At 71.4% G+C, this 55512-nt stretch carries 57 protein-coding genes and 1 pseudogene (1 of these 58 only partly in view); 35 read left to right on the forward strand and 23 right to left on the reverse strand.

Annotated elements, in window-relative coordinates:
• The first annotated feature begins 200 nt into the window (after window positions 1-200).
• The 4 genes from ACSDR0_RS20760 to ACSDR0_RS20775 all read left to right on the forward strand — a co-directional run bounded on the left by ACSDR0_RS20760 (window position 201) and on the right by ACSDR0_RS20775 (window position 4308).
• Window positions 201-620, forward strand: a complete 420-nt coding sequence (locus tag ACSDR0_RS20760; RefSeq protein WP_435290504.1) for a universal stress protein — start codon at window positions 201-203, stop codon at window positions 618-620.
• Window positions 621-999: 379 nt separating this feature from the next.
• Complete coding sequence (locus ACSDR0_RS20765) at window positions 1000-1662, forward strand: CBS domain-containing protein (RefSeq protein WP_435290505.1); 663 nt, start codon at window positions 1000-1002, stop codon at window positions 1660-1662.
• Window positions 1663-1676: 14 nt separating this feature from the next.
• Window positions 1677-2669 (forward strand): Acg family FMN-binding oxidoreductase, encoded by a 993-nt coding sequence (locus ACSDR0_RS20770; RefSeq protein ID WP_435290506.1) that lies wholly within the window; start codon window positions 1677-1679, stop codon window positions 2667-2669.
• A 559-nt stretch (window positions 2670-3228) separates the two neighbouring features.
• A complete protein-coding gene (locus tag ACSDR0_RS20775; protein WP_435290507.1) occupies window positions 3229-4308 on the forward strand; it encodes an ion transporter in 1080 nt (359 codons plus the stop codon).
• Here ACSDR0_RS20775 and rpsD read toward each other — a convergent pair.
• Window positions 4296-4910, reverse strand: a complete 615-nt coding sequence (rpsD, locus tag ACSDR0_RS20780) for a 30S ribosomal protein S4 (RefSeq protein WP_435290508.1) — start codon at window positions 4908-4910, stop codon at window positions 4296-4298. The genes ACSDR0_RS20775 and rpsD overlap by 13 nt on opposite strands.
• 87 nt (window positions 4911-4997) lie before the next feature.
• Between rpsD and ACSDR0_RS20785 the strand changes: the two genes are divergently transcribed.
• Window positions 4998-5723, forward strand: a complete 726-nt coding sequence (locus ACSDR0_RS20785) for a DUF2470 domain-containing protein (RefSeq protein WP_435290509.1) — start codon at window positions 4998-5000, stop codon at window positions 5721-5723.
• A 444-nt stretch (window positions 5724-6167) separates the two neighbouring features.
• Here ACSDR0_RS20785 and ACSDR0_RS20790 read toward each other — a convergent pair whose 3' ends face one another.
• Complete coding sequence (locus tag ACSDR0_RS20790; RefSeq protein WP_435290510.1) at window positions 6168-6746, reverse strand: ClpP family protease; 579 nt, start codon at window positions 6744-6746, stop codon at window positions 6168-6170.
• Between the two features lie 515 nt (window positions 6747-7261).
• Between ACSDR0_RS20790 and ACSDR0_RS20795 the strand changes: the two genes are divergently transcribed.
• Window positions 7262-7456, forward strand: coding sequence for a CsbD family protein (locus ACSDR0_RS20795; RefSeq protein WP_435290511.1), 195 nt, complete (start codon window positions 7262-7264; stop codon window positions 7454-7456).
• A 240-nt stretch (window positions 7457-7696) separates the two neighbouring features.
• On the opposite strand, the gene ACSDR0_RS20800 is transcribed toward ACSDR0_RS20795, so the two are convergent.
• Window positions 7697-8011 (reverse strand): hypothetical protein, encoded by a 315-nt coding sequence (locus ACSDR0_RS20800; protein ID WP_435290512.1) that lies wholly within the window; start codon window positions 8009-8011, stop codon window positions 7697-7699.
• Between the two features lie 114 nt (window positions 8012-8125).
• Between ACSDR0_RS20800 and ACSDR0_RS20805 the strand changes: the two genes are divergently transcribed.
• The 4 genes from ACSDR0_RS20805 (at window position 8126) to ACSDR0_RS20820 (ending at window position 10145) form a co-directional block, all read left to right on the forward strand.
• Entirely contained in the window at window positions 8126-8491 is a 366-nt protein-coding gene (locus tag ACSDR0_RS20805) for a hypothetical protein (RefSeq protein WP_435290513.1), read from the forward strand.
• Window positions 8492-8495: 4 nt separating this feature from the next.
• On the forward strand, window positions 8496-8897 hold the full coding sequence (locus tag ACSDR0_RS20810) for a hypothetical protein (RefSeq protein ID WP_435290514.1): 402 nt from the start codon (window positions 8496-8498) through the stop codon (window positions 8895-8897).
• A gap of 48 nt (window positions 8898-8945) precedes the next feature.
• The gene (locus ACSDR0_RS20815) at window positions 8946-9212 is read left to right on the forward strand and encodes a hypothetical protein (RefSeq protein WP_435290515.1); all 267 of its coding nucleotides are present in this window, start codon (window positions 8946-8948) and stop codon (window positions 9210-9212) included.
• A gap of 303 nt (window positions 9213-9515) precedes the next feature.
• Window positions 9516-10145 (forward strand): hypothetical protein, encoded by a 630-nt coding sequence (locus ACSDR0_RS20820; protein WP_435290516.1) that lies wholly within the window; start codon window positions 9516-9518, stop codon window positions 10143-10145.
• 79 nt (window positions 10146-10224) lie between these two features.
• Here the strand turns inward: ACSDR0_RS20820 and ACSDR0_RS20825 are convergent, their stop codons facing one another.
• The 3 genes and pseudogenes from ACSDR0_RS20825 to ACSDR0_RS20835 form a co-directional block, all read right to left on the reverse strand.
• Window positions 10225-10494, reverse strand: a complete 270-nt coding sequence (locus tag ACSDR0_RS20825) for a hypothetical protein (RefSeq protein WP_435290517.1) — start codon at window positions 10492-10494, stop codon at window positions 10225-10227.
• Window positions 10495-10878: 384 nt separating this feature from the next.
• Window positions 10879-11316: pseudogene (locus tag ACSDR0_RS20830) on the reverse strand (winged helix-turn-helix domain-containing protein); the annotation flags it as partial.
• A gap of 216 nt (window positions 11317-11532) precedes the next feature.
• Window positions 11533-12876, reverse strand: a complete 1344-nt coding sequence (locus ACSDR0_RS20835) for an ROK family protein (RefSeq protein ID WP_435290518.1) — start codon at window positions 12874-12876, stop codon at window positions 11533-11535.
• Window positions 12877-13078: 202 nt separating this feature from the next.
• Between ACSDR0_RS20835 and ACSDR0_RS20840 the strand changes: the two genes are divergently transcribed.
• The 10 genes from ACSDR0_RS20840 (at window position 13079) to egtD (ending at window position 24095) form a co-directional block, all read left to right on the forward strand.
• Window positions 13079-14296 (forward strand): ABC transporter substrate-binding protein, encoded by a 1218-nt coding sequence (locus tag ACSDR0_RS20840; protein ID WP_435290519.1) that lies wholly within the window; start codon window positions 13079-13081, stop codon window positions 14294-14296.
• Between the two features lie 51 nt (window positions 14297-14347).
• Window positions 14348-15283, forward strand: coding sequence for a carbohydrate ABC transporter permease (locus tag ACSDR0_RS20845; RefSeq protein WP_435290520.1), 936 nt, complete (start codon window positions 14348-14350; stop codon window positions 15281-15283).
• Window positions 15280-16128: a carbohydrate ABC transporter permease gene (locus tag ACSDR0_RS20850; protein WP_435290521.1), complete on the forward strand. Its 849-nt coding sequence runs from the start codon at window positions 15280-15282 to the stop codon at window positions 16126-16128. Before ACSDR0_RS20845 ends, ACSDR0_RS20850 begins: the two co-directional genes overlap by 4 nt.
• Window positions 16129-16172: 44 nt before the next feature.
• Window positions 16173-18113 carry a DUF2264 domain-containing protein gene (locus tag ACSDR0_RS20855; protein WP_435290522.1) on the forward strand — a complete coding sequence of 647 codons (1941 nt, stop codon included), beginning with the start codon at window positions 16173-16175 and terminating at the stop codon, window positions 18111-18113.
• Between the two features lie 296 nt (window positions 18114-18409).
• A complete protein-coding gene (locus tag ACSDR0_RS20860) occupies window positions 18410-19060 on the forward strand; it encodes an RNA polymerase sigma factor (RefSeq protein ID WP_435290523.1) in 651 nt (216 codons plus the stop codon).
• A gap of 39 nt (window positions 19061-19099) precedes the next feature.
• On the forward strand, window positions 19100-19465 hold the full coding sequence (locus tag ACSDR0_RS20865) for a zf-HC2 domain-containing protein (protein ID WP_435290524.1): 366 nt from the start codon (window positions 19100-19102) through the stop codon (window positions 19463-19465).
• A gap of 144 nt (window positions 19466-19609) precedes the next feature.
• The gene (gene egtA, locus ACSDR0_RS20870) at window positions 19610-20854 is read left to right on the forward strand and encodes an ergothioneine biosynthesis glutamate--cysteine ligase EgtA (protein WP_435290525.1); all 1245 of its coding nucleotides are present in this window, start codon (window positions 19610-19612) and stop codon (window positions 20852-20854) included.
• A gap of 79 nt (window positions 20855-20933) precedes the next feature.
• Window positions 20934-22313 carry an ergothioneine biosynthesis protein EgtB gene (gene egtB, locus ACSDR0_RS20875; RefSeq protein ID WP_435290526.1) on the forward strand — a complete coding sequence of 460 codons (1380 nt, stop codon included), beginning with the start codon at window positions 20934-20936 and terminating at the stop codon, window positions 22311-22313.
• Complete coding sequence (gene egtC, locus ACSDR0_RS20880; protein ID WP_435290527.1) at window positions 22314-23030, forward strand: ergothioneine biosynthesis protein EgtC; 717 nt, start codon at window positions 22314-22316, stop codon at window positions 23028-23030.
• A gap of 84 nt (window positions 23031-23114) precedes the next feature.
• Complete coding sequence (gene egtD / locus ACSDR0_RS20885; protein ID WP_435290528.1) at window positions 23115-24095, forward strand: L-histidine N(alpha)-methyltransferase; 981 nt, start codon at window positions 23115-23117, stop codon at window positions 24093-24095.
• 64 nt (window positions 24096-24159) lie between these two features.
• Here the strand turns inward: egtD and ACSDR0_RS20890 are convergent, their stop codons facing one another.
• Both ACSDR0_RS20890 and ACSDR0_RS20895 read right to left on the reverse strand, forming a co-directional pair.
• Window positions 24160-25713 (reverse strand): methionine--tRNA ligase, encoded by a 1554-nt coding sequence (locus tag ACSDR0_RS20890; protein ID WP_435290529.1) that lies wholly within the window; start codon window positions 25711-25713, stop codon window positions 24160-24162.
• 338 nt (window positions 25714-26051) lie between these two features.
• Window positions 26052-26591, reverse strand: coding sequence for a DUF6461 domain-containing protein (locus ACSDR0_RS20895; RefSeq protein WP_435290530.1), 540 nt, complete (start codon window positions 26589-26591; stop codon window positions 26052-26054).
• Window positions 26592-26913: 322 nt separating this feature from the next.
• On the opposite strand from ACSDR0_RS20895, the gene ACSDR0_RS20900 reads away from it, so the two are divergent.
• The 4 genes from ACSDR0_RS20900 (at window position 26914) to ACSDR0_RS20915 (ending at window position 28808) form a co-directional block, all read left to right on the forward strand.
• Window positions 26914-27150 carry a DUF2945 domain-containing protein gene (locus ACSDR0_RS20900; RefSeq protein WP_435290531.1) on the forward strand — a complete coding sequence of 79 codons (237 nt, stop codon included), beginning with the start codon at window positions 26914-26916 and terminating at the stop codon, window positions 27148-27150.
• Entirely contained in the window at window positions 27143-27472 is a 330-nt protein-coding gene (locus tag ACSDR0_RS20905) for a DUF3140 domain-containing protein (protein WP_435290532.1), read from the forward strand. The genes ACSDR0_RS20900 and ACSDR0_RS20905 overlap by 8 nt, the downstream gene beginning before the upstream one ends.
• 331 nt (window positions 27473-27803) lie before the next feature.
• Entirely contained in the window at window positions 27804-28268 is a 465-nt protein-coding gene (locus ACSDR0_RS20910; RefSeq protein ID WP_435290533.1) for a cupin domain-containing protein, read from the forward strand.
• 231 nt (window positions 28269-28499) lie between these two features.
• A complete protein-coding gene (locus tag ACSDR0_RS20915) occupies window positions 28500-28808 on the forward strand; it encodes a MiAMP1 family antimicrobial peptide (protein ID WP_435290534.1) in 309 nt (102 codons plus the stop codon).
• 151 nt (window positions 28809-28959) lie between these two features.
• Here the strand turns inward: ACSDR0_RS20915 and ACSDR0_RS20920 are convergent, their stop codons facing one another.
• The 4 genes from ACSDR0_RS20920 to ACSDR0_RS20935 all read right to left on the reverse strand — a co-directional run bounded on the left by ACSDR0_RS20920 (window position 28960) and on the right by ACSDR0_RS20935 (window position 32729).
• The gene (locus tag ACSDR0_RS20920; RefSeq protein WP_435290535.1) at window positions 28960-29241 is read right to left on the reverse strand and encodes a hypothetical protein; all 282 of its coding nucleotides are present in this window, start codon (window positions 29239-29241) and stop codon (window positions 28960-28962) included.
• A gap of 172 nt (window positions 29242-29413) precedes the next feature.
• Window positions 29414-31045, reverse strand: coding sequence for a CocE/NonD family hydrolase (locus ACSDR0_RS20925; RefSeq protein ID WP_435290536.1), 1632 nt, complete (start codon window positions 31043-31045; stop codon window positions 29414-29416).
• A 68-nt stretch (window positions 31046-31113) separates the two neighbouring features.
• A complete protein-coding gene (locus ACSDR0_RS20930) occupies window positions 31114-31563 on the reverse strand; it encodes a DUF3237 domain-containing protein (RefSeq protein ID WP_435290537.1) in 450 nt (149 codons plus the stop codon).
• Window positions 31560-32729 carry a flavin-dependent oxidoreductase gene (locus tag ACSDR0_RS20935; RefSeq protein WP_435290538.1) on the reverse strand — a complete coding sequence of 390 codons (1170 nt, stop codon included), beginning with the start codon at window positions 32727-32729 and terminating at the stop codon, window positions 31560-31562. Before ACSDR0_RS20935 ends, ACSDR0_RS20930 begins: the two co-directional genes overlap by 4 nt.
• A gap of 153 nt (window positions 32730-32882) precedes the next feature.
• Between ACSDR0_RS20935 and ACSDR0_RS20940 the strand changes: the two genes are divergently transcribed.
• Window positions 32883-33431, forward strand: coding sequence for a MarR family winged helix-turn-helix transcriptional regulator (locus tag ACSDR0_RS20940; RefSeq protein WP_435290539.1), 549 nt, complete (start codon window positions 32883-32885; stop codon window positions 33429-33431).
• A gap of 90 nt (window positions 33432-33521) precedes the next feature.
• On the opposite strand, the gene ACSDR0_RS20945 is transcribed toward ACSDR0_RS20940, so the two are convergent.
• From ACSDR0_RS20945 to ACSDR0_RS20965, 5 genes are read right to left on the reverse strand one after another with little or no spacing between them, the layout of a single operon-like run.
• A complete protein-coding gene (locus tag ACSDR0_RS20945; protein ID WP_435290540.1) occupies window positions 33522-34118 on the reverse strand; it encodes a DUF1349 domain-containing protein in 597 nt (198 codons plus the stop codon).
• On the reverse strand, window positions 34115-35080 hold the full coding sequence (locus tag ACSDR0_RS20950) for a Gfo/Idh/MocA family protein (RefSeq protein ID WP_435290541.1): 966 nt from the start codon (window positions 35078-35080) through the stop codon (window positions 34115-34117). The genes ACSDR0_RS20945 and ACSDR0_RS20950 overlap by 4 nt, the downstream gene beginning before the upstream one ends.
• On the reverse strand, window positions 35062-36072 hold the full coding sequence (locus ACSDR0_RS20955) for a zinc-dependent alcohol dehydrogenase (RefSeq protein WP_435290542.1): 1011 nt from the start codon (window positions 36070-36072) through the stop codon (window positions 35062-35064). Before ACSDR0_RS20955 ends, ACSDR0_RS20950 begins: the two co-directional genes overlap by 19 nt.
• A gap of 1 nt (window position 36073) precedes the next feature.
• Window positions 36074-38164 carry a N,N-dimethylformamidase beta subunit family domain-containing protein gene (locus ACSDR0_RS20960; protein ID WP_435290543.1) on the reverse strand — a complete coding sequence of 697 codons (2091 nt, stop codon included), beginning with the start codon at window positions 38162-38164 and terminating at the stop codon, window positions 36074-36076.
• The gene (locus tag ACSDR0_RS20965; protein ID WP_435290544.1) at window positions 38161-39378 is read right to left on the reverse strand and encodes a galactosyltransferase-related protein; all 1218 of its coding nucleotides are present in this window, start codon (window positions 39376-39378) and stop codon (window positions 38161-38163) included. Before ACSDR0_RS20965 ends, ACSDR0_RS20960 begins: the two co-directional genes overlap by 4 nt.
• A gap of 303 nt (window positions 39379-39681) precedes the next feature.
• Between ACSDR0_RS20965 and ACSDR0_RS20970 the strand changes: the two genes are divergently transcribed.
• From ACSDR0_RS20970 to ACSDR0_RS20995, 6 genes are read left to right on the forward strand one after another with little or no spacing between them, the layout of a single operon-like run.
• Complete coding sequence (locus ACSDR0_RS20970) at window positions 39682-40875, forward strand: radical SAM protein (protein WP_435290545.1); 1194 nt, start codon at window positions 39682-39684, stop codon at window positions 40873-40875.
• Window positions 40876-40890: 15 nt separating this feature from the next.
• Window positions 40891-42972, forward strand: a complete 2082-nt coding sequence (locus ACSDR0_RS20975) for a DegT/DnrJ/EryC1/StrS family aminotransferase (protein ID WP_435290546.1) — start codon at window positions 40891-40893, stop codon at window positions 42970-42972.
• Window positions 42969-44159: a hypothetical protein gene (locus tag ACSDR0_RS20980; RefSeq protein WP_435290547.1), complete on the forward strand. Its 1191-nt coding sequence runs from the start codon at window positions 42969-42971 to the stop codon at window positions 44157-44159. Before ACSDR0_RS20975 ends, ACSDR0_RS20980 begins: the two co-directional genes overlap by 4 nt.
• Window positions 44160-44203: 44 nt before the next feature.
• Entirely contained in the window at window positions 44204-45265 is a 1062-nt protein-coding gene (locus ACSDR0_RS20985) for a hypothetical protein (protein ID WP_435290548.1), read from the forward strand.
• Window positions 45265-46134, forward strand: coding sequence for a phytanoyl-CoA dioxygenase family protein (locus ACSDR0_RS20990; protein WP_435290549.1), 870 nt, complete (start codon window positions 45265-45267; stop codon window positions 46132-46134). The genes ACSDR0_RS20985 and ACSDR0_RS20990 overlap by 1 nt, the downstream gene beginning before the upstream one ends.
• A complete protein-coding gene (locus ACSDR0_RS20995) occupies window positions 46121-47437 on the forward strand; it encodes an MFS transporter (RefSeq protein ID WP_435290550.1) in 1317 nt (438 codons plus the stop codon). Before ACSDR0_RS20990 ends, ACSDR0_RS20995 begins: the two co-directional genes overlap by 14 nt.
• A 69-nt stretch (window positions 47438-47506) precedes the next feature.
• Here the strand turns inward: ACSDR0_RS20995 and ACSDR0_RS21000 are convergent, their stop codons facing one another.
• Entirely contained in the window at window positions 47507-48649 is a 1143-nt protein-coding gene (locus ACSDR0_RS21000) for an AI-2E family transporter (protein ID WP_435290551.1), read from the reverse strand.
• A 139-nt stretch (window positions 48650-48788) separates the two neighbouring features.
• Complete coding sequence (locus ACSDR0_RS21005; RefSeq protein WP_435290552.1) at window positions 48789-49391, reverse strand: helix-turn-helix domain-containing protein; 603 nt, start codon at window positions 49389-49391, stop codon at window positions 48789-48791.
• 213 nt (window positions 49392-49604) lie between these two features.
• Here ACSDR0_RS21005 and ACSDR0_RS21010 point away from each other — a divergent pair, with 213 nt between their 5' ends.
• Window positions 49605-50201: a class I SAM-dependent methyltransferase gene (locus ACSDR0_RS21010; RefSeq protein ID WP_435290553.1), complete on the forward strand. Its 597-nt coding sequence runs from the start codon at window positions 49605-49607 to the stop codon at window positions 50199-50201.
• Between the two features lie 134 nt (window positions 50202-50335).
• Here the strand turns inward: ACSDR0_RS21010 and ACSDR0_RS21015 are convergent, their stop codons facing one another.
• The 3 genes from ACSDR0_RS21015 to ACSDR0_RS21025 form a co-directional block, all read right to left on the reverse strand.
• Entirely contained in the window at window positions 50336-51049 is a 714-nt protein-coding gene (locus ACSDR0_RS21015) for a cation transporter (RefSeq protein WP_435290554.1), read from the reverse strand.
• A complete protein-coding gene (cmtR, locus tag ACSDR0_RS21020; RefSeq protein WP_435290555.1) occupies window positions 51049-51384 on the reverse strand; it encodes a Cd(II)/Pb(II)-sensing metalloregulatory transcriptional regulator CmtR in 336 nt (111 codons plus the stop codon). Before cmtR ends, ACSDR0_RS21015 begins: the two co-directional genes overlap by 1 nt.
• Window positions 51385-51471: 87 nt before the next feature.
• A complete protein-coding gene (locus ACSDR0_RS21025; protein ID WP_435290556.1) occupies window positions 51472-51990 on the reverse strand; it encodes a hypothetical protein in 519 nt (172 codons plus the stop codon).
• Window positions 51991-52131: 141 nt separating this feature from the next.
• On the opposite strand from ACSDR0_RS21025, the gene ACSDR0_RS21030 reads away from it, so the two are divergent.
• The 3 genes from ACSDR0_RS21030 (at window position 52132) to ACSDR0_RS21040 (ending at window position 54915) form a co-directional block, all read left to right on the forward strand.
• Window positions 52132-52857 carry a TetR/AcrR family transcriptional regulator gene (locus ACSDR0_RS21030; protein WP_435290557.1) on the forward strand — a complete coding sequence of 242 codons (726 nt, stop codon included), beginning with the start codon at window positions 52132-52134 and terminating at the stop codon, window positions 52855-52857.
• Between the two features lie 461 nt (window positions 52858-53318).
• Window positions 53319-54155, forward strand: coding sequence for a GNAT family N-acetyltransferase (locus ACSDR0_RS21035; protein ID WP_435290558.1), 837 nt, complete (start codon window positions 53319-53321; stop codon window positions 54153-54155).
• A gap of 157 nt (window positions 54156-54312) precedes the next feature.
• Entirely contained in the window at window positions 54313-54915 is a 603-nt protein-coding gene (locus tag ACSDR0_RS21040) for a class I SAM-dependent methyltransferase (RefSeq protein WP_435290559.1), read from the forward strand.
• 90 nt (window positions 54916-55005) lie between these two features.
• On the opposite strand, the gene ACSDR0_RS21045 is transcribed toward ACSDR0_RS21040, so the two are convergent.
• A protein-coding gene (locus ACSDR0_RS21045; RefSeq protein WP_435290560.1) for an aminotransferase class V-fold PLP-dependent enzyme crosses the window boundary here: on the reverse strand, window positions 55006-55512 show its end. It continues 765 nt past the right edge of the window; the window shows 507 of its 1272 coding nt (coding positions 766-1272); the start codon falls outside the window, past its right edge — the gene reads right to left on this strand; its stop codon occupies window positions 55006-55008.

Here is a 55512-nt window from a genome sequence, read left to right on the forward strand (position 1 = left end):
GGTGGAGTCCCTGTTGGAGGCGGGCCGGGTGACCGAGGTCCTGCGGCGCGAGGCCGAGGACGCCGAACAGGTCGTGCTGGGCAGCCGGGGGCTGGGCGGATTCACCGGGTTGCTGCTCGGATCGGTCTCCCTGGCCCTGGCCGGGCACGTGGCCGTCCCGGTCGTGGTCGTCAGGGGCGCAGCGGGCCCACGGCCGGATCGTGGTGGGCTTCGACGGCTCCGATCATTCGGCGGCGGCGCTGGAGTACGCCTTCGAGGAGGCCGCCCGCCGCCAGGCCGGGCTGCGGGCGATCCACACCTGGCAGATGCCCGTCGTGGGACCGGGCGCCACCGTCTACACACCGCTGGTCGAGGACATCCTCGCCGCCGAACGGCGTGTCTCCACGGACACGCTCGCCCCGTGGCGGGAGAAGTACCCGCGGATCGAGGTCGAGCAGACGCTGGTCTGCGGGCATCCGGTCGGCGTCATCTACGAGGCCTCGGCCGACGCGGACCTGGTCGTCGTCGGCTGCCGAGGGCTGGGCAGGTTCGGCTCGGCCGTGCTGGGCTCGGTCAGCCACGGAGTCCTGCACCACGCCCGCTGCCCCGTCGCCGTACTCCGAGCCCGAGAAGAGGCGTGACGGACACCGGCGACCTCCCGGCACGCCCCCGGCCGGCGCCGTCGCCGCGATGGTCGACGCCGGCGTCGACGCGACCGGGGTCATTGGGAAGGATCACCGGCCGGCGGGGACGATGACCGCCACCGACGTGCTGCGAGCCGTGGCCGGCCGGGAATCCCGCGGCGCGGGCCCTTGACCGCCTGAGGGAGGTTCACGCCTTCCTCACCGAACGCCTGCTCGCGCACGAACGGGCCGGGGAACAGCGGCTCCACCCGGCGACGGCGGCTCATGAGGACGGCTCGCGCGGAGCGGAACAGACCATAGGTCCTTCTGATCGGGGGACTTTCGCCGCTGACGCTTTCCGGGCCGCTTTGCGATCGTTGTGGTGAGGAGGTTCGTCATGAAGGTCAGGGAAGTCATGGGCGTCGCGGCGATCGCGGTGCGACCGGAGGCGACGTTCATCGAGATGGTCGACGCCATGCGGCGTTTCAAGGTCGGCGCGCTCACCGTCATCGACGCCGACGATCATCCGATCGGAGTGGTCACCGACGATGATCTCCTGCTCAAGGAGACCGATTCCGGTGCGCACTCCGGGGGCGTCTTCGACAGTCGCGAAAGACGCCGGGAGCATCGCAAAGCCGCGGGTGGCACGGCCAGGCAGATCATGACCAGCCCCGCGATCACCATCACGAAGGACACCACGGTCCGGGACGCGGCACGGCTGATGCACCGGCATCGGATCAAGCAGCTGCCGGTGATCGACGCGGTCACCGGGCGCATCGCCGGCACCGTTCACCAGAGCGATCTGCTCAAGATCTTCGTTCGTCCGGCCGAGGAGATCGAACGTGAGGTCATCACGGTCTGCGACCGGCTCGCCGTCGACCCGGGGAAGGTGAGTGTCGGCGTCGCGGCGGGGGCGGTCACGCTGAGTGGTCAGGTCGCCTTCCGGTCGCAGATCGCCCGTCTGGTCGCGGCGGTCCGCGAGATCGACGGCGTCCTCGACGTCGAGAACGCCCTCACCTGCCGATCCGATGACCTGGCTCCCGTTCCGCCGTTCCTGTGACAGAGGTGAAAGTCATGAGCGCCCGTACCAGCGAGGAGATCACCTCGGTGCTCCGCACCGCGGTCCAGGCCGCCACGTGGGCGCCGTCGGTGCACAACACCCAGCCGTGGTCCTTCGGCGTCGACGGCGACGAGATCGCGCTGCGTGCCGACAGCGACAGGAAGCTGCGAACCGGTGACCCCGCCGGCCGGGAGCTGCTGATCAGTTGCGGCGCGGCCCTGATGAACGTGCGGCTCGCGTTGCGCGCGCTCGGCCACGAGCCGCGGGTGCGCGTGCTGCCCGACCCCGACCGCCCGGCCCTGCTGGCCACGGTGCGGCCGGGAGCGGCCATGACCGCCGACGAGAACACCCGGCTGCTGTACGCCGAGGTCGAGCGTCGCCGCACACACCGGGCCGGTTTCACCCGGTTGCCCGTCCCGGAATGCCTCCTCGAGACGTTCGTGGCCGATGCGAGTGGCGAGGGAGCACGCCTGACGCCGGTCCGCTCCGAAGCGGCGATCCGGGTGCTCGCCGCGATCACCTGCGCCGCCCAGGACGTACAGTCCCAGGACCGGCCGCTGTCGCTGGAGCTGATCCGCTGGGCGCGACCGCCGGGGAGCCCCCGCAAGGACGGAGTCCCGGCCGAGAGCTACCCGCGCGCACCCCGGCGGACCCGCCCGCACTTCGCCCAGCGCGACTACGCCCACGGCCACCCCTGGGGCAGCGACGCCGACCAGTCCCTCTCCGTCTCCACCGGTGTCGTAGCGGTCCTGACCACGAAGGGCGACTCCCGCCAGGACTGGATCACGGCCGGTCAGGCACTGCAGCGCGTCCTGCTGCACGCCTCCGCCCACGGCCTCAGCGCGGCCTTCCACACCCAGGCGCTGGAGATGCCCCACCTGCGGGAGTTCCTGCGGCAGGAGTTGTGCTCGCAGGAGTATCCCCAGATGATCATGCGTCTGGGCATCACCTTCGACGACGGCAGGGGAGTCCGCCGACCGGTCGCCGAGGTGCTGGAAGAACGCTGACCGAACCGGCCGGCAGCCCCAAGGGTCCGGGAGGCCGCCGGCGGGGCGGGACACCCGCCTACCGATTCGCGCGGGCCGTCGCCGACCTCCCGGCGCGGGCTCTCGGTGCGGGCTCTCGGTGCGGGCTCTCGGTGCGGGCTCTCGGAGATGGTGCGGCCGGCGTTCTTGGCCGTCCTGGCCGCACGACAGCCGGAAAGCGGCGCGGGCTCGCCTTCCGCTTCGGCAAGCCCCCGGGCGGCCACCTCGCCGGCCTTCGTCTCCGGCCTTCGTCTCCGGCTTTCATCTCCGCGGAGCCATCTCGTGGGTCCGAAGCCTTCGCCCCATCTAAAGGTCCGAAATTCGTACAGGCCCCGGTGCCCGCGCCGAAAAGACCACGGGGAGCGGAGAGGTCAAAGGCGGCGGGACGGTGACACGGGTCCCGTCGCCCGAGTCCGGCGTCTCCATCGTCGCGCCCACCGGCACCACCGGCCCGCCCGGCGCCGCGACGAGGTGGATCCGAAACTTCACCGATCCGTTATGATCTTGGCTGTCCCCGGCCCCCCGACCCCCAGGAGCCCCCGTGCCCCCGCGCGAGCGTCTCCGCGCTCTGCTCGAAACGCACCGTTTCCAGCAGTTCATCATCACCGTCATCGTGATCAACGCGGCCACCCTCGGGCTGGAGACCTCGGTGGCGACCGTCGAGCGGTACGGCACGGTGCTCACCGTCGTCGACCACCTGGCGCTCTACATCTTCGTCGTCGAACTGGCCGCCAGGCTCTACGCCTACGGCTGGCGGTTCTTCCGCAATCCCTGGAACCTCTTCGACGCCGCGATCGTGACGATCTCGCTGCTGCCCACGGCGGGCGGGCTCTCGGTGCTGCGGGCGCTGCGGATCCTGCGGGCGCTGCGGCTGATCTCCGTGGTGCCGAGCCTGCGCCGGGTGGTGACCGCGCTGCTCACCGCGATGCCGGGGATGAGCTCGATCGTGCTGCTGCTGGCGCTGGTGCTCTACGTCACGGCGGTGATGGGCACGAAGCTCTATCACGCCACCGCCCCGGAGTACTTCGGCGACCTGCCCACCTCGCTGTTCACCCTCTTCCAGATGATGACCGGGGACGCCTGGTCCGACATCACCCGCGAGGTGATGGCCGTACACCCGTCGGCGTGGGTGTTCTTCGTGGTGTTCATGCTGGTGTGCACCTTCGTGGTGCTGAACCTGTTCATCGCGGTGGTGGTCAGCGCGATGGAGGAGGAGCACGCCGAGGAGTCCGTACAGGCGACCGAGGAGCTGGGCAAGGCGGTGCTCACCGAGCTGGCCACGCTCCGGGCCGAGGTGCGGGAGCTGCGGGACCGGGTCCCGGTGACGCCGAACGGCGCTCCGGGCCCGGCCGCGAAGGGCGTCTCGGGCGGCACGGGCGTCTCGGGAAACGGTGCCCCAGGCGCGAAGGGCGGCGCGAGCGCTTCGGAAAACGGCGCCCAGGGCTCGAAGAGCACGGCGGCGAACGGCGGCGCGCGTTCGGGAGGAAAGGGCGACTCGGGCACGCGTTCGGGCTCGGGCTCGGGCTCGAAGAGTACGGCGGCGAACGGCGGCGCGAAAAAGCCCGCCACCCGGGGGGCAGCGGGCCGACGCCGCGGACCGGCGTCAGGTCAGCGCGAGTAGAACTCCACCACGAGCTGCTCGTCCACCGGCACCACGATCTGCTCGCGCAGCGGGCGGCTGAACAGGGTGAACCGGAGATCGGCGTGGTTGACGTCGAGGTAGGCGGCGGTCCGGTCGTCCGCGTACACGCCCTCGGACGCCGCGACGAAGGGCTGCATCCGGCGTGACTTCTCGCGCACCGCGACGACTTGGCCCGGCTTCACCAAATAGCTGGGAATGTCGACCTTGCGGCCGTCCACGGTGATGTGGCCGTGGGTGACGTACTGGCGGGCCGCGTAGATGGACGGGGCGAGGCCTGAGCGCAGCACCAGGGAGGCGAGGCGCGTCTCCAGCAGCACCACCAGCTCCGCGCCCGCACGCCCGGTGCCGCGCAACGCCAGGTCCCAGTAGCGGCGCATCTGCCGCTCGGAGACGTCGTAGTACCAGCGGAGCTTCTGCTTCTCCATCAGCCGCAACCCGTAGTCACCGGTCTGCCGCCGATTGGTCTTGCGACCGTGCTCACCCGGCGGGTAGGGGCGCGTCTCGAAGTAACTGACGGCCTTACGGGTCAGCGGCACGCCCGCCCTGCGGGACAGGCGCACCTTCGGTCCGGTGTAGCGCATGCTCACTCCTCTGTGGTTAGGTTTACCTTAGTTAGGCAAGGCTAATCTTACACAGCAGTATCTCCCGACCTCAAGGAGAGCCGGTTCATGCAGCCCGTCACCGCTCCGCCGATCCCCGAGCGGGTCCGCACCCTCGCCGCCACCGCCGCTCCCACCCACGTGTCCGTCTCCGGAGCCGCCGGCCCCGCGACGCCCGCCAAGGGCGGCGTGGACGGCGCCGGCCGCCCCGTGCTGCTCGTCCTGCCGGGCGACCCGCTCTACGACGCGCGGGACGAGCCCGTGGTGACCGTGGATCTGACGTCGAACCGCTCACTGGGAGAGCACGAGCTCTCGCGCGGCCTGCTCAAGGTGCAGGGCTGGGTGCAGGCCGTGCCCGAGGCCGAGGTGAGGGAGACGGCGGTGGCGATCGCCGAGCGCTGCCCCGACGAGGCTCTGTTCGAGGTGCTGGAGGGGACGGACGGCCCCCGGCTGCTCCGCGTGGACGTCGGCAGGGTGATCTATCTCACCGGGCCCGAGTCGGGTGTGCTGGACGCCGAGGAGTATCTCGGCGCCGCCCCCGACCCCCTGATGGGCGAGGCCGAGCGCATGCTCCACCACATCAACGACGCCCACCGCAGGCAGCTGGAGACCGCTCTGAAGTCCCTGCTGGCCGCGCCGGTGCCGGAGGCCTGGCTCTGGGAGCTCGACCGCTTCGGGGCGACCGTCCGCTGCGGCGTCGAGGACCCGACGCTGATCCGCCTTCCCTGGCCCTCGCCCATCACCGACGCGGAGTCTCTCGAACACGCCGTACGCTGCCTGCTCTGCCACCACTGACGGAGCGGGCGGGGAGCGGTCCCGCCGGTCGCCGAGCCTCGATGGAACGCCCGCGGACGGCCGGGCCGGGTCCGAAAGACATCTCGCGGACACCCGGGCGACCTGGCCGGGCCGGGTCCGAAAGACGTCTGACGGGCACCCCGGCGACCTCGCCGGGCCTGACCCAAGGGGCGTGTCACGGGCACCCGGGCGACCTCGCCGGGCCGGGTGGCCAAAGGCCGAAGAGAGCCGGGGCCGGGGGCCGGGGCGGGCCAGGGGCCGGGAAATGGCCATTGGAACGACCGGTCAGCAGCCTTTCAACGGCCGGCGGCACTTCGTCGCGTGGTGCCATTTCCGGCCTCGGCCGGAAATGGCCACCAGATCATTCCGCGCGAAACCATCCCGAGAACGAAATTATTCCCGAGGGAAATGATCCCGGGAGAGAATCCCCCCGGGAACGGAATGTCAGCCCTCGGCCCCCACCTCGCTGGTGTTGCGGATGACCTGGTCGACGAAACCGTAGTCTCTGGCCTCGGTGGCGGTGAACCAGCGGTCGCGATCCCAGTCTTCCTCGATCTGCTCAAGCGGCTGACCGGTGTGGAAGGCGATTCGCTCGCGCATCATCTGCTTGGTGTAGAGCATCTGCTCGGCCTGGATGGCGATGTCGGTGGCCGTGCCCCCGAGCCCTCCCGAGGGCTGGTGCATGATCACCCTGGCGTGCGGCAGGACGTAGCGCTTGCCGGGGGCGCCGGAGCAGAGCAGGAACTGCCCCATGGACCCCGCGATGCCCATGGCCACGGTGGCGACGTCGTTGGGGATGTACTGCATCACGTCGTAGATGGCCATCCCGGCCGACACCGAGCCACCGGGTGAGTTGATGTAGAGCCAGATGTCACGCCGGTCGTCGTCGGCGGAGAGCAGGAGCAGCTCCCCGCAGATCCGGTTGGCGACCTCGTCGTTCACCTCGCTGCCGAGCACGACGATCCGCTTGCGCAGCAGCCTCTGATACAGCTGGTCTTCGGGGACGATCTGGGGACCGCTCATGTCTTCCACCTACTCCGAACCCGGGGTTTGCGAATAACGAATACCCGCGACCATAGTCCCGCCGGGGACCTCGTTTTCCGTTCGTTCGCTGTCAGCGCTTTCCGCTGAAAGCGCAGCGTCCGTATTCCGTTTTCCCGCCGGACATGGCCGTTCCGGGACCGGACCCGGCCGTTTTCCACCCCGTTCCCGGCCGTTTCCCGCCCCGGACACGAGCGTTTCACGGCCGGGACACGCCCCGTCTCCGGCGAGGGGGGCGATCCCGCCGTACGGGCGACGTCCAGCAGTGGAGACGACCCGGCGACCCGGCGGGCCGAGCCTGGGACCGTGGCGATCGCAGGATCCGGGGGGAACGGCGGGGACCGGGCGCGATCGCGCACCCGCCTCGGGCGCCCCCTACGGCCGATCGGCACCGGATCGGCCGTAGGGGGCCGGGACCGGGCATGTTTACTCCCTCGTCTGGAGGAGAGGAGATATCACCGCATGGACAAAACTCCACAAACGGGAGGGGCCACACCATGGGTGCCGACGACAAGATTGCCAACAAGGCCGAAGAGCTCGGGGGCAAGGTCAAGGAGGGCGCGGGGCGCGCCACCGGCAACGAGCGCCTTGAGGCCGAGGGCAGGACCGACCAGGCCGACAGCCACCTCAAGCAGGCAGGCGAGAAGCTGAAGGACGGCGTGGAGAAGGTCAAGGACGCTTTCAAGAGCTGACTTGCCGACCACATGGTGACGGGGGTCCCGGTTTTCCGGGACCCCCGTCGCCGTGTACGGCCTCACCGGAGAAGATCGTGGGCCGGAGCAGACCTCAGACCTGGCCTCCGTGGGAGAGCGTGCGTGGGGAGAGCGCGCCTCGCGAGGGTCCCCTCGGGGAGAACGCGCCTCGCGAGCCCCCGAGCCCTCAGGGTCCCGAGCCCCCGGGGTCCCGTACGGAAGGCTCGGGGCGCCCGGGTCTCAGGAGGCCGGGCCGACCTCCGGTTCCGGCGTGCCGTTGCCGGACGTGTCCTTCGTCTCCCCCTCGCCCTCTTCGGCCCCGTCCCCGCCGTCCTCGATCCCGGCCTCGGCCTCGGCCTGGCTCACGCCCTCGGGCCTTTCCTCTTCCGGAGCGCGGCGCGCGTCGTCGGGGTCCGCCAGGAGCGGCCGTTCGGGAAAGGTCGTGTCCGCCCCCGATCGCTCCGCCACGACCCGGGTCTCGCCGTCGACGCCTCGCGGGCTCGCGGGCGGCGGATCCTGCTCGGGGGTGTCACGCTCGGCCGTGTCTTCGCTCACCTCAGGAGTGTCGGTCATGCCGATCCCCTCCCCTGTCAAAGTCCAAATATGCCGCCGGGCAGGCATGGGAGCGGTCACTCGGGTAGGGAAACCTTCGACGAAGGGAGCGAGATCATGACGGTCACCCGGTTTCAGGATCTGCCACTGGCCGACCACGACAGGGCATGGGACGGCGAAGAGGCCGAGAAGCGCGTCCGCTCGTGGGCGGGCGCGGATGAGGAGCCCAACACCAAGTACCGGGAGGCCCACCTGTGGTACGACGGCGACGAGCCGGAGAACTTCGGGAGCTACAAGCTCCCCATCGCCGACGTGATCGACGGCCGGCTCAAGGTGGTGCCGCACGCCGTACGGGCCGCGGGAGGGATCCTGCAGGGGGCCCGGGGTGGGGTCAAGGTGCCGAAGGAGGACCTTGGCCGGCTCAAGGCCCACCTCGCCAAGTACTACGCCAAGATGGGCGAGACCGCCCCCTGGGAGTCCTGAGGGGATGACGCGTTTCGCGTTCGGCTTCGACCCGGCGTGGCGGGTGCCGCTGCTCCTGCTGGGAGTCGGCCCCGGCAGGGCCTTCGCCGAGGTCCGCGAGGGCGAGTTCTCGGTCCGCTTCGGCCCCTGGTCCTTGCGCACGCCCCTGTCCAACGTGGCGGGCACCAGCGTGACCGGCCCGTACGCGCCGTGGAAGGCCATCGGGCCGCGCCTGTCGCTGGCCGACCGCGGGGTGACGTTCGGCACCAACGCCAGGCGGGGCGTGTGCGTCCGGTTCCACATCCCGGTGCCCGCTCTGGCACCGGGCGGTTTCCTGGCCCACCCGGACGCAACCCTGACGGTCTCCGACCCCGAAGGACTGGTTGAGGCCCTCGGACGGCACGCGAGACGTGAGCCGGGCACATGACAGGAAGGCATCCGGGTAAAGGGTGCGTTCCAACCAAGGAGGGAAGACATGACGGCCGAAGGAGAGATGCCGGAGGAGACTTCGGCAAACGGGAAGCCCATGGTCGCGGCGACGCCGCGCGACGTCGTTCACATTCGCCTGGGCTCGTTCGCCCTGATAGCGGTGATCGGCCTCGGGGTGCTCGGTCTCGTGGCCGGGATCACCTGGCTCACCGTCGCAATGGCCGTGCTGGCCGTGATCGTGATCGCGGACATCGCCCTGGCGGTGCATCGGCAGTCACGTGCCGCTCCGGGCACGACGACAGAAGCGGGCTGAGCCATCGCGGGCGGCTCCAGGGGCGCGCCCGCCGCGCGTCCCCGGGCCCAGGTCGTCCTCCGCACGGCGCCTGAGGTGAGCGGGCAGTCTCACGGATGACGCTCCCCGTACGACGGAGGGCGTACGCGAGAAGCCATCCAGTGGGGGACGGCCCGGTGGACGTTCCCGGTCAGAGTGGAGCGGACACCACGACGACCCCGTCCCGCTCCCGCCGAGCCGCCTCGCCGGCCTCCCACGCCCTACGCCGGTGACGGCCCGCGGCAGGGCCCGGCACGCGGCGCGGCACGTGCCCGGAAGGCGCCCATGCCCCCGACCGCCTCCCTCGACGACCTCACCACGCGGCGCACCGCCCGCCGCCCGGCGGTGGTCATGCCGCCCCCGGTCCGCAAGGCCGTCCTGACCCTGCACGTGGCGATCTCGGTCGGCTGGCTCGGCCTCGACCTCGGACTGCTCACCCTCGGGATCACCGCCCTGACGACCGGGGACCCCGAACTGCTCCGGGCCTCCTACCTGGCCATGGACGTCTTCGCCGACACGCTGATCGTCCCGGTGAGCCTCGGTGCGCTGCTGACCGGCGCGCTGCTCTGCCTGGGCACGTCGTGGGGCTTCGTCAGGTATTACTGGGTGCTGATCAAGCTGGTGACCACGCTGGCCGCGGCCACCGCGTCCGTTCTCGCGCTGCGATCCCACATCGAGACGGCCGCCACCAAGGTGTCGAAGACCCTCCCGGCGGAACCGTTCTCCCTGGGCCTCGGCGGCGTGGACCGCGTGCTGGTCGTCGCGCCGAGCGTCGCGCTGGCCCTCTACGCGCTCAACGTGGCGCTCTCGGTCTTCAAGCCGTTCGGCCGGACGCCGTACGGAAGGCGGCGGTCGGCCAGGCAGGATCGTCCGGCGGGTCCGCGACGGGCGGCGGCGACGCCACCGGAGCCGTGACGGCGAACAGCGCCGGGCGTGGTCACCACGCCCGGCGCCATCGCGCCTTGGCCATTACCGTTTTCTACCGTTTCCGGGTTTACCAGTGGTGGAAGACGACGGGACGGTAGTAAGACTGGAAGCCAAAAGGAACGAAATGATTGTAAACACCAAAGGGTGCGTATCGCGGATAGAAGCCGAAGGGATTGAAGGGGTCGTAGTTGCTGCCGCGGGCGGCTGTCGTGAGCCCGGACAGGGAGGCGGCCTGCTGGGTTATCGCGCTTGCGCCGGCGGGCTGAGCCGACACCGTCATGCCGACGACCAGGGTGGAAGCCACCAAGGTGCCGGCGGCGAGAGCCTGCTTGAACATGAAGAATCACTCCGTGTCTGATGGTTGAACCCGGCGTTCCGCCAGGACTTACAGGGCGCCGACCAGATTTCCAGGAAATATGCTGAATCGACGTCACGTAAGACGCTAGTTCAGAGCCATCAGGACCTTCACCCCAGAAAGGACAAAGCCTTGGTCCGGGATCATTTCCGGGGAGGAAAGGCGGAGGTTACACCGGGACAGGGGTCACGAGCCCGCTCCCGCCGGGGCTCCGCTCCCTGCCTGCCGCCCGGTCCGGCTCCCCGCCTGCCGCCCTGTCTGGTGGTCCGCCTGCTGGTTCGCCTGCCGCCCGGTCCGACTCCTCCCCTGCCGCCCCGCCTGGCGTCCCGCCTGGCGGTCCGCCTGGCGGTCCGCCTGCCGTCCCGTCTGCCGCTCGGCCCGGCGCACCGGCAGCCGGAAACGGCCGGTCCAGCCCAGCCGGTCCAGCAGATAGGCCACCCCGCGCACGGTGTAGGACACCTGGAACCTCTCCGCGATCAGCATGGCGACGCGCGCGGTGGTCCAGCGACCGTCGTCCCAGCCGTAGGCGGCGGCGCCCTCCTCCAGGGCCGCCTCCAGCCGCGCCAATTGCTCGTCGGTGAGCTTGCGACCGCTGGCGGCGCCCTTGGAGACCAGTGCCGCCCTGCCGCCCCGCCTCCAGAGCGCGTACCACTCGTACGCGGACTTCCGGGTGATTCCCAGCAGCTGGGCCACCCGCGCCGGCGCGATCTCCCCCGCGAACATCTCCGCGGCCCGGAACCGCAGCCTCTCGCGCCTGGCCCGCTCCTGCGCGGACAGCCCACCACCCCTGTCTGAATATCTCATACTTTAAGGCTCCCACCTGGGCAAATGGGATCTAACAGGCACCCACCCCGTGTCACCCCGGCGTTTCCCGACCGGGGAAGACGGCGTGCGGGCCTGGCGAGGGAAGGTCGCGCACGGCCCGGCGGGGGAGGTCACGTACGGCCCCGGCGGGGGGAGGTCACGTGCGGCCTGCGGGGGTCACCCACGCTCCCCCGGACGGGCGGGGTCTCTCCCCGATCAGCCGGACGCGGGGACCCGCGCGGAGGGGTGGGCGTTCAGGAACTCGTCCAGGACGAGGGTCGCGGCCCCGTGGGCCACGGCGTCGGAGCCGAGACGGCCGAGGACGATGGAGGTCGCCGCGTACGGCTGGGGCAGGGAGTTCTCCGCCGAGGCGGCGCGGATGTCGTCGAGCAGGTGCCGGCCGAGCAGGAGCCCCAGCCAGCCGCCGATGACGATCCGCTCGGGGTTGACGAGGTTGATCAGGTTGGACAGGCCGACGCCCAGGTAGGTGACGGTTTGGGTGATCACCGGCGACCTGGACTCCACCAGGGCGGCCAGCTCCGCCTGCCAGTCGGTCGTCCGGGTGGGCACCCCGGCGCGGTTGAGGATGCCCTCGGCCCCGATGTAGGCCTCCAGGCAGCCGCGCCCGCCGCACCGACAGGTCCGACCATTCACCACGATCTTGGTGTGACCCCACTCCCCCGCGCTGCTGCTCACGCCCCGAAAGGTCACGCTGTCGGAGACGATGGCGGCCCCGACACCGGAGCCGATCAGCACGATCACCGCGTCACCGGATCCGCGTCCCGCGCCGGCGACATCGTGCCCCCGGCCACCGGAGGCACCGGAACCGGGCACGGAACCGGGCACGGAACCGGCGAGGCCGCGCCCCGCGCCGCCGGAGCCGTGACCCGGGCCGCCGATCCCGCGCGCCGCGCCGTCGCGGCGGGGGTCGCCGTCGCGGCGAGGATCGAACCACAGCTCGGCGCGTCCCAGCGCCCTGGCGCCGTTCTCGACGAACAGCGGGAGCGCGGTGCCCGCCCGCAGGAGCGCTCCCAGGGGCACCCCGTCCCAGCCGAAGGTCCTGGCGTGGATGAGCGCCTCGGGGCCGCCCTCGACGATGCCGGGGACTCCCACGCCCACGCCGAGGGCCTGGGCGGCGGGGACGCCCGCGTCGTCGAGGACGACCTCGACCCCGGCGAGGATGTGGCGCACCACGAGCTCGATCTGGTGCCTCGCGGGACGCAGGGCGTACTCGACCCTGGCCCTCTCGTTCATCTCAAGATCGAACAGTTCGACGCGCACGTGGGTCTCGGCGACGTCGACGCCGATCACGTAGCCGTACACGGGGTTGACGCGGAGGATGGCGCGGGGGCGTCCGCCGTCGGACTCGGCCTGGCCGGCCTCGACGATGATGTTCTCGGCGAGGAGGTCGCCCGTCATGCTGCTGACCGTGGCGGCGCTGAGGCCGGTGAGCCTGGTCAGCTCGTTGCGGGTCACGGGGCCGTTGAAGTAAAGAGTCCGCAGCAGCATGGCCCGGTTGCCCTTGCGCACGTCGCGAACCGTCCTGCGCTCGGGCCTCACGATGGGCCACCTCCCCATGTCACGGCACATGGTAGTTGAGAATTCGAAGATATTCGTCCGACCCCTGGACCCCGGACGGCCCCCGTCCCACGGGTGCCCCACGTCCGTCTTTCCTCCGTGTTACCAAAGCGTTTCTTAAGGGGACTGAACTTTTTTCACATCTTACATTATCGTCCGTTGCACCCCCCATCAGGAGGAAGAAATGATCAGGAGAGTCACAGGGGCTGCGGCCGGTATGGCACTGCTCGCCGGACTCGTCGCTTGCGGCGGCGACAACGGGACGGCCTCGGAGGCCACGACACTGACCTACTGGATGTTCCAGGACCGCACCCCGCAGGCAGGGGAGGTCATCGAGAAGCTGCGCACCGACTTCGAGAAGGCCAACAACGTCACCGTCAAGATCGTCAAGATCCCCAAGGACGACTACAACACCAAGCTGGGCAGCGCCGTCGCCGCCGGGACCGTCCCCGACGTCGGCATCCTGGACCAGCCGCTGGTCGCCAGGTTCGCGCTGGACGGCACCATCAAGGAGGTGCCCGCCGGTACGGTCGACGAGAAGATCTACTACGAGGGCGCCCTCAACACCAACAAGGTGAACGACAAGCTCTACGGGCTGCCGCTCGACCACACCGCGGTGGCGCTCTTCTACAACAAGAAGCTGGTGCCGACGCCTCCCAAGACCTGGGACGAGTTCAAGGCGGCGGCCGCGAAGATCCACCAGGCCGACCCGAAGATCGCGGGCATGGTGGTGCCGAAGGGCGACGGCTACGGCGGCTGGATGTGGCCGGGCTTCCTCGGCGCCGCCGGAGGCTCCCTCGTCGACGAGAAGAACAAGAAGATCCTGTTCGACCAGCAGCCCGGCGTCGACGCGCTCCAGCTCTGGGTCGACCTGCTTCCCTCGTCGCCCCGGCAGATCACCGACTCGGACAAGCCCTTCGAGAACGGCCTGGCCGGAATGATGATCTCCGGTCCCTGGGACGTGGCCACCATCAAGGCTGACTTCCCCGACCTGGAGTTCAGCACCGCCCCCCTGCCGTACAAGACCGAGCCCGCAGGCAACATCGGCGGCGAGAACGCGGTGGTCTTCAGCAAGGGCAAGAACGCCGAGCTGGCGTGGAAGTGGCTGACCTTCCTGACGAACGCCCAGAACAACACCACGCTGGCGCAGGCGCTGGGTGGCTTCCCGACCAACGTGGAGGCGGCCGAGCGGGACGCGGCCACCTTCGGGCCCGACCAGGCGGCGTTCCTGGAGCAGCTCAAGGTCGCCCAGGCCAGGCCCGCCCTGCCGGAGTGGATCCAGATCAACGACGAGATCATCGCACCCGCCCTTGAGGCGGCGCTGAGCGGCAAGGTCACCTCCCAGCAGGCGTTGACCGAGGCCGCGGACAAGACGCGCGCGCTGCTCAAGTGGAACGGCTAACGCGAAAGCGAGGCAAACGTGGCATCTCCGGTGCTGGCTAACAAGCCCGCCGTGACGCCTCCTCCCGGGCGGCGACGCCGTCGCCCGGGTTTCGGGCGACGCGACCACGTCATCGGGTGGCTCCTGATCGCCCCCGCGGTGATCTACTTCGTCATCTTCCTGCTCTACCCCGCACTGGCCGCCCTCTACTACAGCTTCACCGACTGGAACCTGCGGACGGCGCCGAACTGGGTGGGGCTGTCCAACTACACCGACCTGCTGTTCGACGACGTGAAGTATCCGCACTTCTGGAAGTCGATCCAGGTCACCCTGCAGTACACGCTGATCGCCGTACCGCTGACGCTGGTCACCGCGCTCGCCCAGGCGCTGCTGATCAACGCGATCCGCCGGGGTTCCAACACGTTCCGGCTGCTGCTGTTCCTGCCGGTCGTGACCGCGGAGGCGGCCGTGGGCGCCATCTGGCGGTGGCTCTACGACCCGCAGTACGGCCTGGTCAACGCCATGATCGGACTGGTCGGCATCCCGCCGCAGAACTGGCTCAACACCCCCGACCTGGTCATCCCGGCACTGTCGTTCATCGCCGCCTGGCAGTGCGGCATCTCGATGATCATCTATCTCGCCGGATTGAAGGGCATCCCCGACTCGATCCGCGAGGCGGCGATCATCGACGGCGCGGGGCCCGTCCAGCGGTTCCGGAAGATCGTCGTGCCGATGCTGCGGCCCACCACCTTCTACCTGCTGGTCACCGGGGTGATCGCGGCGCTCCAGGTCTTCGGCCTGGTGTACGTGATCTTCTCTGGCGGCGGCGGCAGGAGCGTCACCGGTGGTCCCGAGCAGTCGGGCCTGACCTACGTCCTGCACCTGTACCTGTTCGCGTTCCGTTATGACGCGATGGGCGCGGCCTGCGCGATGTCGTTCATCCTGTTCGTCTTCATCATGATCATTACTGCGCTGCAGTTCAAGTTCGTCAAGCAGGAGGCGTCGTGAAGGCGGCCGGGAAAGTACGGCTCGCGCCCATCTACATCGCGCTGGTGCTGCTGGCCCTGGTGTCGGTCGTCCCGTTCCTGTGGATGCTGGCGACCTCGTTCAAGCACGGCTCGGACGTCTACACCAAGGTGCCCAGCCTGCTGCCGCTCGACCGCAAGACCGGCGAGTTCTCGCCCACGCTGGACAACTACGAGCACGTCCTGCAGGTCAGCGGGCTGGGCCAGGCGTTCGTCAACAGCGTCTGGGTGTGCCTGGTCCTGGTCCCGGCCAAGCTCCTCGTGGACGCGCTGGCCGCCTACGCCTTCGCCAGGATCCCCTTTCCCGGCAGGGACAAGCTGTTCGTCGTCCTGCTCGCGGGCATGATGGTTCCCACGATCACGCTGCTGGTGCCGCGCATCCACGTCACCCAGGCGCTCGGCATGTTCGACTCCGGGTGGGGCCTGATCCTGCCCAACGTGGCCTCGGTGCTGGACATCTTCCTGCTGCGCCAGTTCTTCATGTCGCTGCCCTCCGAGCTGGAGGAGGCGGCGCGCATCGACGGCGCGGGCCGGATGCAGATCTTCTGGCGCATCATCATCCCGCTGTCGAAGCCGGTGCTGGCGGTCGTGACGATCACCAGCTTCATCTTCCACTGGAACGACCTGGTCTGGCCGCTGGTGGTGCTCAACGACCCCGAGCTCTACACGCTGCCGCTGGCCCTGCAGCAGCTGGCCAGCAGCGAGTCCGGGCGGGCGTACTACATCATGGCGGGCGCGGCCCTGGCGGTCATCCCGGTCATCGTGGTTCTGCTGATCTTCCAGCGCCGCATCATGCAGGGGATCGCGTTCACCGGGCTCAAGAGTTGACCTCTCCGCCGGGTGCGGGCGGTGCGCCGCGCGACATCGAGGACATGCGCCGGCTCGTGACCGAGCTGGCCGAGCCGCTGGTCCCCCACCTCAGCCCCGGGCGGGCGCGCCTGCGGCTCGGAGCCAACGCCGCGCACTACGGCGACGAGGCCGCCGAGCTGGAGGCGTTCGCCCGCCCCCTGTGGGGGCTGGCGCCGCTGGCGGCAGGAGGGGGTTCCTTCGATCACTGGGAGCTGTGGCGGCGGGGTCTCGCCTCCGGGACCGACCCCGGGCACGGGGAGTTCTGGGGGGCGGCGACCGACGTCGACCAGCGGCTGGTGGAGACCGCCGCCATCGGCCTGGCGCTGGCCCTCGCCCCCGAGGCCGTGTGGGACCCGCTGAGCGGCGCGGAGCGGGACAACCTCGCGGCCTGGCTGCTCCACGCGATGACCCGCGAGACCGCCGACAACAACTGGCGGTTCTTCCCCGTGCTGGTGGGGCTCGGGCTGGACCGGGTCGGGGTGCGCTTCGACCCGGCGCCCAACCTGGCCCGGCTGGAGCGCCTGGAGTCCTTCGCCCTGGGCGGCGGCTGGTACGGCGACGGCCCCACCGCGCAGCGCGACTACTACGTCCCCTTCGCGATGCACTTCTACGGCCTGGTCTACGCCGCCCTGGCCGGCGACCGCGACCCGGGCCGGGCGGAGCGCCTGCGCGAGCGGGCGGCGACGTTCGCGCTCGACTTCCAGCACTGGTTCACCGCGGACGGGGCCGCCGTGCCCTTCGGCCGGAGCATGACCTACCGCTTCGCGCAGGGGGCCTTCTGGGGCGCCCTGGGCTTCGCGGGGGTCGAGGCCCTGCCGTGGGGGGAGGTGCGGGGCCACCTGATGCGGCACCTGCGCTGGTGGCTGCGACGGCCGATCCGCGACTCCTCGGGCCTGCTGACCCTGGGGTACGGCTACGCCCAGCCCGCCCTCGCCGAGCAGTACAACGCCCCCGGCTCCCCGTACTGGGCGCTGAAGGCGTTCCTGCCGCTGGCCCTCGACGCCGGCCACCCCTTCTGGGCGGCGGGCGAGGAGCCCGCGCGGGAGCTTCCCGAGACCAGCGTCCAGCCCCAGGCCGGTGTGGCGCTGATGCGGTGCGAGGAGGGCCGGCAGGTCGTCATGCTGAGCGCGGGGCAGCACAGCACGTGGGTGCGGCACGGCGCGGCGAAGTACGCCAAGTTCGCCTACTCGACGTCCTTCGGGTTCAGCGTGCCCGCCGGCTCGTGGGGACTGGAGCAGGGCGCCTTCGACAGCACCCTGGCCCTGAGCGACGACGGGACGCACTGGCGGCCCTGCGAGGTGCCAGGGGACTTCTCGGCGTGTGACGGCCTGCTCCACGCCCGGTGGGCACCGTGGCCGGACGTGGAGATAGACACCTGGCTGCTCGCCCGCTCCCCGTGGCACGTGCGGGTGCACCGCGTACGGTCGGGGCGGGGGCTGCTGTCGGCCGAGGGGGCGTTCGCGGTCGACCGCGAGCCCGTGGCGCACCGCGTCGCCGAGGGGCCGGGACACGCCCGCCTCGACTCCCCCGCCGGGCTGTGCGTGATCGAGGACCTCGGCGGGACGCGGGCCGGGGAGCTGGTCCGTCCCCTGCCGGGAACGAACGTCGTCGTCCCGCGTACGGTCATCCCCACGCTGCGCGGCGAGCACGAGCCGGGCGAGTACTGGCTGGCCTGCGCGGTCCTCGGCCTCTCCGGCTCCGCTCTTCACGGTCCCGCTCTTCACGGTCCCGGTCCTCAGGACGCCGGTCCTCAGGGTCCCGGCCTTCCCGATCCCGGTCCGTACGGCTCTCGAACGCCCGGTTCCGGCCCCTCCGGCACCGGAGGGGCCTCGGACTGGCCGGAGCCGCCCGGCCTGGAAGGCGTCCTGGCGCTCCTCCCCGGCGGCCCCCCTTCGGGACCGGCTGACCGGCGGCACGCGATCCCCGGTACGGCCGGGGCTCGCGTGCCGTGCCGCGTCCGGTGACCGGAGGAGGCCGGGCATGGCCGGGCATGGCCGAACACGGGCCGCTCACCAAGGCCGCCCACCAGGGCCACTCGCGAGGCCGAGCATGAGGCCACGGACGAAAAGGTGTCGAACCAGGTCAGAACGGGAATTTTCCCCCCAGACCCACCATTTCTCCCGGCGCTCTCGACCGAGAGGGCACCACAACGACCGGGAGGCCGAACGGAGCGCCGCGTCGCCACGACGACCCGCGAGCGCCGCGCGCCGACCGCGCCCGTCCAGGGGTCTTCCAGATGCCCCATCGGGAGGAGGCGACCGTGGAGTCCTTCACAGACGGCACGCTGCCCTCGGACGATGTCGTCGTCGCGGCCCTGCGCGCCGGAGATGAAGCGATGTTCACGGCGCTGCTGGACACCTGGTCGCGGGGGATGCTGTGGCTGGCCCGCGCGCACGTGTCCACCAACGACTCGGCGGAGGAGGTCGTGCAGGACACCTGGCTGGCGGTGATCCGGGGGATCGAGGGCTTCGAGGGCCGCTCGTCGGTCAAGACCTGGGTCTACCGGATCCTGGTGAACACGGCCAGGAGGCGAGGCGTGCGCGAGAACCGCACGGTGCCCTGGAGCAGCGTCTTCGAGCAGGAGAGGCAGACCGTCGACCGCTCGTGTTTCCAGGGGGTGGACGACCCCTTCCCAGGATGCTGGAAGGATTTTCCCACCGCCTGGCCGACCCCGGAGAGCGAAGTGCTCGCCGCCGAGGTACGCGACCGGATCGCGGCCGCCCTGGCCGAGCTGCCGCTCAGGCAACGCACCGTGATCACGCTCCGCGACGTCGAGGGGTGCACCTCCGAGGAGGTCTGCGAGATCCTGGAGATCTCCGCCGCCAACCAGCGCGTCCTGCTGCACCGCGCCCGCACGGCGGTGCGCGGGCGGCTGGAGGATTACTTCGAGACGGCGAGACGGCCGACGTAACGCGGATGGTGCGACGAATTCGATTATCGGGACGGTGAGGTGGTCAAGATTGTGAAGCGGTTCAGCTGCGAGGAGGCGGTGGAACTCGTCACCGCCTTCCTGGAGGGCGCGCTCGACGAGCCCACGCGGCACCGGTTCGAGGAGCACCTGGGCGGTTGCGAGGGCTGCGAGCGCTATCTCGGCCAGTTCCGCGCCACCGTCGAGGCTCTCGGCCGCCTCCGGACCGCCCAAACCCCCCTCCGGCACCACACCGCCACCACCGCCGACACCGACACCGGCGAGAGCACCGAGACCGGCGAGAGCACCGAGACCGGCGACGCCACCGGCTCGCCACGGCCGGAAAGCCCGCCGGAGGGCAACCGCGACCGGCTGCTGGCCGCCTTCCGCGCCAGACGGCACACCTGAGCCGACAAGGACACGGTCGCCCTCCGAACGTCACCCCGTCGCCTCACCACCGGGGCGCGCCCCCCACCCTTCTGTAACGCCTGAGCGCCTCACGGCTCTATAAATCCGTACACATCTGGATATATCAGGCGAAAGGGGATGGGGATGACCGGTCTGGCGACCGAGGACGCACTGCTCCGGAACGCCTCGGATGTGGAGACCTTCGCGCGGCGCTGCTTCCTCGGCTCACCCGGCGACCAGGTGGGGATCGAGCTGGAGTTCCTGGTCTTCGACCGTACGGATCCCGCCCGCCAGGTCCCGCCCGCCAGGATCGCCGACGCCCTGCCTCCACTGCCCGGCGGGAGCGTGGTGACCTTCGAACCGGGGGGCCAGCTGGAACTCTCGGGACCGCCCGGCTCGCTGCCGAACGCGATCAGCCTCCTCACCGCCGACGTGAACGCCGTGCGCCGGGCGCTGCGGGACGCCGGTCTGACGCTGGGCGGGGTGGGTCTCGACCCGCTGCGGCCGGCCAGGCGGCAGCTGCGCCTGCCCAGGTACGAGGCGATGGCGCGCTTCCTCGGCAGGCTGTACGGGTCGCTGATGATGTGCTCGACGGCGTCGATCCAGGTCAACCTGGACCTGGGCGACAGGCCCGCGACGCGCTGGGAACGCGCCCACCTGCTGGGGCCCGTCCTCGTGGCGGCCTTCGCGAACTCGCCGCTCAGCGAGGGCCGGCCGTGCGGGTGGATGTCGGGGCGCCAGGCGGTGTGGGAGCGGCTGGACCGCACCCGGACGGCCGCCGTCCCGGCGAGCGACGACCCCGGCGCCGCGTGGACGGAGTACCTGCTCGACGCCCGTCTCATGGCCGTGCGCGGGACCACCGGGAACGGCGACGGCGCGGAGACGTACCGGCCGGTCCTCGACGGCTCGACCTTCCGCGACCGGCTGACCTCTTCCGAGCACCCGCCGACCCTGGCGGACCTGAGCTACCACGCCACGACGCTCTTCCCGCCCGTACGGCCGCGCGGCTGGCTGGAGATCCGCTATCTCGACGCCCAGCACCCGGCGAGGTGGCCCGTGTGCGTGGCGGTGACCCACGCCCTGGTGATGGACGACCGCGCGGCCGACGCGGCGCTGGCCGCGGCCGGGCCGTGCGCGGGGATGTGGTCGGCGGCGGCGCGGTGCGGCCTGGCGGAGCCCCGGCTGCGCGGGGCGGCCGAGGCCTGTTTCCGTGCCGCCCTCGCGGCGCTGCCCCGGCTGGGGGCGGCCCCCGCCCTGGTATGCGAGGTGGCCGCGTTCGCCGACCGCCACGTGACACCCGGCAGGACCCCGGCCGCCGACCTGCTGGATCTGGCGAGAGGACCGGGAGGACTCCCGCCGGGCTGGCCGGTCGAGGAAGGCCGGATCTGAGCTCTCCCCGGACCGGCGCAGGACCGGATCGGGATCCCGGGCCGGAAAAAGCCCGGGGTCTCCACGCTGGAGGTATCTGATGAGCGACTTCAAGGAACGGATCGCCGCCGAGCTGACCGCCGCGCGGAACCGCTCCACGGCCTACACCGACGCCGAGGACGACCTGCTGGTCACACAGCACTCGCCGCTGATGTCACCGCTGGTGTGGGACCTGGCCCACGTGGGCAACTACGAGGAACTGTGGGTGCTGCGGCAGGTCGGCGGGATCAGCCCGCTCCGCCCGGAGATCGACGACCTGTACGACGCGTTCAAGCACCCGCGCGCGGACCGCCCCTCCCTGCCCATCCTGGGACCGGCGGAGGCGCGCCACTACATCGAGGGCGTGCGCGGCCGGGTGCTGGACGTCCTGGACACGGTCGATCTCGACGACCCCGCCCCCCTGCGGCGGTACGGCTTCGTCTTCGGCCTGGTGATCCAGCACGAGCACCAGCACGACGAGACGATGCTCGCCACCCTGCAGCTGTCGGGGCGGCCGGGACTGGTCCGCGACGGCGACCTGCCGCCCGCCGGGGCCCGGCGGACGCAGGGCCCCGACGAGGTGTTCGTCCCCGCGGGCCCCTTCATGATGGGCACCGACACCCAGCCGTGGGCCTACGACAACGAACGCCCCGCCCACCGGCTCGACCTGCCCGGCTACTGGATCGACAGGCTGCCCGTCGGCAACCGCGCCTACGCGGACTTCATCGAGGACGGCGGCTACGACGACCCCCGCTGGTGGGCCCCGGACGGCCTGCGCTGGCTGCGGCGGAGCCGCGCCTTCGCCCCGCTGTTCTGGGCCAGGGACGGCGACACCTGGTGGCGGACCCGTTTCGGCAGGACCGAGCCCGTGCCCATGGACGAACCCGTGCAGCACGTGTGCTGGTACGAGGCCGACGCCTATGCCCGGTGGGCGGGAAGGCGGCTGCCCACCGAGGCCGAGTGGGAGAAGGCCTGCGGCTGGGACGCCGAGGCCGGGCGGGCACGCACGTATCCGTGGGGCGACGACGCCCCGGGGCCCGGCATGGCGAACCTCGGGCACAGGGCGGCGCGGCCCGCGCCACTCGGCGCCTTCCCCCTGGGAGCGGGCCCCTACGGGGTCGAGCAGATGATCGGGGACGTGTGGGAGTGGACCGGCTCGTGGTTCCTGCCCCACCCCGGCTTCCGCAGCTTCCCCTACCGCGAGTACAGCGAGGTGTTCTTCGGCGCCAACTACCGGGTGCTGCGCGGCGGGTCCTGGGCGTCCGACCCGGCCGCGGTCCGCACCACGTTCAGGAACTGGGACCGCCCGGCCCGCAGGCAGATCTTCTCCGGCTTCCGGTGCGCCCGCTCGGCCTCCCCCGAGCACTCCTCCGGACACTCCCCGGGTTCCACGAAGCGCTCCCCGGGACGCCCTCCGGGGCACTCGGCGGAGCGAGGGTAGATGTGCCGGCACGCGTCCTGGCTGGGTGCTCCCCGCACCCTCGCCTCGCTGATCCACGAGCCGGCCCACGGCCTGCTCCGGCAGTCCTACAGACCGCGCCTGCAGCGCCACGGCACGATGAACGCCGACGGCTTCGGCATGGGCTGGTACGACGCCGCCCGCGCGGAGCCGGTCCGCTACCGCCGGACGATCCCCGCCTGGACCGACGCCAACCTGGCGGGCCTCGCGCGGACGGCCCGCTCCGGCTGCCTGCTGGCCGCCGTACGGTCGGCCAGCGCCGGGATGCCGATCGAGGAGACCGCGACCGCGCCCTTCACCGACGGGCCGTGGCTGTTCAGCCACAACGGCCACGTCGCGCGGGAGGCGGTCAGGGAGCTCGCCGACGACGCGGAGAGCTCCTGCGACTCCGCGTGGCTCGCCGCCGCGGTGTTCGCCCGGCGGCGGGCGGGTGACGACCTCGGCGAGGCCCTGGCCGAGGTCGTCACCCGCGCCGGGCTGAAGGATCCCCGCGCCCGCCTGAACCTGCTCGCCTGCGACGGCACGTCGATCGCCGCGACCGCCTGGGGCGACACGCTCTTCCTCCATCTCGGCGGCCACCCGCGCGAGGGCGTGCTGGTGGCGAGCGAGCCGCTGGACGACCGGCCCGGCTGGCAGGCCGTGCCGGATCACGCCCTGGTCCTCGCCTCACCCGACGGGGTGAGCGTCCGGCCGCTGTGACCGGGCGGAGCGAGACCACAGGAAACACAGCACCCGGCCACGGACCGGTGAGCGGGATCGTGGCCCACAGACCCAGGAGGCCCCGTGTCCGTCAGCCAGTCAGCCATACGCCTGGTCAACCATCTCGGCCGCGACCATCTTCGCCAGGCGCTCGAACACGACGTCCGCGCCGGGCTGACGTCGACGCCGAAGTGGCTACCGCCCAAGTGGTTCTACGACGAGGCGGGCAGCGAGCTGTTCGCCCGCATCACCCGGCTGCCCGAGTATTATCCGACCCGCCGCGAGCTGTCCATCCTGCGCAGGGAGGCCCTCGACATCGCCGTGCGCGGCGGCGCGGACACCCTGGTCGAGCTCGGTTCCGGGACCAGCGAGAAGACCGTCCTGCTGCTGGACGCCCTCGCCGCGACGGGGGCGCTGCGCGCCTACACGCCGGTGGACGTCGACGCGGCCACCCTGGGCGAGGCCGCGCACCGGCTCGCCTCCCGCTACAAGGGCCTGACCGTGAGCGCGGTCTGCGCCGACTTCGAGGTGCACCTGGCCCTGCTGCCCCGTACGGGACGGCGGATGGTGGCCTTCCTCGGCGGGACCGTCGGCAACCTGGCCCCGACCGCGCGCGAGGTGTTCCTGAAGGAGCTGCGCGCCACGCTCCGCCCCGGTGACACCTTCCTGCTCGGCGCGGACCTGGTCAAGGACACCGACCGGCTGGTCGCGGCGTACGACGACGTGAGCGGGGTGACCGCCGCCTTCAACCGGAACGTCCTGCACGTGATCAACAGGGAGCTGGACGCCGACTTCGAACCGGACGCCTTCGAGCACGTCGCGCTGTACGACGCGCGCAACGAGTGGATCGAGATGCGGCTGCGCGCGAGCCGCGCCATGCGCGTGCGGATCGGCGACCTCGGGCTGCGGATCTCCTTCGCGGCCGGGGAGGAGATGCGGACCGAGATCAGCGCCAAGTTCCGCCCGGAAGGACTGCGGCGGGAGCTCCTCGCGGCCGGTTTCGGGATGATCCGCCAGTACATCGACCCGACCGGCGACTTCGTCCTCGTCCTGGCCCACCCGTGATCCGCGACCACCGCGACACGCCCACCCGCCCGTCGCCGTCGTACACGGTGAGAAGCGGTGAGCATCAGGGCACGGATCCCGGCTCCGGGGCGGTGATGCGCTGGAAGACCGGGCGCGGTTCGGGAAGCCCGCCGTCCCCCGCCGTGCACTGCTCGGCGATCCGGGCGGCCGTACCGGGCAGGAAGGGCGCCAGCTGATCGGCCAGCGTCCCGCACGCCCGGACGAGCCCGGCGAGGACGGCGTCGAGCCGGGCCGCGGCACCGGGGACACCGTCGCGTTCGGCCCGGGCCAGTTCCCAGGGCCGGACGTGGTCGACGTAGCGGTTGGCCTCGTCGACGACGGCCCAGACCGGCGCGCTGGCCCGGCGGAACTCGAAGTCGTCCAGGGCCGAACGGACGAGATCGGGCGCCCGGCGACAGGCCGCCTCGAGGCCCTCCCCGCCCGGCGCACCGGTCCCGGCATCAGTCCCGGTCTCGATAAGGGGAACGTGCCCGTCGCGGTAACGGTGGACCATGGTGACGACCCGGTTGACGAGGTTGCCCAGCCCGTTGGCGAGCTCGTCGTTGGCGCGGGCGACGAGCCGCTCGACCGTGAAGTCGGCGTCCCCGACGCGCGGCACCTCGCGCAGCAGCCACCAGCGGACGGCGTCGGTGCCGTACTCCCCCGCCAGGGCGACCGGATCGGCCGTGACCCCGCCGGATTTGCTGATCTTGCGGCCATCGGCGGTGAGGTAGTCGTGCACCACTATGTCCGTGGGCAGCGGCTGCGCGGCCGACAGCAGCATCGCCGGCCAGTAGACGGCGTGGAAACGCAGCACCCCCTTGCCGACCAGGTGGACCCGGCGGCCGGCACCGATCCACCAGCGACCGTAGCTCTCACCGCCGGTGCCGTAGTCCAGGGCCGTGACGTAGTTGCCGAGCGCGTCCCACCACACGTAGACGACCTGGCCGGGATCGCCGGGAACGGGAATCCCCCACCCCCGGGCGCGGGCGGTCGACCGGGAGATCGAGAGGTCCTCCAGGCCACCGGCGATGAAGCCGAGGACCTCGTTGCGGCGTTCGGCGGGTTCGATCCTCAGGCGCCCGCTGGAGACGAGGTCGTGAAGCCGGTCCGCGTAGCGCGAGAGGCGGAAGAACCAGTTCTCCTCGGCGACCCGCTGGGGCTCGACGCCGTGTTCCGGGCAGCGTCCGCCGGTGAGCTCGGCCGGGGTGTAGAACTGCTCGCAGCCGACGCAGTAAAGACCCTCGTAGTGCTTGCGATAGAGGTCACCGGCGTCGGCGCAGGCTCGCCAGAGCCGCTCCACCCCGGCCCGGTGGCGGGGGTCGCGGCTGGTGCGGATGACGTCGTCGACCGCGAGCGCCAGCGGCTCGCGCAGCGCGACGAACGCCTCGGCGTTGCGGTCGACGAACTCCTGGATGGGAACACCCGCGGCCTCGGCGGCCAGCACGTTCTTCAGCGAGTTGTCGTCGGTGCCGGTCTGGAACCGCACCCGGTCGCCCCGCGCCCGGCGGAACCTGGCGAGCACGTCGGCCTGCACGAGCTCCAGCGCGAATCCCAGGTGAGGACGGGCGTTGACGTACGGGATGGTGGTGGTGACGTAAGTGTGCGATGCGGTCATCGGAACCTCCGGGGAAGAAGAGGGCTCCGGCCGGTGAAACGCGTCGAGGCCCCGTAGCAGGGCCTCGGAAACGATCGTCCGTGCGGCGTCAGCGGCCCCGTGAGCGGGGCATCATCACCTGGTGCGCGGACGCGTTCATGCGGTCAGGCTAACACCCGCCGACCGGCACGAGCCTCCGGTTTTACGGCGGGCCGGCGTTCCCGGCCGCACCAGGCCCCTGGCGTCCGCATGGCTCCTGTCTCTCCCCCGGCGGCGCCGGGCGGGACGGATCCGGGCAGCGCGCCGAGCACATTTCCGATCTCGTGAAAGAGGAATACGACGGGTGGCCGATCGTCCGGTCAGCTCGGGCAGTCGGTGGATCCGACGATGGGCGGTACGGCGTGGTGGGCCGGTGTCAAGCTCACCGCGGTGGCCCGTGCCGCCAGGACAAGGGCGAGATCCCTGGTGGTCCGCGCGTCGGGAAGCTCCTCTCCGTCGAGGGGCATTCCCAGATCTCGCATGTGGGCCAGGAGGCGGTCCGGATCGCCGCCTTCCCGATCAACAGGAAAGTACGGCTCGAACCGGGCCGCCACCACTCCGTCAACCGAGTGGACGAACTCCTCGTCCATGGTGGTGCCGGTGACAAGCCTGGCCGTCTCCGTCCCCCGGGAGAGCGCCTCCGGCATCTCGTAACAGTGGTAGTCGAGCAGGACCGTCCCACCGTCGGCCGCGTAGGCCTCGATGGCCCATTCCCGGGAGATGTCGCCAGGAGTGGCACCGACCCTGCGCAGAGCCTCCTCGGGAGAAAGACCCCGCACGAATGTCACCCCCAGGAAGTGATCACCGCTCATGTACTCCTCGATGAACCAGGCGTAATCCGCCGGCGTCGCACCGCTCACCAGTGGTCCCTTCGTGCACTCGGCCAAGACGAAGCGATCATCGCATCGAAGACCGACATGTCCGGGAGTCGCAGGGGGCGTACCCCGGCCGCGTCACCCACCGGGCGGCGAGATCGCCTTCACGATCACTCCGATCGGGCCGGAGTTCGCCGCCGAACGAGAGCCGGCGCCGGCCAAGGCGGCAATCAGCGAGCAACCACCGATTAAACCCGAGCCCTCGACCACCGCGTCCCGTCGATTGTTGGGGGCGATCCGTTCCAGTGAAGCGCCAGTTCAGGCCCGGCGCGACGAGTTTCGAAAGGGGGCGGGGTAAGGGGAGGCTATGACCGACAAGCGCAGGCAGGACGACCCCGACGTGGGCGACGACGTCACGTGGGAGAGCCACGGCTCGTCGACCTCGGGCAAGGTCGAGAAGAAGATCACGAAGCGGACCGAGGAGGCGGGACGTACCGTGGACGCCTCGGCCGACGATCCGCAGTATCTCGTGCGCAGCGACAAGAGCGGCAAGACCGCCGTGCACAAGCCGTCGGCGCTTCACAAGAAGGACCGTCATGACTGACGAGGGCAAGCAGATCGCCGCGAACTTCGGCCAGGCGGTCAACATGACCGCCGCGGAGCTGGAACGCTGGCTGGAGACGGAGGAGTCCAGGAGCGTGGGAGACAAGTCGGGCGGCGAAGAGTCGACAGGGCACCAGTCCGGCCGCCGGATCGCCGAGATCCTGCGGAAGCGGAAGGACGACCTGGGAGAGGACGACTACGCCCACATGCGCAAGGTGATCGGCTACGTCCACCGCCACCTGACGCAGCGCCCCTCCCGGGACGTCAAGGAGACCCGGTGGCGATACTCCCTCATGAACTGGGGGCATGACCCGCTCAGGTGAGCGGTGCGCCCCAGACCCGAAGGCCGGCCGTCTCTCTCGCGGCCGCGGCGAGCCGCCCGGAATCGTCGCCACCGCGGAAAAGCACCCGACGGCTGTATCGGGATGCTCGGCCGCCTCATGGCCCGGGCAGCCAAGGAAGACGGGCGTGGCCGTCTCCGCCAACAGCAAGGACCCGCTCACGCGGGCCATCACCGTCCGAGACCGTGCCGCCGGTCAGGCATCGAAATGCCAGGACACGATACTCAAGCGACAACGCGGACCCTCGGGCGGAAGCCGGGACGCCTCGCGATCCCGTGCGCCCCGAAGGTCCGGTCAGGACAGGAGAGCCGTCATGATCCGGGTACGGACCGCCTGTGCCCTTCTCGCCGGTGGCATGGTGGCCGCGGCCACCGCGTGCGCTCCCGCGGTGGAGCGTGTGACCGGCGAGGTGCCCGTCGCCGCCGTGGTTTCGCAGCCGCCGTCCGACAAGCTGTCGCCTCTCCTGGAACAGGCGCTTCCGAACGTCAAGGGCAAGACGTTCACCTCGGCGATCGTGGACTTCCCGCCCGCCGCACGCGCGGCGCCGCACCGGCACGGCAGGGCTTTCGTCTACGCCTACGTACTCGAGGGCACTGTGCGCAGCCGGCTCGGTGGCGAGCCGGCGCGCATGTACCGTCAAGGCGAGAACTGGGTCGAGCCGCCGGGCTCCCACCATGTGCTCGCGGAGAACACCAGCCGGACACGACCGGCGAAGCTGCTGGTCATCTTCATCTCCGACACGGGAGACAAGATCAAGGTCGACGATCCGCCGAGGTAGGGCATCAGGCGGGCACGGCCGGGCGTATCGGCGCGCTCCCACTGGCCGCCGGCCTCGCGAGGGTCGAGCTCACCGAGGCGATCGGGGCCCTGGGGCTCGCCACCCGCTCTGATTCATCGTCCCGGCGACACTTCCCATGAGCGATTCAGAGCGTGCGCGGCACACTTTGCCTACTCGGAGTAATGTTTTAACTACTCTCAGTAGAGCGCTGAGGTCATCGAGAGGATCATCGTGAAGCGAATCGCCCTCGTCCCCGTCATCTCCGCCGCCATCGTCGTGGCCATGAGCAGTGCCGCCTACGCCTCGCAGTACGTGGCCTACGAGGGGCCGGGCTTCACCGGCCGGTCGGTGGTCATCGACCGGTGCGGCCCGTCCAACATCCCCTTCAACGGGTCGTACAAGTGGTACGGCGACGGCCAGAGCGGCCGGATGTACAACCAGCCCGACGCGCAGGGTGTGACGCACTTCGAGCTGGCGTCCAACCGCAACGCGGAGCAGAGGACGCCCGTCGGCTGGAGGAGCATCTTCATCGTGTGCTGAAGCCCGGAAGGCGTGACCGGAAGCCGGAGCCCGTTCGCCTTCCGGTCACGCGCGGCCGGTCCGCGCAGAACAGGACGGCATGGCGGAAACCACAATTCGCGGCCGTGCGGACACGCCTGTGATCAACGCATGCCGGACGGACGGGCCCCGATCAAGGGGTGTCCCTCTGCCATGTCTCGAATTGAGGGGCGGGCGGGTCCATGAGTTCTTTGAGCTGCTTCGCCCTGTTCACGCAGTCGGGGCAGATGAGTTTCCCGACCGACCTGGCGGCGGCTTCCGGTGTCGGCTCACGGAAAGCGCCTGACACCGTCATGCCCAGCGGAAGATTGGTCTCGGGGTCCATCATGACCGTCATGACGCTCGCGGGGGTGAAGCCGAAGGTCCGCTTGCACATGTGACATCTGCCGATTGTCGTGATCTGCTCGTCTGCCATAAAGCGTCCGCCCTCCTCCATCGCACCGTACAACTCGCGGCCGGGTGGCGGGCCACCTCATGCGCCGATTCCCCCGAGTCCCCGCCCGCCCCGCCCTGGACGGGCGGGACGATCAGGGCCCTGACCACCGGACCGTACGGGCGCGGCAGGCGGCCATCCGGTCTGGGGCCTGTCAGCGAGGGACGACCGGAAGGGTGATGTAGGAGTCGGGGAAGACCGTCTGGTGCTGGACGACCAGCTCGGCCTCGGTGGAGTCGGCGGAGGTACGGCCGTTGCCGGGATTGCGGTCGAAGCGGGGGAAGTTGGAACTGGAGATCTCGACGCGGATGCGGTGGCCGGTCTTGAAAACCTGGCTGGTGGCGACGAGGTCGATCTCGTGCACCCCGGACGGGACGGAGGTCCGGACGATGCCGTCGGTCACGCTCATGGCCCGGCCGTCGGGGTGGACGTCGACGAGCTTGGCCGTCCAGTCGGTGGAGACCGCCGAGGTCTCGGCGTGCAGGGTGACGGAGAGGAGACCGGTCACCTCGACATCGGAGGGGAGCGCCTCGGTGGTGAAGCAGAGCACGTCGGGGCGGAGTTCGACATCGCGCTGGTCCTGGGGACCGACGTTCGTCACGTCGGGAAGCAGAAGGGGGCCACCGGTCGTGGGCACGGGATCGCGGGGGTCGAAGGTGAAGGTGGACGGCGCGGCGTCCGCGGGGGGCTCGGAGCCCGGGAGGAGCGCGGCGTCCGAGGGGGACTCGGCGGACAGCAGGCCACCGGTGTGCAGGTGGTAGCGGGTGTCGACCGCGCGGGCCGGCGGCCATTCCTCCTCGTCCCGCCAGACGTTGTCGCCCATGACGAAGATCTTCACGGCTGGGCCGGTGTCCTCGCCTCGAAGAAAGTCCATCTGCCGCTGCGGCAGCATGGCCGCCTGCGCCGAGGCGGAGAACCCGAAGTCCAGGCGGCCGGTGCCCGTCGAGGCGGAACCGTGGGACCAGGGGCCGATGACCAGCGGGCCGCCCAGCCGCCGGTGGTTCTCCAGGGTTCCGGCGAGGAACAGGTCGAACCAGCCCCCGACGTGCATCACGGGCACCTCGATCCGGTCGTGCCGCAGGGTCTCGGCCAGTTCCTCCCAGTAGGCGTCGCGGGTCGGGTGCGAGATCCAGTCACTCCACCACGGCCCCGCGGGGATGTCGCGCAGCGGCAGCGTTCGCGCGGCGGCGGCCTGGTCGCCCAGCACGGGCAGGAGCGCGCCGAAGCCCGCGCCCACGTCCTCGCCGGCCTCCATTCCGTGCATCAGCCCGAGCATCGCCTGCAACAGGCCCCAGTTCAGCGCCGAGCCGAGCGCCAGGGCCCCGCCGTGGTACTTCAACCCGTCGTAGAAGTCGTGCGGGGTCATCGAGGCGATCACGGCCTTGAGCCCCGGCGGGCGCGTCGCGGCCGCCTGGAGCGCGCACCCGGCGAGGTAGGACATCCCGAAGGCCACGACCTCGCCGTTCGACCACGGCTGTGAGGTGATCCACCCGATGGTGTCGTAGCCGTCGTCGCCCTCGTCCAGCCACGGCCGGAACTCCCCGTCGCTGCTTCCGCGCCCCCGGCAGTGCTGGAGCACCACCGCGAAGCCGGCCTCCAGCGCGGGGATCTTCGGCGCCATGAGGAACGAGCCCTCGCCGTACGGCGTGCGGACGAGCAGGGCCGGGAACGGCCCGTCCGAGGCGGGGCGGTAGACGTCGCCGCGCAGGATCGTGCCGTCGCGCACCGGCATCGGGGTGTCGTGCTCCGCGACGATGGGGAGCGGGGGGCGGTTCAGCTTCGGCATCGGGTTCCTTGGGGTGTCCGGCGGGCCTCGGGTGGTCACACCGGGGGCGGTTCGGGAAGGGGCGCGGGTCAGGTCAGGGTGTAGGCGTCGTAGCGGACGGCGTCGGGCAGCCGGCCGGCCGTTCCCACGGCGAGGGTGCGGTTGAGCCACAAGTAGCGCTCGTCACCGGTCTCGAAACGGCAGAACACCCGGAAGTAGTACTCCGACGGGTCCACCGGCTCACCCTGGGCGAGGCGGGCCATGACCTCGGCGGGGCCGTGCCGTACGCCGGAGGTGGAGAGATAGAGGTGCGCGCCGTCGTGGGTGCGCAGCGTGTAACGGGTGTCGACGCTGGCCATGCCGTCGGCGTGCACGATCTGCCAGTCGGCCCCGCCGGGCAGGATGACGCCGGAGAAGCGCGGGCCCTCGAACGATCCGCCCACGATGTTGATCACCCGCCGGCGGCCCCAGTGGGTGTCGCCGAGTTCGAGGATCGGGTCCAGCATCACGGTGAACGTGGCGAGGTGTTCGAGGTTCATCGGGTGACGCTCCAGGACGGGGAGCCGTTCAGCGAAGCCGGGTCGAACCCCGCCGTGCGCTTGTAGGAGGCGGCGATCTCGGCCCGCTCCGCGTAGGGGATGACCTGCTCGATATCGTCGAACCCGCCGGGTGCGCGCTCGTGGGCGAGTCTCATCACGACCTCGGGGCCCATCTGCCGGTTGGACAGCTGCAGGGCGGTCGTGGCGGGCCGCCGCACGGCCTCGTACGCCGCCAGGTCGCCGTGCGCGAGGGAGTGGGCCAGCACCCGGGCGTCGATTATCGCCTGGGAGGCGCCGTTGGAACCGATCGGGTACATCGCGTGGGCGGCGTCGCCCAGCAGCGTGACGTTTCCCTCGGTCCAGTGCGGCAGGGGATCGCGGTCCACCATCGGATACTCGTAGGCGGTCTCGGCTCCGGCGATGATCCGCGGCACGTCCAGCCAGTCGAACCGCCAGTCCGCGAAGTGCTTTCCGACCTCGGCCGGGTCCGCCGGCCGGTTCCAGTCGCCCCGGCCGGGGGCCGTGCCCTCGGCGGGCTTCTCCGCGATCCAGTTGATCAGTGTCCGCTCGCCGATCTCGATCGGGTAGGCCACGAACTTCTGCGTCCCGTCACCGACCATGATCATGGATCGTCCGGTCAGGAACGGTGCGCCGTACGTCGTCCCACGCCACAGGATCAGCCCGTTCCACGGAGGAGGCCCCTCACCGGGGAACAGCCGCGCGCGGATCGCCGAGTGGATGCCGTCCGCCCCGATCAGCAGGTCCTCCGTGCCCGGGGCGGTGATCCGGCTGCCGGTCATGACCGCCCGCGGGCCGAGCCGCTCGATCACGGCGTCCAGCAGCATCATCTGCAGCCGCCCCCGGTGGACGGAGTACTGCGGCCACAGGTATCCCGCGTCGGCGCCCCGGGGCTCGGACCAGATCGCGGTGCCGTACCGGTCGAAGTAGGCGAGTTCGGCGGTGGCGACGCCGATCTCCGCCAGCCGGTCGGCGAGGCCGAGCTCCGTCAGTTCCCGTACGGCATGGGGCAGCAGGTTGATGCCCACACCCAGTGGACGGATCTCGCGCGCGGCCTCGTGGACGACGAGGTTCTCGAAACCCGCCGCGTGCAGGCTGAGCGCGGTGGCGAGGCCGCCGATGCCGCCACCGGCGATGACGATGTCCACGGGCACCTCCCGCTGATTGTTATGGCCATAACAATATTCACGGTGAGGACGCTCCTACGCAAGACTTGTGCGGTGAAAGCAGTGGAGCCGGCAGGCGGGGACCCAGCGCGCGCGGGTTCCGGCCGTCGCGCCGGAGACCGAACAGGGGCCGCGGTGCCGAGCGCGGCCGAAGACAGGGGGACGCCGCACGCGGAGCCGGAGGGCAGGGCGGATCTCCGGTACGCCGCGTACGCGCGAGAACGCCTGGCCGGCATGCCGCCCCCCGCCGACCCGGAGGCGTTCGAGCTCGCCTACAACCTGCTCCAGCTGGCCTACCTGCTGGTGACGGACCTGGAGACACGGATCCACCGCCCGCGCGGCTGGACGCTGCCCGGCTTCCGGCTGATGTTCAAACTCTGGATTCTCGGCCCGACCCAGCCCGCCCGGCTCGCCGAGATCTCCGCCATGTCCCGCTCGGCGGTGACGAACGTGGTCAACACCCTGGAGCGCGACGCCCTGGTCGAGCGCCGCCCGGTGCCCGGCGACAGGCGCGCGGTGGTGGTTGCGCTGTCCGACAGGGGGGAGGCCGCCGTCCGCGAGGCGTTCGCCGAGCAGACCCGCAGGGAGCAGGAGTGGTTCTCCCCCCTGGAACCGCGCGAGCAGGCCGATCTCAGCGGCCTGCTCGCCCGCGTCCTCACCTCCCGCCCGGCCGACACTCCGTAGGGCCCTGCCCGGACGGTGCCGGAACCCGTGAGCGCGGGCGCGGGAGCCCTGCCGGGGCGGGCCCCGCGACGTCCGGCGGGGAGAGGCGGGTCACTCCCCGCCGCGCAGGTCGGCCAGGCGCTTGGGCGAGTACTCGATGTCCTCGAAGCGCACGGTGCAGCCGTCGCCGGTGGGGCTCTGCGCGAGGAAGCCGACCTCCGGGTCACCGTCGAGCGCGAAGTATCTGATGAGGTTCCAGAAACCGGACTCGTCGGCGACGTGGAAGGCGAAGGCGGACCCGAGGCGGGAGATCCGCAGCCGGATGTCCCGGCTGTCCATGGTCACGGAGTTGCAGTCGTCGGACACCCCGCGGGTGACCACCGAGACGATCGTGGGTTTGCCCTGCGGGGAGAGTTCGAGGCAGAACTTGGCCCACCGGTCGTCGTCGGCGTACAGCAGCAGGACGGCCGCGTCGTAGGTGGACAGCAGGTCGAGCCTGACCCGCGCGCTGAGGGTGAAGTCGCCGTCCAGGCGGCCGACGAGGGCGGGGGCGTTGGCGTAGCGGTTCGGCTCTCCGGGGTCGGAGAAGAGGTCGGTGCCCGCTCCCGCGCTGATGGAGAGCGCGTCGCCGTCGGCGCTCCAGCCCTCGGGCCGGTTCAGCCAGCGCAGCGGCGTGGGAAAGGCGGGCAGGGAGACGGGCTCGTTCACGGGTTTTCCTCCAGAGGGGTTGCGATCGCGTAGGCGGCCGCGATGAGACGATCGACGATGTCGGCGTCGCGGACGGGGCAGACCGGATCGGTCCCGTCCCGCACGCTGCGGGCGAAGTCGGCCATGAGGGGAAGGTGCGGGTTCTCCGGCGGGGGAAGGAACTCCTCGACGGCGATTCCGTCGACGATCCCGCGCACGGCCCCCGAGTCGAGGGGGTCGAGCTCCAGATGGCCGCCGTCGAAGGACAGGCGCAGCCGGTCGCGGCGGGCACCGGGCGCCCACGCCGCCTCCAGGCCGGCCAGGCCTCCCGACGGCCAGGCCAGCTCCACCCGGGCGAGGCGCTCCGCGCCCAGGTCGAAGGGCAGGCCCGTCCGCGCGCCGGTCACGACCGGCTCCCCCAGCAGCCAGGAGAGCAGGTCGAGGCGGTGACTGCCCACGTCGGCGAGCACTCCCCCGCCGGAGAGCGCGGGATCGGTGCGCCAGATCCTGGGATCGTCCGGCCCCGGGTCGAAAGGGCTCCGGAACTCCACGACCGCATGGTGTACGGCACGCCCGCGCAGGATCTCGCGCACCCGCCCGAGCGCGGGCGCGAGCCGGCGGTAGTAGGCGACGCCCGCGTGGGCGGTGTCCAGCTCGGGCGCCGTCCCGCCGAGCGGCTTCTCCACGAGTACCGGCAGGCCCGCGCGCGCCGCCGCGACCGCGAGGGGCAGGTGCGCCGCCACCGGCGTGGCGACGTAGACGACCTCGGCCACGTCGAGCAGGGCGCTGTAGTCGGACGTGCCGAGGGCGCCGGACCCGCCTGGGGAGCCTCCGATCTCCTCGCAGGTCGCCCTGGCCCGCGCGGCGTCCCGGCCCCACACGCAGGCGACGGTCTCACCCAGGGACAGCAGGGCGGGCAGGGCCTTCCTGCGGACGATGTCGCCGTATCCGGCGACCCCCCATTTCAGTCCCGATCCGGACATATGGCGATCTTCAGCGTATTCGGGGGCGGGGTCTGGAACGGCGCGACGCTTCCGGCCGGATGAAGGGTGGGGCTCTCGGAAAGGCGGTCGAGGGCGTCCTGGAGTCGCGCCAGCGGGTAAACGGCGCTGAGGATCACGTCGAGGCGCAGGCGCCCGGTGAACGTGGCGGCCAGCCGCTCGGCCACGCGCATCGCCTCGGCCCTCGCGGTGTCGGTCGGCTCGGCGGAACTGTGCACCCTCAGCCCCTTCTTCTCCCACTTGACCATGTCGAAGGTGACGTGGGTGTCGATGTGGTGGGTGCCGAGGAAGACGACGAGACCGTTCTGCCGGACCATGTCGACGCAGGCGTTGGCGGTGTGCGGAGTGCCGACCGCCTCGATGGCGACGTCGAACTCCGCCCCCAGCTCCTCCGGTACGGCCTGCGGCGACTTCACCAGCGAGGTCCGGTCCGCGCCCAGCAGGACCGAGCGCTCCAGACGCCAGGGGTCCAGGTCGGCGACGGCGATCTCGGCCGCGCCACGCAGCCGTGCGACCTGCAGGGCCATCAGCCCGACCGGCCCCTGCCCCACGATGGCCACCCGGTCGCCCAGCCGCACCCCCCGGGTCGCGTGCACGGCCAGGGGCAGGAGTTGCAGGATCGCGCCCTGCTCGAAGGGCACGTCGTCGGGAAGGGCGCCCACACTGACCTCCCTCGCCGCCGCGTACTCGGCGAACCCCGAGGTGAGCGGGGTGCGCACGAACACCCGCCGCCCCGGCGCGACACGGGTCACCTGCGCTCCCACGGCCTCCACGGTGCCGGCGACCTCGTGGCCGAAGCAGCCGGTCGCGCAGTGGTCGCGCAGGCCGAAGTAGTGATAGTAGGCCAGGTCACTGCGGTTGCAGACGGTGCAGGCGCCCACCCGGACGAGCACGTCGCCCGGCCCGATGGACGGGACGGGCGCGTCGCCGTCCAGGCGGATGCGGTGTCGGTCGACGAGTTCGATCCGGCGCACGTCACTCCTCGTTTCCGGTCCGTGGACGTTCCGTGGTCCTGCCGCGGATCGGCCCGTTTCCGGTCCGCGGACGTTCCGTGATCCCGCCGCGGATCGGCCCGTTTCCGGTCCGCGGACGTTCCGTGGTCCCGCCGCGGACCAGCTCGCGCCAGAACAGGTCGCCGCCCGGCGTGGCGCCGACGAGCCTGCCCGCCGTGCCGGTCAGCGTGGACAGCCCGGGGGTGGCGCCCCAGGGGGCCCATCCGTCGTCGCCCCCCATCCTGACCCGCAGTTCCCCGTCGAGGGTCAGCCCGATCAGCCGTCCCCCCACATGGGCGAGCGCGGCGAGCCTCGGCCCGTCGTCTCCGGCGCGGGCCCACGGTTCGGACCGCCCGGCGGCGAGCGGGCGCTGCCACAGTTCGCCTCCGGCACCGGTGGCGAACATGGTCTGGTCGACGGGGGCGATCCCGACCGCCTCCGGCGGGGCGTCGTACAGGTCCCTCCAGGGCGCCTGCCCGGTCACCGGCTCGCGGGCGACGACGCGCCCTTCGGCGTGCAGGCCGTACAGGAGGACGGGTGATCCTGGCGTGGCCTCGCGCGGCGCGGCCAGCGCCACCAGGCCGGGCGCGGGCTCGATCCGCCGCCATCTCAGGTTCTGGGTGCGGTACGGCCGTACCCACAGATCGCCGTCGGCCAGGACGGCGAAGAGCCGGTGCTCGCAGGCGGCGAGCGCGAGCGCGGCCGCCCCGCGGCCCATCGGCTCCCACCAGCCGGGGTCGCCGGCGAGCCGGGCGAGCACGTTGCGGGTGACGCGGTCGACGATCGGATCGTCGAGGGCGTCACCCCAGCCGATCGTGGCCGCGTTGAAGACGGTGCCCGCCCCCCTGCGCATGATGCCCATGGTGGCGTGGCCGCCCTGGCCCAGCTGCCGCCAGTGGCGCAGGTCGGCGGTGGCCAGGATGGCGAAGTCGGCGGGGGTGCCGTCGGCGCCCGTCGCCAGCGGGATACCGTCGACCTCCTCGTACTCCGCGGCGTCGGTCTCGTATCCGACCGCGCCCCTGCCGAAGGTGTCGCCGTCGCGCAGCCCCGTGCCCTCGAACACCCAGTGCTCGGCGAAGCGCACCGTGTACGCCTCGGACTTCATGGCGTCCATGTCCTCCCAGCAGCCCGCGCCGCGCCGGAAGCTCACGCCGGTCAGGCCGTTCTCCGGCCGGCACACCGGGGAACCCGACCACTCCACGGTGACCAGGCTCGGGTCGGTCGCGGCCATCGGGTCGAGCAGGGCGTCACGGTGACACACCATGGTTCGGCCGTCGTCCTCCAGCCGGACCTGCCACCAGCACGTGTTGCCGCCGAAGAAGGCGATGTTCCCCCCGGCCGCCACGAAGGACTCCGCGGCGTCGCGCATCTCCCGGGTCCAGTACTCGTCGTGCCCGGGGATCACGAGCAGGCGGCGGTCGCGCAGCAGCGTGCCCGGATCCTCGTGCAGGTCCAGGTTGGAGCAGTAGTCGGCCCGGACGCCGCTGCGGCTCAGCCACCGGTAGAAGTGGTCCTCCCAGTTGCCCGCCGGTCCGCCGCCGGGACGGTCGAAGGTGACCCGGCCGGCCCGTTCGGCGCTCTCGGTGGGATACAGGCCCTCCCCCGGCACGCCGGCCCTGTTGTACGCCTGCCAGGTGAGGAAGGGCACGGACACCAGGATCGCCCCGGCGGTCCGCGGTTCGCGGGGCCTGACGACGAAGTAGGTCTCTTCCTCCTGGCCGCCGAGGGTGAACGCCACGGCGTAGAGCGAGCTGGGCCAGCTGTCGGGGACGTCCAGGGTCCACCAGGGCCCGGCGGCGTCCAGCTCGGCCCTGACCTCGCCGGTCACGGCGTCGCGCACCCGGGCGCGGCAACTGATCGCGCCATGCTCGCCGCCGTCCGCCGGGGCGCCGGTCGTCGGGGCGTCGCCAGCCGCGCCGTCGGCGGCCAGATCGTCGGCCGCCGGGCCGCCGGTCATCGGCGCGTCGGTCATCAGGTCGCCGATCATCAGGTCGCCGGTCGCCAGGCGGAAGCGTAACGACCCGCCCTGCGGCACCGACGTGCGCGTCGCGTAGGCGCGAACGGCCGAGGTCATCCCCTGGGACCGCGCAGATCGCCGTAACCGCCGGTGGCGGTCCAGCTCAGCGGGTCGATGTGGGCGTTGAACGGCACCCCGTCCAAGGTCATCTCCGGACGCGGGTGGGCCAGGTGCAGCAGCGGATCGTCGAACCGGGTGAACCGCCCGGCCAGGCTCAGCCGCGCCACGACGTCGTCGTCCTCGCCGCCCCAGCCCTGGTACCGCTCGTCGAACCCGCCGATCGTGTCGAAGATCGTGGTTCTGGCCCAGAGGCAGGCCCCGGGCGGCTCCTTCAGCACCAGCGAGCGCACGGTGTCGACCGGCACGTCGGCCTCGCCGCGCTCGCAGCGGCGGCGGATGGCGAAGGAGGAGGACTCGAGGTCGAGGCAGAACATGCGGCGGTAGGGCAGGAAGGCCGAGAGTTCGGGCTCGCGCGCCATCCGGTCCAGGTTCCGGCTCAGGAACCGGCGGTCCGCCAGGATGTCGGTGTCGAGCACGCAGATCAGCTCGGGCTCGCCCGGGGTGTCGCGAACCCCGACGTTGACCGCCCAGGACTTGTTGAAATGCCCGTCGTGCCGCGCGAACACGTAGTGGTCCACCAGCGGTTCGACGGTGTCGCGCCAGGTGGGCGCGGAGTCGGACTCGACCACGGTGACGCTCACCTCGTCGCCGTGACCCTCCTGGTCCCGCAGGGCGGCCAGGCAGGCCAGCAGGTTGCGGGTACGGGCGCCGCCGACGCGGTCCCGGAAGGGGATCACGATCACGGCCCGCGCCCCCGCCGTCCGTGCTCCCGGCGTTCCCGGCGTTCTTGACGCCCCCCGCGTTCCCGGCCGCGACCAGGCGGAGACGTCGGCCACCGACACCTCGGCGGCGGAGCGGCCGGACAGCGCGCCGTTGTGGTAGTCCACCAGCACGTGCGCATCGGCCTCGGCGATCAGCTTCCCGAGGCGCGCGCGGTCGGCGGGCGAGCGATCCAGCAGGGGGACGAGCGCGTCGGCCAGGGCGGCCTCCAGCCCGCGGTCCCCGGGCGAGGCGGCGAAACGGCCCAGGTCCTCCGCCGCGGGATCTCCGGCCACGAAGCCGGCCAGGGCGGTGGCCACCGCGCCGTAGTGCGGGCCGCTGATCTCCCACCAGTCGGCGGCCACCATGGGAACCGATGGATCGTTGGCGAGGAAGACGTAGGCGGCCAGTCTGCACCCGAGCGTCCGCGTGTCCGGGGGCGATTCCGGCATTTCGGATGACGCTATCGGGGTTTCTGTCATGCCGTTTTCCTCCACCTGCACGAATTCCCTCCAGCAGCGCGAATGCCGAGCCCGACGTACCGTATCGTGCTCAAAAATGCCTCACAAGGGGACTTGACCGGCTTTAAAATATCATTTAGCCTCCCCGGAGAGCGCTCTCGCGGTCGGAATGCCATGCCTTCGACCCGAGCTCGACTTACCCGAAGACGTATCGAAACGGCGTACAACGTGCGTCGGCTCTGGCATACAAGGACCGGGCTAAACGAATCCTTCCTGGTCGAACGGGGGACGGAAATGTCGAACGAGAGCTACAGGGCGGCGAGACCCATCAACGGGGACGGCCTGGCGGAGGTCGCCCTTGACCAGGCGCACGCTCCCGACAAGGTCATGGCCCACGAGGACCTGCTCAGGAAGTTCGTCAACGGGGAGACCTTCCGGCCCGTCCACATGCGCATCGGCATCATGGGTGCCTGCAATATGCGCTGCAATTTTTGCAACTTCCACTCGCCTAACGAAGAGAATTTCTACGATCTGTTCTCCTTCAAGGACGCGATTCCCACCGACAAGAGCGTCAAGCTCATGCGGGAGTTCGCCGAATCGGGCGGCCGGGCCGTCACGTTCTGCGGCAGCGGCGAGTGCACCATTCACCGCGGCTACTCGGAGATCTGCAATTCCGGGCACGCGGCCGGGCTGCGCATCGGCCTCATCACCAACGGTTCCCGCCTGCACCGGGACGACATCGCCGACTGCGTGGTCAACACCCACACCTGGGTGCGCATCGGCCTCAACGCGGGCACCGAGGCGACCTTCAACGAAATCACCCGGGACCGCGAGCAGACGTTCAAGTCCTTCCTCGGCTCCGTCCGCAGGCTGCGCGACAACGCCGTCGATCCGGAGTTCCGCATCGGCTTCAACTTCGTGATCACCATGCAGAACTACCGGGAGATCGCGGAGGCCGCCCGGATAGCGCGCGACTCGGGGGCCCACTACGTCCGGTTCGAGCCGGAGTTCTACAGCTCGATGGGTCACGAGACGATCGAGGACGTCATGGCGGAGGTTTCCGGCGCGCTCGACGAGGTCTCCGCGCTGTCGTCGGAGGAGTTCGAGGTCTCCGTGCCCAAGCTCGACCGGGGGCCGATGGACCAGGTGGAGTCCGTCGAGGGCGACTTCGACCACTGCCACTACAGCCGTTTCGTCACGGCCGTCGGCGCGGACGGTCACCTCTACCCCTGCCCCCAGGTGCACCTGAACAGCCGCTACCGCATCGGCAACGTGCTCCAGGACGGCTACCTCAACGTCCTTGAGGGCGGCCCCAGGGCCGAGTGGGAGGCGAGCAATCCCCTCAGGACCGACCTGTGCAAATCCTGCTTCTACCGGCCGCAGAACGAGCTGCTCGAATGGCTGCGCAAGGGGCGGGTCAAGCTGGACGACGCGCTGGCCGCGTACCGCGTCGAGGTCCCGCACGCGCTCCACGCCGACTTCGTCTGAGATCCGAGGCTCGCGTTGACGTCGATCGACCGGTTCCACCACCTCGGCCACTCCCCGGTCGATCCCGTCCCCGGCTCTCCCGCGCCGGACCAGGCCGTCCGTAACGGCCAGGTGCGCCGGGCGGTGGCCAGGCTGGCCGCCACCCGGCGGGTGGCCCTTCGCGTGCGCTCCACCCGCAGGCAGGAGGGCGGGGAGCCGCGGGTGGACCACTACCTCTTCGAGCACGAAGGGCGCCGGGATCTGCGCGCGGTCATGCTGGCCCCGCCGGGCCCGGGACCGTGGCCGGCCGTATTGGTCTGCGCGGGGCGCAACGCCACCCTGGAACGGGTCACCGGGCTCCTGCCTCCCGACCACCCCGGCCGCGACGTCGCCGCGCACCTGACCCGGGCCGGCTTCCTGACGCTCACCCTCGACCACGGCCTCGACCGGTGGGCCGAGCCGGCCACGCTGGGCGGGCGCGACCCGGGCGACGTGCTGGACGGCACGCTGCGGCTGCGCGGCGGGAGCCTCCTCGGGGCGCTGGCGGAGGACGCGGGGGCCGCGCTCGACTGGCTGCTCGCGCACCCGGACGTGGCCCCCGGGCGGGTCGGCCTGTTCGGGCACAGCATGGGCGCGGCCGTGGCGCTGCACGCCGCGCTGCTGCGGGAGGAGCCGCTCCCGCTGTGCGCCGCCAGCCATCTGGGCACGTACGAGACGATGATCGGCCGGTCGCTGGCCTGGAACCAGTACGTCGCCCTGCCGTCCATCCTGCGCCACGCCGACCTCCCCGACCTGTACGCGGCGCTGGCCCCGGCTCCCCTGCAGGTCCAGTACGGCACGGCCGACGGGCGCCTCGATCCCGGCGACGCCAAGAGCGCCGGCGAGCGGATCGTGAGCGCCCACGGCACGGCCGAGATCCTGCCGCTGCCCATGGGCCACGGCACCGGCCTGGCCGAGGCGGCGGACTTCTTCACCCGTTCCCTGGCCGAGCCCGCCACCGGCGCTCCGGACGTGCCCGCGGCCAAGGTGGGTTTCGACGTCCGGGCACGCCTGGACATCCTGGACCTGGTCGACGACGCCCTGGCCTCCGGGTCGCTGACGCTCGGAACGCGCGGCACCCGGCTGGAGGCGCTCGCGAGCCGGGAGATCGGGCGCGGCACCGCGGCGGTGAGCTCGGGCTCCTCGGCCCTGGAGATCGCCCTGCGGATCGTCGGGGTCGAGGGACGCACGGTCCTGGTCCCGGCCAACACCTTCTTCGCGACCGCGGCCAGTGCCGTCCGCGCCGGTGCCCGGGTCGACTTCGTCGACATGGAGCCGGACGGTCTCGGCATGGACCCCGCGGGGCTGCGCGCCGCCCTGGCCGCCCACGAGGACGTGGCCGCGGTCGTGCCCGTGCACATCGCCGGTGTCATCGCCGACTCGCTGGCCGAAGTGCTGGCCGAGTGCGACCGGCAGGGCGTCGCCGTCGTCGAGGACGCCGCCCACGCCCTCGGATCGTCGCTGCACGGGCGCCAGGCGGGCACCTTCGGCCGGCTGGCCGCCTTCTCGCTCTACCCCACCAAGATCATCACCAGTGGCGAGGGCGGCCTGCTCAGCGCGGACGGGACCGACCTGAAGCGGATCATGCACCTGCGCGACCACGGCAAGCGGTCCTTCGAGGAGAACCTCCACGACGATCTCGGCAGCAACTGGCGCATGAGCGAGCTGCACGCGGCGGTGGGCCTGACCCATCTGGCCCGGCTGGCGGAGGTACTGGCCGAGCGCACGGTGCTGGCCGCCTGGTACGACGACGGCCTGACGGGCGTGCCCTCCCTGACCCGACCCGCCGTGCCCGAGGGGTGCGCGGCCAACCACTACAAGTATCTCGCCCTGCTGCCGGAGGGCGTCGACCGCACGGCGCTCAAGCGGCGTCTCCGCGCCGAGGGGGTACGGCTGGCGGGCGAGGTGTACGACGTCCCGCTCCACCGCCAGCCATACTTCGCCCGGCGCTTCGGGGACCGGTCCTTCCCGCACGCCGAGGCGTTCACCTCCCGCCACATCTGCCTGCCGCTCTTCCCCGGCATGACACGCGCCCAGCAGGAGCGGGTCGTCCGCGCGCTGCGGGACGCGCTCTCGTGACCGGCGAGACGGTCCTGCCCCTGCTGCGCGCGGGACGGTGGTACCGGTCGATGGACACCGTGCCCGTCCCCGGGGGCCCGCCGCTCTCCCTGGCCCCGGAGATCCTCATCCGCGACGACGGCGCGCGCCTGCGGGCACGCCGTGCCGCGACGCCCCTGCCTTCCCGCGCCCGGCGCCTGGAACTGCTCCGCGAGGCCGTCGCGCTGTTCCGGCACGGCCGCGTACCCGTCGAATCCCTCGGCGTCCAGGACGCCGGCGGGTTCGACGAGGCGATGCGCGCCACGGCGGGCCTTCCCCCCGCCCTCGTGCGACGCTGGTCGGCGATGCTCGGCGAGCGGCTGGAGGAGCTGGCGGAGGAGTCGGCCGACGCGCGCGACTCCGGCGGGCTCACCCTGGTCTCCCTGCCCGCCAACACCTTCACCTGCCTGGAAGGGGTGCTGGAGGCGGCACTGTCCGGCGCGGCGGTCTGGATCCGCCCCAGCAGGCGCGAGCCGCTGTCGTCGGCCCGTCTGCTCGGGGCCCTGCTGAGCGTGGGCTGGCCGCCCGAGACGCTGGGCTACTACCCGAGCGCGCCCCGGGCCCTGCCCACGCTGATCCGGGCGACCGACCGGCAGATCGTCTACGGCGGCGACGGCCTGGCCGCCGAACCGGCCCTGGACACCTCGTCCCTCGACCTGCGCGGCCCCGGCCGGGCCTGCGTGATCGTGGGCGCGCGGGAGCCGGTGGATCCGGAGGACCTCGCCGCGCGGATCGCGCGGGACGCGGGCCGCTTCTGCACCAGCGTGTGCACGGTGGTCTTCCTGCGGGCGGCCGAGGCCGACGCCCGCCGGGTCGCGGCCGTGCTCGACGGCATCTCCCTCGACCCGCCGGACCCGCGCCGGCCGCAGGCGTCGTGGGCCGAGGCCGACGCCGCGCGCATGGCCGCGTTCGTCTCCGACCGGCTCGCTCCCGGCGGGCGCGTCCTCACCCGGCGGCCGCTCCTGGTCAGGTCGGGCGGGATGACGTTCCTCGCGCCCACCCTCGTCCACGTCGACGACGTCGGCCATCCACTCGTCGGCTGCGAGCTGCCCTTCCCCCTCGCCGTCGTCGTCTCCACGGACGAGGCGGGGGCGCGCGGCGTCGCCGCCGGGTCCCGCTTCGTCCACCCGGCCTGCTTCGCGACCGTCCCTGAAGGAGTGTCGTCCTGAACCCGAGCAGTCATCCCCCGCCCGCCGGCTCCCTGCTGGACGCCATGCGAGAGCAGATCCCCCCCATGCGCGAATCCCTCGACGAGTGGACGGCGCGCATGATGAGCTGGCACTTCGGCGAGGAGACCGGTTCACCGTTCTGGCTGGCGCGCGGGAACCGCCTGCCCTTCGACCCGATCCGCGACGTCACGGACTACGCCTCCCTGCGCCTGTTCGGGCTGTTCGACAAGACCGACCTGCGGGGGGTGAGCGCGCGCGACCTCGTGCCCCGGGGATTCGCGGGGCGGCCGTTCCGCGTCGTGGAGACCGGCGGGACGTCCGGCCCTCCGTACCGCGTCGTCGATGTGACCCGCGCCGGTTACGACGTGCGGATGTACCGCGTGATGCTGGAGGCCCGCGGCCTGCTCGGCGGCGACATCCTGGCCATGACGCCCAGTGGCCCGCACGCTTACGGGCACTTCGTCAAGCTGCTCGGCGACAGCTGGGGGGCGGCCGTCTTCTCCGTGGACTTCGACCCGCGCTGGGTCAAGCACCTGGTTCGCACCACCGGCGGCGCCGACGCCTACGTCGGCCACCTCGTCGCGCAGACGGCCGACCTCCTGCGCGACGAGCGGATCACCCTGCTCTTCACGACCGCCAGGCTGCTCATGTCGCTGGCCCCGGCGCTGGACAAGCCCCTCGCGGAGTACGGCGTCCGCGCCGTGTGCACCGGTGGCACCTCCTGCTCGCCCGAGGAGGCGCGCTATCTCCGGGAGGAGTATCTGGACGGGGTCCAGTGGATCGACACCTACGGCAACACCCTCGCCGGACACGCCCTCCAGGGGGACGCGCCCTCCCCGGCGGAGCCGCACAGCTACCATCTGCCGCCGCCCTTCGCGGTCATGCACGTCGTCAGGCCCGACGACGTGTGGCAGGAGGTCGCCGTGGGCGAGCGGGGCCGGATCAGGGTGGTGACCCTCCTGGAGGACCTCTTCCTGCCCAACCTGCTGGAGCGGGACAGCGCGATCTCCGCCCCGCCGCATCCCTGGTTCCCCTGGCCCGGAGTGGCGCGGGTGGGACCTTACGAGGCGGAGGACGCCGACCAGATCACCGAGGGGGTCTACTGATGCCCGGAGACCGGCGAGCCGTCTCCTCCAACGGCGTGCCCATACCGTTCACCGACGATCTGTTCGCCCCGCTTCCCGACAGCAGCGCGCTGCTCGGCGACCCCGAGGCGCTGAGACGGCGGTTCCGCGACGACGGGCTGGTGCTGCTGCGGGGGTTCCTCGACCGCGAGGCGGTCCTCTCCCTGCGCGGGGCGTACCTGTCGATGTTCCCCGAAGAGCTGCTCAGGCCGGGCTCCACCCCCGAGGAGGGCGTCTTCTCCGGCCGCCCGCCGGAGGGGCTGCCCGCCCACGGGGTGAAGGACCATCCGGCCTACGACTTCGTGCGTACGGAGCGGTTCGCCTCGTTCGCCCGGCAACCGGCCCTGACGGACCTGGCCGCGACCCTGCTCGACGGTCCCGTCCGGCTCCTGCCCCGGGGCATCCTGCGCCATTTCCACGCGGGCTCGCTCCGGGCCTCCCGCGCTCACACCGACCACGCCTACATGTCCCAGGGCAGCGAGCGCGTCCTCACGATGTGGATACCCGTCGGCGACTGCCCGATGGAGACCGGGGGCCTGGTCTACCTGGAGGGCTCGCATCGGGAGCCCCTCGAGCGGTTCGACGCGGCGCGGGCCGCGAGTGATCGGGCCCACGACTCCCGGCCGATCAGCCACGACCTCCAGCTGACGGCCCGCGTCGTCGGCCGGCGATGGCTGTGGAGCGACTACGAGGCGGGCGACCTGACCGTACACAGCCCGCATGTGGTGCACGCCTCCCTCGACACCGTGACCGACGTCATGCGCGTCTCCGCCGACGTGCGGTTCATCCGCCGGGAGGACAAGGTGGACCCCCGATGGATGAAGGAGTGGGCCGGCGATGACGGCGCCTGAGAACACCACCCAGCCCGCGTCGGGGGGACTGCCTCCGGGAGAGACGCCCGGCGTGGACTCCCCCGCGGACGAGCCGCCGAAGACGCCTCCCGGGGCGGCGATGTCACGAGCCGCGGGCCGGACCCGCCTGGCCGCGATGGCCGCGTTCCTGATCGTGGGGCTCTCGTACGCCAGCTTCCTGATCAGGGTTCCCTCGCTGAAGGTGGAGCACGAGCTCTCCGCCGGGCAGCTCGGCCTCCTGCTCGTCGTCCCCTCCGTCTCGGCCCTGATCGCCATGCAGCTCGCCGGTGGCCTGGTGGCCCGGTACGGCAGCGCGCCGATCGCCCGGGTGACCGGGGTGGCGCTGCCGCTGTCCCTGGTCGGCCTCGCGCTGGCCGACGATCCGATCCAGCTCGCCGTCGCGTTGGTGATCTTCGGTCTGATCGACGGGCTTCTCGACGTCTCCATGAACGCCCACGCCATCGCGGTCGAACGCGCGCTCAAACGGCCCGTCATGAACCGCTGCCACGCCGCCTGGAGCATCGGCGCGATGGCCGCCTCCGTGCTGGGCGGCCTCGCCATCCAGGCCGGGCTCTCCCCCATGACGCACTTCCTGTGGCTGGGTGTGGCCGTGGCCCTCCTCGCGCTGGTCACCGGGCTGTGGATGCTGCCCGCCTCGGCCGACCGGCACGCGAACCAGGAGGGCGAGAAGAAGGTCCGCGTGAAGTGGCGGGACGGGTGGACCCCGCGGGTGCTCATGTTCGGCGCGATGGGCGCGATCATCCTGATCGTCGAGGGCGCGGTCGGCAACTGGAGCGGCGTCTTCCTCCTGGAGGATCGCGGCGCCACCCTCGCCGTGGCCTCGCTGGGCTACACGTTCTTCAACCTGTGCCAGACCGCCGGCCGCCTCGTCGGGGACCGCCTCCATGAGCGGTACGGCGCGCCCGCCCTGGTCAGGGTGAGCGGCGGCATCGCCCTCTGCGGCCTGCTGATGGTCGTGGCCAGCCCGGGTATCGCCGTCGCGATCGCGGGCTTCGCGGTGGTGGGAATCGGCCTCTCGGTCCTGCTCCCCCTCATCTTCAGCGCGGTGGGACACGGCGGCGCCGAGGGTCTCGGCGCGGCCGCCGCGCTCGCCAGGTTCACCACGCTGACCTACTCGGGACTGCTGCTGGGCCCCGTCCTGGTCGGCTGGTTCGCCGAGATGGTGGGCCTGGCCGCGACCTTCGCCGGGTTGCTCGTCCTGCTCGCGCTGGTGGTCCTCAACGCCAGGGCCACGGGCACGGCCGATCGGAGGGACGTCCCGCAGGAGACGCGGGAGAAGTAGGGGGCCGTACGGGAGGCGAGGCGTGGGAGACCACTCCCACGCTCCGGCACCGGCCGGCCGGCCCGTGCGTCAGGTGGGCTTCGGCGCGGGGACGGCCGCACCGGCGTCCGGTTCGCCGGTCTCCGGTTTGCCGGTCCTCGACTCCTGGGGCGGGTCGCTGAGCTGTTCGCGGAGGTAGTTCCACACCACGGCGATCAGGGCGGCGACCGGTACGGCGAGCAGGCTGCCCACGATGCCCGCCAGGCTGCCGCCCAGCGTCACCGCCAGCAGGATCACCGCCGCGTGCAGGCCGAGGCCGCGGCTCTGCACCATGGGCTGGAACACGTTCCCCTCGAGCTGCTGCACGGCGATGATGATGGCGAGCACGATCAGCGCGTCCGTCAGGCCGTTGGACACCAGCGCGATGAGGACCGCGACGAAGCCGGCGAACAGGGCTCCGATGATGGGGATGAACGCCGAGACGAAGGTCAGGACCGCCAGGGGAAGGACCAGCGGCACGCCCACGATCCACAGGCCGAGACCGATGAAGACGGCGTCGAGCAGGCCCACGAAGGCCTGGGAGAGAACGAACGACCCGAGGGTGTCCCAGCCGCGCCTGGCCACGGTCGGCACGTCCGTGGCGAGACGGCCGGGCAGCTGGCGGGTCAGCCAGGGCAGGAATCGCGGCCCGTCCTTGAGGAAGAAGAACATGAGGAAGAGCGCCAGAACCGTGGTGATCAGGCCGTTGACCACGGTGCCCAGCCCGGTGACGGTGGCGGTGACGATGCTGCCGACGCTGGCCTGGATGCGGGTGGCCGCGGTGTCGAGCGCCTTGCTGAGCTGGTCGTCGCCGATGTTCAGTGGCGGCCCGGCGGCCCAGTCGCGCAGGTGCTGGATGCCGTTGGCCACGCCGGTGGCCAGCTCGCCGGACTGGGACGCCACCGGGACGGCGATCAGCACCACGATGCCGGCGGCGACCAGGAGGAAGAGGACGGTCACGGCCGAGGCGGCCAGGGTGGGATGCCAGCCGTGCCGGCGCAGGAAGCGGGTCACGGGCCAGGTCAGCGTGGTGAGGAGCAGGGCGATCACGAGCGGCCAGATGACAGACCACATCTGACCCAGGATCCACAGGCCTAACGAGGCCGTCAGCACGACGAGCAGCATCTCCAGGGAGATGCGCGCCGACGTGCGCAACGCGGTGCGGGTCTTCTTGGCATTCAGCTTGGCGGGCACGAGAACACCCTAGACATAGTCAGATCAGCACGCGTCAATGTGGGGACCGGGCCTGGTGCGCTCGGCCAGGCGTCCAATGCGATCGCGTGTACCGGGTGCCGGCGGTCCTACCGGTACCCCCGCGCGGCCGCGGGGTCGCTCAGGCGCGGTGGAGGTCGTCGGGCCGGTAGCGGGCCTTGACGTGGACGCGTTCGCCCTGGGGGCCGAGGATGGAGAGGAACTCCACCGGGCGCTCATCGGCGTTGCCGAACCAGTGCGGGAGGTGGGTGTCGAATTCGGCGACCTCGCCGGCGGTGAGGATGAGATCTTCGTCGCCGAGCAAAACGCGCAGCCGTCCGTTGAGGACGTACAGCCAGTGGTATCCCTCGTGCGACCGGGGGTCGGGTTCGCGCCCGGCGGTCAGACCGGCGGGGAGGATGTGCTTGAACGCCTGCAGGCCGCCGGGCTTGCGGGTCAGCGGGACGACGGTCATGCCATTGCGGGTGAGCGGCCTCGGATACACCCGGGGGTCCAGATCGGCCGGGGCACCGACGAGCTCGTCGACCGGCACCCGATAGGCCCTGGCCAGAGGCAGCAGCAGGTCCAAGCCCGGTTTGCGGTGCCCGGACTCCAGCCGAGACAGAGTGCTGACCGAAATGCCGGTGGTCTCCGACAGGGCGGTCAGGGTGACACCGCGGCGGCGCCGCAACTCGCGCAGCCGGGGCCCGATCGCCGCCAGCACGGAGTCGAAATCATCACCCATACGTTTACTGTGCCCACGTTTTGCACTTTTCGCAAAGAACTTTGCCAGACGGCTCGGGTGAGGGCACGTTGGTGGCGGAGGTGGCCGCGATGACCCGAAACTCCCAGTTCAGCGGCGGTCACCGGTACGACGTGGTGGCCGGCGGCGCCCCCGAAGAGACCACGGCATCCCGCTCGGCCCCCGCACCACCCACCACCCACTGAGGACAGAGCCATGGACGCCCAGTTCTGGGATGAGATGTACCGCAGCCGCCCCCAGGTTTTCAGCGGCGACCCGAACGCGGTGCTCGTCGCCGAGGCCACCGGCCTGCCGCCGGGACGGGCGCTCGACGTCGGATGCGGCGAAGGCTCCGACGCGCTCTGGCTGGCCCGGCACGGCTGGCACGTCACGGCGGTCGACATCTCCGAAACCGCCCTGCGACGCGCCGCGGCCAGGGACGTCACGGACCGCGTGACATGGGCACGGGCCGACCCGACAAGCACGCCACCTCCGGCCGGCGCGTTCGACCTGGTGTCCGTCCAGTACTTCCCGCTCGCCCGCCGGCCGGACCACGCCGCGCTGCGCGCCCTGCTCGACGCCGTCGCCCCCGGCGGCACCCTGCTCTTCGCCACCCACGACCCCGCCGATCTGTCCCCGCGCCCAGAGCAGGGCTTCGACCCCGCCGACTACTACCGGCCCGACGACATCGCCCGGCTCCTCGACGACGACTGGACCGTCCTGATCAACGAGACCCGCCCCCGAACCACCCCGCCCCCCTCCGGCACACACCACACCCGCGACGCGGTCCTGCGAGCGCGACGCCTGCGGTAGTGGTCGACGTCGGTCACGCGCCGCTCCCGGGAAAGGTGGCGACATCAGCCTCGTTTCCGGGTGCTTCTCGCGGGTCCCCCGCCTGGACACGGGGCGGGAGCGGCCGTACGAGGGCTTGGGTCGAGGAAGGCGACTCATTCCGGCTTGCCGTCGGCAGGAGCGCGGCAAGAACAACCGGGCGCACGACCGCATTCGTCGTCACCGTCCGAAAAGGCAGCCGGGCTGGGGGCGCAGCAGCCGTCTCCGCGCCACGCTTCGCGCCCCTCCTTGACCGCCACGGCGGCGATGACCAGGGCTGCGACAGGATCGGCCCAGGACCAGCCGAACAGGCTGTTGAGCACCAGCCCGACGAGCAGCACCCCCGACAGGTAGGTGCACAGCAATGTTTGCCTGGAGTCGGCGACCGCACTCACGGAACCGAGTTCACGGCCGGTACGACGTTGGGCCGCCGACAGGAACGGCATGATCACCAGGCTCAGCGCGGCGAGCACGATGCCCGGCGTGGAGTGCACGGGCGTCTCGGCGTTCGTGAGACTCAGGAACGAATCAACGGCGACATAGGCGGCGAGCGCGAAAAAGGAGAACGCGATGATCCGCAGGGCGACGCGTTCCCGTGATTCAGGGTCGTCGCCGGAGAACTGCCATGCGACCGCGGCAGCCGAGGCCACCTCGATCACCGAATCGAGACCGAAGGCGACCAGTGCCCCGGAGGACGCGATGGTCCCCGCGGTGACGGCGACGACCGCCTCGATCACGTTGTAGGTGATGGTCGCGGCGACCAGGAGCCGGACACGGCGCCGCAGGGTCGCCCGGCGGGCAGGACCGGGGCCGAGGGTGAGGGCCCCCATCAGCACTTCCCGCCCGGTCCGTCGTCGAGGCAGGGTTCGGTGCCGTCCACGGCCAGGACGACCCCCAGGAGATCGTCGATCGCATGCGCCAACCGGCGATCGGCGATCTCGTAACGGGTCTGGCGTCCCTCGCCGATCCCGACCACCAGGCCGCAGCCCCGAAGGCAGGCCAGATGGTTCGAGACGTTCGAGCGAGTGAGCCCGAGACGTTCGGCGAGACGAGCCGGGTACTCGGCCCCTTCCAGCAGGGCGACGAGAATGCGGCAGCGGGTCGGGTCGGCCAGGGCTTTGCCCAGCCGAGCCATGGCGTCCAGGCGAGTCGCGGCGGTCAACATATCCTCACGCTACAGCCTGCGCTGTACTACAGTCCACACTGAATTCAGTATCGGCTGACCTGAATTCGGACAGAAGGACGCGGCGCCTCAGGCGATGGCCGTCGCCGCCAGGGCGAGGATCGAGGCGCCGAACACCACGGCGTGCCGGACGTTCTGGAGGGTCCACGTCCAGGCGGGGAAGCCGTCCTCGGCCGCCTTGAGCAGGGCCGGCACGTCGATGCTCGCCAGCGTCGGGTCGCCCTTGCGCTGGAATGCGGCCCGCACGGACTTCTCGGCCGTCAGCTGGCTGTAGAGGATGAGGCAGTTCGCGGCGAGGACGAGCGACTGGAAGATCCAGGTCAGGGGGCCGGCCCAGTCGCCGCCGAGCACGTTGAGCCCGGCCAGGGCCGCCATCACCGCGGCGACCGTGACCGGGGCCGCGGTCTCGTGGCCACCGGCGTCGAACCTCATCCCGTTCTCGGCCAGGACGGTGGGCCGCACCCCCTGGCGCTCCAGCTCCGCCTGCGCGCCGGCCATCGCGGTGGCCCCGTAGCGGTGCCGCACCAGCGGGATACTCACGAAGGCCGCGGCGACGAGCAGCTGCATGACGGCGACGAAAACGTTCACGACGGTCTCCTTCGTTGGGCGCCCCTCGGCGCCACATCGACTTGCACTAAGTTCAAGTCGAACGTAGAGCACTGATTGAACTAAGTGCAATAGCTCGTTTGAACTTTGTGCAAGACGCGTCGGGTGGCCTATCGTGAGCGCATGCCGCGCGACACGCTGACCACCGAACAGATCGTCCGCACCGCGATCGAGTTGCTCGACGACGAGGGCCTGGACGGCCTGAACATGCGCAGCCTGGGCAAGCGGCTCGGCACCGCCGCCACAGCGGTCTACTGGCACGTCAAGAACAAGGACAACCTCATCCAGCTCGCCGGCGACCACGTCTGGGGCGAGGTCGAGCTGCCCGACCTCGACGCGGTCGACTGGCGCACGGCGGCCACGACGATGGCCACCGGCCTGCACGCGATGCTCAGCCGCCACCCGTGGCTCGTCCAGGCCTTCGGCTCCCACCTCTTCCACGGCCTGGGCAAGGCACGCCACGACGACCACAGCCTCGCCGTCTACGAGACGGCCGGCTTCGCCGGCACGCGGGCCGACCGCGCCGCGGCCACCGTCTTCACGTTCGTCCTGGGCAACGTCCTGGGCGCCTCGGCCATGGCCTCCCTGACCAGGCGGCTGAACCGGGACGGCGGAGACGCCGAGGCACTCATCCAGGACACGATGGCCAAGGCGGTCGAGGTCGCCATGCGCTTCCCCCGGCTGCGCACCCGCCTCGAAACGCCGCCGGGTACCGACTACGCCGCCGCCCCCGACCAGACCTTCGAGTTCGGCCTCCAGGCGCTCCTCGACGGCCTTGAAACCCAGCTCGCCGGCCTGCGCGCCTCATCCGTCGCGACGCCCGGCGGACGCGAAGGTCCCTCGAACTGAGCGAAGAACCAGAGGGTGACACCAAGCTCGACACGGTCGCGGGCACCTGGTGACCGCTTCTTACCGACAGCCCGATTACGACGAGTTCGCCGCCTTCCCGCCTTCCCGCTTCCCGCCGTCGGGCGACCGGCCAAGGCCAAAGGCGCCACAGCAGAACACCGCCGGCGCGGCCCGATCGTCAGAGTCGCCGACGCGTCCGATACTGCGACGTCAACGGCAGGCCCCGGAAGGCCTGCTCGGCCGCGGCGTCGAGAGTCGCGCCGTCAATACCCCCTTGGCCATCACGTCGAAGCCGCGGTTCAGAGACAAGATCATGCAGCCGATGGCGTGGACCTACGGCCACCAGGCCAGGCGGCCGGCCTGGATCGCGAGGGGAACAATGCTTGGGATCCGTAGATCGGCCGGGAAAGGGCGTACCTTCCCGATGGTCACTTGGGTTCTCGGAAAGGTGTGGAGGAGAAGTGGCGGAGAGCATGACGCGGGGCGCGGAAGAGGACGACATGCCCGCCGTGCGGGCGGTGGCCGCGCGGTTCGGGCTTCTGCGGGGCTGGCCTTCGACCCGCGACTTCCTCGATGCCGAACGTGCCTTCGGCACGCTCGTCCTCGCCCCCACGGCGGACGACCAGGCCCGGGGTTTCGGCGGTACGCTGCGCCGCGGCGCCATCACCCACCTGGGCGACCTGTTCGTGCTGCCCGAGCATCAATCGTCCGGGGTGGGCCGCACCCTCCTGGCCGAACTACTGGCAGGAGACGGGCCGAAGGTCACGTTCGCCTCCTCGGACCCCCGCGCAATGAGCCTGTACATCCGGTACGGACTACGCGCCTGGTGCCCGCTGCTCTACCTGACCGGTCCCGCCACAGGACTGCCCGGCCCACCGGTCCGGGAGGCGCGCCTGGAAGAGATCGCGGAGCTCGACGCGCACGCCGGGGGCGGGGCGCGGGCGGACACACTCGCCTGGTACGCCTCCACGCCGGGCGTCACGCGGCATGCGACCGGCCAGGGATACGCCTTCGCCCGGGTGAGCGGCGACGAGGTCGTGATCGGCCCGGCCGGCGGTGCGACACCACGAGACTGCACGGAGGCGGTGCTCGGCGCGCTCGCCGCGACCACCCGGGCGAGCGGTGCCGAGACGACGCCGAGAGTGGCCCGGATCGCGGTGCCGGGAGTGCACCCGCTCGTATCGCCGCTGATCGAGGCCGGGTGGAGGATCGGCGACCTGGACACGTTCATGGCCGACGACAGCGCTCTCTCCCTGATCCGCCTCGACCGCTACGTCCCCCACCCCGACCTCGGCTGAGGCCCGATCGCCGGCGGGCGGCACGGTTCGCCCAGCCGCGCGTCAGCGGGTGATGGAGGCCTCGGTACGGGGTGCGGTCGCGCACGACGGACGATCAGCGGCATCGGGACGATCACCAAGAAAGGAGCCGTAGCCGAACATTCGGCAGAATGATCACATGACAGCGAAGAACGGCAGGCGATGGAACCACAACATCCATTACCACCCCCGCATCCTCCGCGTGGTCCCCGATGATGCCCGGCGCGCCCTCGACGTCGGCTGCGGCGAGGGCATGCTCACCCGCGAACTCCGGCGAACCGTGCCGCACGTCACCGGCATCGACCTCGACGCGCCCAGCATCGACCAGGCCCGCGAGCACCCGGGCGACGTCGACTACATCCTCGGCGACTTCCTCACCCACTCCTTCGAGCCCGCCTCGTTCGACGTCATCGCGTCCGTGGCCACCCTTCACCACATGGACGCCGCCACCGGATTGGCCCGCATGCGCGACCTGCTGTGCCCCGGCGGCGTCCTGGCCGTCGTCGGCCTCGCCCGCGCCACCATGCCCAACGACCTGCCGCGCGACCTGGCCGGCGTCGCCGCCAGCGCCTTCCACCGCGCCGCGAAGGGCCACTGGGAGCATCCGTCGCCCATGGTGTGGCCGCCGCCGATGACCTACCCGCAGATGCGAGCGCTGGCCGCCGATGTCCTGCCCGGCTCCCGGTACCGCCGCCACCTGCTGTTGCGCTACAGCATCACCTGGCGCAAGCCGCGGGACTGACGCCGTGGACGTGGACGGTCGTCGCCACCGGGGCCGGGGGTGAGGAACGTCCGCGCGGGTTCAGCTCCAGCCGTGACCCGGGCAGGGCCGTCACCGCTCTCGCCGCCGGTCACCCGAAGAGCGGTGGACGCGCCCGCCGGCGTCGCCCAGCTCCGCGACCGCGGCGACGACCTGGTCCACCTCCTCCTCGGTGTTGTAGTAGTGCGGCGACAGCCGCAGGCACCAGTCGACGTCCTTGTCGCCGAAGTCGAACTGCGCGAACTCGCGGAAGCTGAGCGCCGAGTTGACGCGCCGCGCGTCCATCGCCGCCTTGAACGGCTGCGGCTGCCAACCCTCGACGGCGAAGGTGACGATGGCGCTCAGCTGCGGGCCGTGGTCGAGCGCTCGCACGCCGGGAATGGCGTCGAGCCCGCCGCGCAGCCGGGCGGCGAGCACCGGGGAACGGCTCGCGATGACGTCGATGCCGACCTGGCGGGCGTAGCGCGCGGCGGCGGCGCAGCCGAGCACGGTCGCGTAGGGGAACTCCCACTCCTCGAACCGGGCCGCGGACTCGGCGGGCTGGTAACGGCCCGGCTCGATCCAGCGGGCGCCGTGCAT

Origin of the sequence: Streptosporangium sp. G11, assembly GCF_051192615.1 — a bacterium.
In the GTDB taxonomy this organism is placed as follows: Bacteria; Actinomycetota; Actinomycetes; order Streptosporangiales; family Streptosporangiaceae; genus Streptosporangium.

Bases quoted from the DNA above. Each gene is read 5' to 3' on its own strand.
- ACSDR0_RS20765 (WP_435290505.1), top strand. From the start codon at position 1,000: ATGAAGGTCAGGGAAGTCATGGGCGTCGCGGCGATCGCGGTGCGACCG.
- ACSDR0_RS20770 (WP_435290506.1), top strand. From the start codon at position 1,677: ATGAGCGCCCGTACCAGCGAGGAGATCACCTCGGTGCTCCGCACCGCG.
- rpsD (WP_435290508.1), bottom strand. From the start codon at position 4,910: ATGCGCTACACCGGACCGAAGGTGCGCCTGTCCCGCAGGGCGGGCGTG.
- ACSDR0_RS20785 (WP_435290509.1), top strand. From the start codon at position 4,998: ATGCAGCCCGTCACCGCTCCGCCGATCCCCGAGCGGGTCCGCACCCTC.
- ACSDR0_RS20790 (WP_435290510.1), bottom strand. From the start codon at position 6,746: ATGAGCGGTCCCCAGATCGTCCCCGAAGACCAGCTGTATCAGAGGCTG.
- ACSDR0_RS20795 (WP_435290511.1), top strand. From the start codon at position 7,262: ATGGGTGCCGACGACAAGATTGCCAACAAGGCCGAAGAGCTCGGGGGC.
- ACSDR0_RS20805 (WP_435290513.1), top strand. From the start codon at position 8,126: ATGACGGTCACCCGGTTTCAGGATCTGCCACTGGCCGACCACGACAGG.
- ACSDR0_RS20810 (WP_435290514.1), top strand. From the start codon at position 8,496: ATGACGCGTTTCGCGTTCGGCTTCGACCCGGCGTGGCGGGTGCCGCTG.
- ACSDR0_RS20815 (WP_435290515.1), top strand. From the start codon at position 8,946: ATGACGGCCGAAGGAGAGATGCCGGAGGAGACTTCGGCAAACGGGAAG.
- ACSDR0_RS20820 (WP_435290516.1), top strand. From the start codon at position 9,516: ATGCCCCCGACCGCCTCCCTCGACGACCTCACCACGCGGCGCACCGCC.
- ACSDR0_RS20825 (WP_435290517.1), bottom strand. From the start codon at position 10,494: ATGTTCAAGCAGGCTCTCGCCGCCGGCACCTTGGTGGCTTCCACCCTG.
- ACSDR0_RS20840 (WP_435290519.1), top strand. From the start codon at position 13,079: ATGATCAGGAGAGTCACAGGGGCTGCGGCCGGTATGGCACTGCTCGCC.
- ACSDR0_RS20855 (WP_435290522.1), top strand. From the start codon at position 16,173: ATGCGCCGGCTCGTGACCGAGCTGGCCGAGCCGCTGGTCCCCCACCTC.
- egtA (WP_435290525.1), top strand. From the start codon at position 19,610: ATGACCGGTCTGGCGACCGAGGACGCACTGCTCCGGAACGCCTCGGAT.
- egtB (WP_435290526.1), top strand. From the start codon at position 20,934: ATGAGCGACTTCAAGGAACGGATCGCCGCCGAGCTGACCGCCGCGCGG.
- egtC (WP_435290527.1), top strand. From the start codon at position 22,314: ATGTGCCGGCACGCGTCCTGGCTGGGTGCTCCCCGCACCCTCGCCTCG.
- ACSDR0_RS20890 (WP_435290529.1), bottom strand. From the start codon at position 25,713: ATGACCGCATCGCACACTTACGTCACCACCACCATCCCGTACGTCAAC.
- ACSDR0_RS20900 (WP_435290531.1), top strand. From the start codon at position 26,914: ATGACCGACAAGCGCAGGCAGGACGACCCCGACGTGGGCGACGACGTC.
- ACSDR0_RS20905 (WP_435290532.1), top strand. From the start codon at position 27,143: ATGACTGACGAGGGCAAGCAGATCGCCGCGAACTTCGGCCAGGCGGTC.
- ACSDR0_RS20910 (WP_435290533.1), top strand. From the start codon at position 27,804: ATGATCCGGGTACGGACCGCCTGTGCCCTTCTCGCCGGTGGCATGGTG.
- ACSDR0_RS20920 (WP_435290535.1), bottom strand. From the start codon at position 29,241: ATGGCAGACGAGCAGATCACGACAATCGGCAGATGTCACATGTGCAAG.
- ACSDR0_RS20925 (WP_435290536.1), bottom strand. From the start codon at position 31,045: ATGCCGAAGCTGAACCGCCCCCCGCTCCCCATCGTCGCGGAGCACGAC.
- ACSDR0_RS20930 (WP_435290537.1), bottom strand. From the start codon at position 31,563: ATGAACCTCGAACACCTCGCCACGTTCACCGTGATGCTGGACCCGATC.
- ACSDR0_RS20950 (WP_435290541.1), bottom strand. From the start codon at position 35,080: ATGTCCGGATCGGGACTGAAATGGGGGGTCGCCGGATACGGCGACATC.
- ACSDR0_RS20960 (WP_435290543.1), bottom strand. From the start codon at position 38,164: ATGACCTCGGCCGTTCGCGCCTACGCGACGCGCACGTCGGTGCCGCAG.
- ACSDR0_RS20965 (WP_435290544.1), bottom strand. From the start codon at position 39,378: ATGCCGGAATCGCCCCCGGACACGCGGACGCTCGGGTGCAGACTGGCC.
- ACSDR0_RS20970 (WP_435290545.1), top strand. From the start codon at position 39,682: ATGTCGAACGAGAGCTACAGGGCGGCGAGACCCATCAACGGGGACGGC.
- ACSDR0_RS20985 (WP_435290548.1), top strand. From the start codon at position 44,204: ATGCGAGAGCAGATCCCCCCCATGCGCGAATCCCTCGACGAGTGGACG.
- ACSDR0_RS20990 (WP_435290549.1), top strand. From the start codon at position 45,265: ATGCCCGGAGACCGGCGAGCCGTCTCCTCCAACGGCGTGCCCATACCG.
- ACSDR0_RS20995 (WP_435290550.1), top strand. From the start codon at position 46,121: ATGACGGCGCCTGAGAACACCACCCAGCCCGCGTCGGGGGGACTGCCT.
- ACSDR0_RS21005 (WP_435290552.1), bottom strand. From the start codon at position 49,391: ATGGGTGATGATTTCGACTCCGTGCTGGCGGCGATCGGGCCCCGGCTG.
- ACSDR0_RS21010 (WP_435290553.1), top strand. From the start codon at position 49,605: ATGGACGCCCAGTTCTGGGATGAGATGTACCGCAGCCGCCCCCAGGTT.
- ACSDR0_RS21015 (WP_435290554.1), bottom strand. From the start codon at position 51,049: ATGGGGGCCCTCACCCTCGGCCCCGGTCCTGCCCGCCGGGCGACCCTG.
- cmtR (WP_435290555.1), bottom strand. From the start codon at position 51,384: ATGTTGACCGCCGCGACTCGCCTGGACGCCATGGCTCGGCTGGGCAAA.
- ACSDR0_RS21030 (WP_435290557.1), top strand. From the start codon at position 52,132: ATGCCGCGCGACACGCTGACCACCGAACAGATCGTCCGCACCGCGATC.
- ACSDR0_RS21040 (WP_435290559.1), top strand. From the start codon at position 54,313: ATGACAGCGAAGAACGGCAGGCGATGGAACCACAACATCCATTACCAC.